This is a genomic window from Devosia sp. T2-14 (assembly GCF_055397495.1).
The window spans coordinates 857,064-910,043 of record NZ_AP027921.1 but is presented as its reverse complement, the minus strand read 5'-3'; the positions used below and the strand labels follow the sequence as shown (position 1 = coordinate 910,043).

Annotated in this window: 61 protein-coding genes, 2 tRNA genes and 1 pseudogene (2 of these 64 running past the window's edge); 25 read left to right on the top strand and 39 right to left on the bottom strand. The window is 63.9% G+C overall.

Annotation, left to right across the window (positions count from 1 at the left end; genetic code table 11):
- From ACZ5WT_RS04450 to ACZ5WT_RS04425, 6 genes are all read right to left on the bottom strand, one after another.
- A protein-coding gene (locus tag ACZ5WT_RS04450; protein WP_464286181.1) for a methyl-accepting chemotaxis protein crosses the window boundary here: on the bottom strand, positions 1–1,690 show its 5' portion. It extends 68 nt beyond the left edge of the window; the window shows 1,690 of its 1,758 coding nt (coding positions 1–1,690); its start codon is at positions 1,688–1,690; its stop codon lies off the left edge, out of view.
- A gap of 378 nt (positions 1,691–2,068) precedes the next feature.
- A complete protein-coding gene (locus ACZ5WT_RS04445) occupies positions 2,069–3,673 on the bottom strand; it encodes a methyl-accepting chemotaxis protein (RefSeq protein WP_464286180.1) in 1,605 nt (534 codons plus the stop codon).
- A 180-nt stretch (positions 3,674–3,853) separates the two neighbouring features.
- A complete protein-coding gene (locus tag ACZ5WT_RS04440) occupies positions 3,854–6,256 on the bottom strand; it encodes a methyl-accepting chemotaxis protein (RefSeq protein WP_464286179.1) in 2,403 nt (800 codons plus the stop codon).
- 353 nt (positions 6,257–6,609) lie between these two features.
- The gene (locus tag ACZ5WT_RS04435) at positions 6,610–7,116 is read right to left on the bottom strand and encodes a YbaK/EbsC family protein (protein ID WP_464286178.1); all 507 of its coding nucleotides are present in this window, start codon (positions 7,114–7,116) and stop codon (positions 6,610–6,612) included.
- Between the two features lie 8 nt (positions 7,117–7,124).
- Positions 7,125–7,760: an MOSC domain-containing protein gene (locus ACZ5WT_RS04430; protein ID WP_464286177.1), complete on the bottom strand. Its 636-nt coding sequence runs from the start codon at positions 7,758–7,760 to the stop codon at positions 7,125–7,127.
- A gap of 3 nt (positions 7,761–7,763) precedes the next feature.
- Positions 7,764–8,666, bottom strand: coding sequence for a polyprenyl synthetase family protein (locus ACZ5WT_RS04425; RefSeq protein WP_464286176.1), 903 nt, complete (start codon positions 8,664–8,666; stop codon positions 7,764–7,766).
- 123 nt (positions 8,667–8,789) lie between these two features.
- Here ACZ5WT_RS04425 and ACZ5WT_RS04420 point away from each other — a divergent pair, with 123 nt between their 5' ends.
- On the top strand, positions 8,790–9,506 hold the full coding sequence (locus ACZ5WT_RS04420) for a transglycosylase domain-containing protein (RefSeq protein WP_464286175.1): 717 nt from the start codon (positions 8,790–8,792) through the stop codon (positions 9,504–9,506).
- Here the strand turns inward: ACZ5WT_RS04420 and ACZ5WT_RS04415 are convergent.
- On the bottom strand, positions 9,503–10,057 hold the full coding sequence (locus ACZ5WT_RS04415; RefSeq protein WP_464286174.1) for a gamma-glutamylcyclotransferase: 555 nt from the start codon (positions 10,055–10,057) through the stop codon (positions 9,503–9,505). The two genes, ACZ5WT_RS04420 and ACZ5WT_RS04415, sit on opposite strands and share 4 nt — an antisense overlap.
- A gap of 163 nt (positions 10,058–10,220) precedes the next feature.
- On the opposite strand from ACZ5WT_RS04415, the gene ACZ5WT_RS04410 reads away from it, so the two are divergent.
- Positions 10,221–11,195: a DUF2125 domain-containing protein gene (locus ACZ5WT_RS04410; RefSeq protein WP_464286173.1), complete on the top strand. Its 975-nt coding sequence runs from the start codon at positions 10,221–10,223 to the stop codon at positions 11,193–11,195.
- A gap of 212 nt (positions 11,196–11,407) precedes the next feature.
- Here ACZ5WT_RS04410 and ACZ5WT_RS04405 read toward each other — a convergent pair whose 3' ends face one another.
- From ACZ5WT_RS04405 to ACZ5WT_RS04395, 3 genes are all read right to left on the bottom strand, one after another.
- Entirely contained in the window at positions 11,408–12,379 is a 972-nt protein-coding gene (locus ACZ5WT_RS04405; RefSeq protein WP_464286172.1) for a prephenate/arogenate dehydrogenase family protein, read from the bottom strand.
- Positions 12,376–13,470, bottom strand: a complete 1,095-nt coding sequence (gene hisC / locus ACZ5WT_RS04400) for a histidinol-phosphate transaminase (protein WP_464286171.1) — start codon at positions 13,468–13,470, stop codon at positions 12,376–12,378. The genes ACZ5WT_RS04405 and hisC overlap by 4 nt, the downstream gene beginning before the upstream one ends.
- 98 nt (positions 13,471–13,568) lie before the next feature.
- Entirely contained in the window at positions 13,569–14,300 is a 732-nt protein-coding gene (locus ACZ5WT_RS04395) for a class I SAM-dependent methyltransferase (RefSeq protein WP_464286170.1), read from the bottom strand.
- 105 nt (positions 14,301–14,405) lie between these two features.
- Here ACZ5WT_RS04395 and gloB point away from each other — a divergent pair, with 105 nt between their 5' ends.
- The 3 genes from gloB to ACZ5WT_RS04380 all read left to right on the top strand — a co-directional run bounded on the left by gloB (position 14,406) and on the right by ACZ5WT_RS04380 (position 16,113).
- The gene (gene gloB / locus ACZ5WT_RS04390) at positions 14,406–15,173 is read left to right on the top strand and encodes a hydroxyacylglutathione hydrolase (protein ID WP_464286169.1); all 768 of its coding nucleotides are present in this window, start codon (positions 14,406–14,408) and stop codon (positions 15,171–15,173) included.
- Between the two features lie 2 nt (positions 15,174–15,175).
- On the top strand, positions 15,176–15,715 hold the full coding sequence (locus tag ACZ5WT_RS04385) for a GNAT family N-acetyltransferase (protein ID WP_464286168.1): 540 nt from the start codon (positions 15,176–15,178) through the stop codon (positions 15,713–15,715).
- Between the two features lie 143 nt (positions 15,716–15,858).
- Entirely contained in the window at positions 15,859–16,113 is a 255-nt protein-coding gene (locus ACZ5WT_RS04380) for a hypothetical protein (protein ID WP_464286167.1), read from the top strand.
- 44 nt (positions 16,114–16,157) lie between these two features.
- Here the strand turns inward: ACZ5WT_RS04380 and ACZ5WT_RS04375 are convergent, their stop codons facing one another.
- From ACZ5WT_RS04375 to ACZ5WT_RS04345, 7 genes are all read right to left on the bottom strand, one after another.
- The gene (locus tag ACZ5WT_RS04375) at positions 16,158–16,613 is read right to left on the bottom strand and encodes a hypothetical protein (protein WP_464286166.1); all 456 of its coding nucleotides are present in this window, start codon (positions 16,611–16,613) and stop codon (positions 16,158–16,160) included.
- A 174-nt stretch (positions 16,614–16,787) separates the two neighbouring features.
- Positions 16,788–18,188 carry a class II fumarate hydratase gene (gene fumC, locus ACZ5WT_RS04370; RefSeq protein ID WP_464286165.1) on the bottom strand — a complete coding sequence of 467 codons (1,401 nt, stop codon included), beginning with the start codon at positions 18,186–18,188 and terminating at the stop codon, positions 16,788–16,790.
- A 109-nt stretch (positions 18,189–18,297) separates the two neighbouring features.
- Entirely contained in the window at positions 18,298–18,477 is a 180-nt protein-coding gene (rpmF, locus tag ACZ5WT_RS04365; protein WP_464286164.1) for a 50S ribosomal protein L32, read from the bottom strand.
- A 276-nt stretch (positions 18,478–18,753) separates the two neighbouring features.
- Positions 18,754–19,134, bottom strand: a complete 381-nt coding sequence (locus ACZ5WT_RS04360; protein ID WP_464286163.1) for a hypothetical protein — start codon at positions 19,132–19,134, stop codon at positions 18,754–18,756.
- Positions 19,135–19,225: 91 nt separating this feature from the next.
- Complete coding sequence (locus ACZ5WT_RS04355) at positions 19,226–20,032, bottom strand: lysophospholipid acyltransferase family protein (RefSeq protein ID WP_464286162.1); 807 nt, start codon at positions 20,030–20,032, stop codon at positions 19,226–19,228.
- 84 nt (positions 20,033–20,116) lie between these two features.
- The gene (locus tag ACZ5WT_RS04350) at positions 20,117–21,046 is read right to left on the bottom strand and encodes a cell division protein FtsX (RefSeq protein ID WP_464286161.1); all 930 of its coding nucleotides are present in this window, start codon (positions 21,044–21,046) and stop codon (positions 20,117–20,119) included.
- A complete protein-coding gene (locus tag ACZ5WT_RS04345) occupies positions 21,039–21,701 on the bottom strand; it encodes a cell division ATP-binding protein FtsE (RefSeq protein ID WP_464286160.1) in 663 nt (220 codons plus the stop codon). Before ACZ5WT_RS04345 ends, ACZ5WT_RS04350 begins: the two co-directional genes overlap by 8 nt.
- A 219-nt stretch (positions 21,702–21,920) precedes the next feature.
- Here ACZ5WT_RS04345 and ACZ5WT_RS04340 point away from each other — a divergent pair, with 219 nt between their 5' ends.
- Both ACZ5WT_RS04340 and ACZ5WT_RS04335 read left to right on the top strand, forming a co-directional pair.
- Positions 21,921–22,820: an MJ0042-type zinc finger domain-containing protein gene (locus tag ACZ5WT_RS04340; protein ID WP_464286159.1), complete on the top strand. Its 900-nt coding sequence runs from the start codon at positions 21,921–21,923 to the stop codon at positions 22,818–22,820.
- On the top strand, positions 22,820–23,227 hold the full coding sequence (locus ACZ5WT_RS04335) for a response regulator (RefSeq protein ID WP_464286158.1): 408 nt from the start codon (positions 22,820–22,822) through the stop codon (positions 23,225–23,227). The genes ACZ5WT_RS04340 and ACZ5WT_RS04335 overlap by 1 nt, the downstream gene beginning before the upstream one ends.
- A 51-nt stretch (positions 23,228–23,278) precedes the next feature.
- On the opposite strand, the gene lysA is transcribed toward ACZ5WT_RS04335, so the two are convergent.
- From lysA to argH, 3 genes are all read right to left on the bottom strand, one after another.
- Positions 23,279–24,547: a diaminopimelate decarboxylase gene (gene lysA, locus ACZ5WT_RS04330; protein WP_464286157.1), complete on the bottom strand. Its 1,269-nt coding sequence runs from the start codon at positions 24,545–24,547 to the stop codon at positions 23,279–23,281.
- A gap of 172 nt (positions 24,548–24,719) precedes the next feature.
- Positions 24,720–25,448: a gamma-glutamylcyclotransferase gene (locus ACZ5WT_RS04325; RefSeq protein WP_464286156.1), complete on the bottom strand. Its 729-nt coding sequence runs from the start codon at positions 25,446–25,448 to the stop codon at positions 24,720–24,722.
- Positions 25,449–25,475: 27 nt separating this feature from the next.
- The gene (gene argH, locus ACZ5WT_RS04320) at positions 25,476–26,924 is read right to left on the bottom strand and encodes an argininosuccinate lyase (RefSeq protein WP_464286155.1); all 1,449 of its coding nucleotides are present in this window, start codon (positions 26,922–26,924) and stop codon (positions 25,476–25,478) included.
- A gap of 23 nt (positions 26,925–26,947) precedes the next feature.
- On the opposite strand from argH, the gene ACZ5WT_RS04315 reads away from it, so the two are divergent.
- Complete coding sequence (locus ACZ5WT_RS04315) at positions 26,948–27,610, top strand: TlpA family protein disulfide reductase (protein WP_464286154.1); 663 nt, start codon at positions 26,948–26,950, stop codon at positions 27,608–27,610.
- Here the strand turns inward: ACZ5WT_RS04315 and ACZ5WT_RS04310 are convergent.
- The 6 genes from ACZ5WT_RS04310 to ACZ5WT_RS04285 form a co-directional block, all read right to left on the bottom strand.
- Positions 27,607–27,828 (bottom strand): hypothetical protein, encoded by a 222-nt coding sequence (locus ACZ5WT_RS04310; protein ID WP_464286153.1) that lies wholly within the window; start codon positions 27,826–27,828, stop codon positions 27,607–27,609. The genes ACZ5WT_RS04315 and ACZ5WT_RS04310 overlap by 4 nt on opposite strands.
- Before the next feature lie 12 nt (positions 27,829–27,840).
- Positions 27,841–28,023 (bottom strand): putative motility protein, encoded by a 183-nt coding sequence (locus ACZ5WT_RS04305; protein WP_464286152.1) that lies wholly within the window; start codon positions 28,021–28,023, stop codon positions 27,841–27,843.
- A 99-nt stretch (positions 28,024–28,122) separates the two neighbouring features.
- Complete coding sequence (locus ACZ5WT_RS04300; protein ID WP_464286151.1) at positions 28,123–28,809, bottom strand: rhomboid family intramembrane serine protease; 687 nt, start codon at positions 28,807–28,809, stop codon at positions 28,123–28,125.
- Positions 28,810–28,827: 18 nt separating this feature from the next.
- The gene (locus tag ACZ5WT_RS04295) at positions 28,828–29,424 is read right to left on the bottom strand and encodes a cob(I)yrinic acid a,c-diamide adenosyltransferase (RefSeq protein WP_464286150.1); all 597 of its coding nucleotides are present in this window, start codon (positions 29,422–29,424) and stop codon (positions 28,828–28,830) included.
- A gap of 2 nt (positions 29,425–29,426) precedes the next feature.
- On the bottom strand, positions 29,427–29,621 hold the full coding sequence (locus ACZ5WT_RS04290) for a twin transmembrane helix small protein (RefSeq protein ID WP_464286149.1): 195 nt from the start codon (positions 29,619–29,621) through the stop codon (positions 29,427–29,429).
- A gap of 7 nt (positions 29,622–29,628) precedes the next feature.
- Positions 29,629–30,534, bottom strand: a complete 906-nt coding sequence (locus ACZ5WT_RS04285) for a LysR family transcriptional regulator (RefSeq protein WP_464286148.1) — start codon at positions 30,532–30,534, stop codon at positions 29,629–29,631.
- 86 nt (positions 30,535–30,620) lie between these two features.
- Between ACZ5WT_RS04285 and ACZ5WT_RS04280 the strand changes: the two genes are divergently transcribed.
- A complete protein-coding gene (locus tag ACZ5WT_RS04280) occupies positions 30,621–31,565 on the top strand; it encodes an NAD-dependent epimerase/dehydratase family protein (protein WP_464286147.1) in 945 nt (314 codons plus the stop codon).
- Here ACZ5WT_RS04280 and gluQRS read toward each other — a convergent pair.
- Positions 31,562–32,425 carry a tRNA glutamyl-Q(34) synthetase GluQRS gene (gluQRS, locus tag ACZ5WT_RS04275; protein WP_464286146.1) on the bottom strand — a complete coding sequence of 288 codons (864 nt, stop codon included), beginning with the start codon at positions 32,423–32,425 and terminating at the stop codon, positions 31,562–31,564. The two genes, ACZ5WT_RS04280 and gluQRS, sit on opposite strands and share 4 nt — an antisense overlap.
- A 13-nt stretch (positions 32,426–32,438) precedes the next feature.
- On the opposite strand from gluQRS, the gene ACZ5WT_RS04270 reads away from it, so the two are divergent.
- From ACZ5WT_RS04270 to ACZ5WT_RS04260, 3 genes are all read left to right on the top strand, one after another.
- A complete protein-coding gene (locus tag ACZ5WT_RS04270; protein ID WP_464286145.1) occupies positions 32,439–33,098 on the top strand; it encodes a DNA-3-methyladenine glycosylase family protein in 660 nt (219 codons plus the stop codon).
- A complete protein-coding gene (locus tag ACZ5WT_RS04265; protein WP_464286144.1) occupies positions 33,095–33,754 on the top strand; it encodes an alpha/beta hydrolase in 660 nt (219 codons plus the stop codon). The genes ACZ5WT_RS04270 and ACZ5WT_RS04265 overlap by 4 nt, the downstream gene beginning before the upstream one ends.
- Before the next feature lie 90 nt (positions 33,755–33,844).
- Positions 33,845–34,402, top strand: coding sequence for an HNH endonuclease (locus ACZ5WT_RS04260; protein WP_464286143.1), 558 nt, complete (start codon positions 33,845–33,847; stop codon positions 34,400–34,402).
- A gap of 1 nt (position 34,403) precedes the next feature.
- Here ACZ5WT_RS04260 and ACZ5WT_RS04255 read toward each other — a convergent pair whose 3' ends face one another.
- The 4 genes from ACZ5WT_RS04255 to ACZ5WT_RS04240 all read right to left on the bottom strand — a co-directional run bounded on the left by ACZ5WT_RS04255 (position 34,404) and on the right by ACZ5WT_RS04240 (position 37,973).
- Positions 34,404–34,913, bottom strand: coding sequence for a disulfide bond formation protein B (locus ACZ5WT_RS04255; protein ID WP_464286142.1), 510 nt, complete (start codon positions 34,911–34,913; stop codon positions 34,404–34,406).
- An 81-nt stretch (positions 34,914–34,994) separates the two neighbouring features.
- Positions 34,995–35,828 (bottom strand): DUF72 domain-containing protein, encoded by an 834-nt coding sequence (locus ACZ5WT_RS04250; RefSeq protein WP_464286141.1) that lies wholly within the window; start codon positions 35,826–35,828, stop codon positions 34,995–34,997.
- A 147-nt stretch (positions 35,829–35,975) separates the two neighbouring features.
- Positions 35,976–36,659, bottom strand: a complete 684-nt coding sequence (locus ACZ5WT_RS04245) for an outer membrane protein (protein WP_464286140.1) — start codon at positions 36,657–36,659, stop codon at positions 35,976–35,978.
- Between the two features lie 201 nt (positions 36,660–36,860).
- Positions 36,861–37,973, bottom strand: a complete 1,113-nt coding sequence (locus ACZ5WT_RS04240) for a D-alanyl-D-alanine carboxypeptidase family protein (RefSeq protein WP_464286139.1) — start codon at positions 37,971–37,973, stop codon at positions 36,861–36,863.
- 217 nt (positions 37,974–38,190) lie between these two features.
- Here ACZ5WT_RS04240 and ACZ5WT_RS04235 point away from each other — a divergent pair, with 217 nt between their 5' ends.
- A complete protein-coding gene (locus ACZ5WT_RS04235) occupies positions 38,191–38,760 on the top strand; it encodes a DJ-1/PfpI family protein (RefSeq protein ID WP_464286138.1) in 570 nt (189 codons plus the stop codon).
- Between the two features lie 45 nt (positions 38,761–38,805).
- Here the strand turns inward: ACZ5WT_RS04235 and ACZ5WT_RS04230 are convergent, their stop codons facing one another.
- The gene (locus tag ACZ5WT_RS04230) at positions 38,806–39,228 is read right to left on the bottom strand and encodes a DoxX family protein (protein ID WP_464286137.1); all 423 of its coding nucleotides are present in this window, start codon (positions 39,226–39,228) and stop codon (positions 38,806–38,808) included.
- Between the two features lie 103 nt (positions 39,229–39,331).
- On the opposite strand from ACZ5WT_RS04230, the gene ACZ5WT_RS04225 reads away from it, so the two are divergent.
- Together ACZ5WT_RS04225 and aac(3) are read left to right on the top strand one after the other, a co-directional pair.
- Positions 39,332–39,748 carry a winged helix-turn-helix transcriptional regulator gene (locus ACZ5WT_RS04225; protein WP_464286136.1) on the top strand — a complete coding sequence of 139 codons (417 nt, stop codon included), beginning with the start codon at positions 39,332–39,334 and terminating at the stop codon, positions 39,746–39,748.
- A 2-nt stretch (positions 39,749–39,750) separates the two neighbouring features.
- On the top strand, positions 39,751–40,536 hold the full coding sequence (gene aac(3) / locus ACZ5WT_RS04220; RefSeq protein ID WP_464286135.1) for an aminoglycoside 3-N-acetyltransferase: 786 nt from the start codon (positions 39,751–39,753) through the stop codon (positions 40,534–40,536).
- Positions 40,537–40,572: 36 nt separating this feature from the next.
- On the opposite strand, the gene ACZ5WT_RS04215 is transcribed toward aac(3), so the two are convergent.
- On the bottom strand, positions 40,573–41,928 hold the full coding sequence (locus ACZ5WT_RS04215; RefSeq protein WP_464286134.1) for an MATE family efflux transporter: 1,356 nt from the start codon (positions 41,926–41,928) through the stop codon (positions 40,573–40,575).
- Positions 41,929–42,220: 292 nt separating this feature from the next.
- Between ACZ5WT_RS04215 and ACZ5WT_RS04210 the strand changes: the two genes are divergently transcribed.
- The 3 genes from ACZ5WT_RS04210 to ACZ5WT_RS04200 all read left to right on the top strand — a co-directional run bounded on the left by ACZ5WT_RS04210 (position 42,221) and on the right by ACZ5WT_RS04200 (position 43,382).
- Positions 42,221–42,946, top strand: coding sequence for an AzlC family ABC transporter permease (locus tag ACZ5WT_RS04210; RefSeq protein WP_464286133.1), 726 nt, complete (start codon positions 42,221–42,223; stop codon positions 42,944–42,946).
- Positions 42,933–43,244: an AzlD domain-containing protein gene (locus ACZ5WT_RS04205; protein WP_464286132.1), complete on the top strand. Its 312-nt coding sequence runs from the start codon at positions 42,933–42,935 to the stop codon at positions 43,242–43,244. Before ACZ5WT_RS04210 ends, ACZ5WT_RS04205 begins: the two co-directional genes overlap by 14 nt.
- Before the next feature lie 54 nt (positions 43,245–43,298).
- Positions 43,299–43,382 (top strand) — tRNA-Leu (locus tag ACZ5WT_RS04200).
- A 5-nt stretch (positions 43,383–43,387) separates the two neighbouring features.
- On the opposite strand, the gene ACZ5WT_RS04195 is transcribed toward ACZ5WT_RS04200, so the two are convergent.
- The gene (locus ACZ5WT_RS04195) at positions 43,388–43,615 is read right to left on the bottom strand and encodes a sulfurtransferase TusA family protein (RefSeq protein WP_464286131.1); all 228 of its coding nucleotides are present in this window, start codon (positions 43,613–43,615) and stop codon (positions 43,388–43,390) included.
- A complete protein-coding gene (locus ACZ5WT_RS04190; protein ID WP_464286130.1) occupies positions 43,605–44,099 on the bottom strand; it encodes a CAP domain-containing protein in 495 nt (164 codons plus the stop codon). Before ACZ5WT_RS04190 ends, ACZ5WT_RS04195 begins: the two co-directional genes overlap by 11 nt.
- A 199-nt stretch (positions 44,100–44,298) precedes the next feature.
- Here ACZ5WT_RS04190 and ACZ5WT_RS04185 point away from each other — a divergent pair, with 199 nt between their 5' ends.
- Positions 44,299–46,029, top strand: coding sequence for an amidohydrolase (locus ACZ5WT_RS04185; protein ID WP_464286129.1), 1,731 nt, complete (start codon positions 44,299–44,301; stop codon positions 46,027–46,029).
- 4 nt (positions 46,030–46,033) lie between these two features.
- Here ACZ5WT_RS04185 and ACZ5WT_RS04180 read toward each other — a convergent pair whose 3' ends face one another.
- Both ACZ5WT_RS04180 and ACZ5WT_RS04175 read right to left on the bottom strand, forming a co-directional pair.
- Positions 46,034–47,095, bottom strand: coding sequence for a DUF389 domain-containing protein (locus tag ACZ5WT_RS04180; RefSeq protein WP_464286128.1), 1,062 nt, complete (start codon positions 47,093–47,095; stop codon positions 46,034–46,036).
- Between the two features lie 84 nt (positions 47,096–47,179).
- The gene (locus tag ACZ5WT_RS04175; RefSeq protein ID WP_464286127.1) at positions 47,180–47,392 is read right to left on the bottom strand and encodes a hypothetical protein; all 213 of its coding nucleotides are present in this window, start codon (positions 47,390–47,392) and stop codon (positions 47,180–47,182) included.
- Positions 47,393–47,649: 257 nt separating this feature from the next.
- Here ACZ5WT_RS04175 and ACZ5WT_RS04170 point away from each other — a divergent pair.
- The 3 genes and pseudogenes from ACZ5WT_RS04170 to ACZ5WT_RS04160 all read left to right on the top strand — a co-directional run.
- A pseudogene (locus ACZ5WT_RS04170) lies at positions 47,650–47,817 on the top strand (plasmid stabilization protein); the annotation flags it as partial.
- A 49-nt stretch (positions 47,818–47,866) separates the two neighbouring features.
- Complete coding sequence (locus ACZ5WT_RS04165; RefSeq protein ID WP_464286126.1) at positions 47,867–48,109, top strand: helix-turn-helix domain-containing protein; 243 nt, start codon at positions 47,867–47,869, stop codon at positions 48,107–48,109.
- Positions 48,110–48,137: 28 nt separating this feature from the next.
- A complete protein-coding gene (locus ACZ5WT_RS04160; protein WP_464286125.1) occupies positions 48,138–48,263 on the top strand; it encodes a hypothetical protein in 126 nt (41 codons plus the stop codon).
- A 47-nt stretch (positions 48,264–48,310) separates the two neighbouring features.
- Here the strand turns inward: ACZ5WT_RS04160 and ACZ5WT_RS04155 are convergent.
- Together ACZ5WT_RS04155 and ACZ5WT_RS04150 are read right to left on the bottom strand one after the other, a co-directional pair.
- Positions 48,311–48,387 (bottom strand) — tRNA-Arg (locus ACZ5WT_RS04155).
- A 141-nt stretch (positions 48,388–48,528) separates the two neighbouring features.
- On the bottom strand, positions 48,529–49,518 hold the full coding sequence (locus ACZ5WT_RS04150; protein ID WP_464286124.1) for a TIM44-like domain-containing protein: 990 nt from the start codon (positions 49,516–49,518) through the stop codon (positions 48,529–48,531).
- 229 nt (positions 49,519–49,747) lie between these two features.
- Here ACZ5WT_RS04150 and ACZ5WT_RS04145 point away from each other — a divergent pair, with 229 nt between their 5' ends.
- The 3 genes from ACZ5WT_RS04145 to ACZ5WT_RS04135 form a co-directional block, all read left to right on the top strand.
- Positions 49,748–50,677, top strand: a complete 930-nt coding sequence (locus tag ACZ5WT_RS04145) for a DMT family transporter (RefSeq protein ID WP_464286123.1) — start codon at positions 49,748–49,750, stop codon at positions 50,675–50,677.
- Positions 50,678–50,776: 99 nt separating this feature from the next.
- On the top strand, positions 50,777–51,571 hold the full coding sequence (locus ACZ5WT_RS04140; protein WP_464286122.1) for a thermonuclease family protein: 795 nt from the start codon (positions 50,777–50,779) through the stop codon (positions 51,569–51,571).
- Positions 51,568–52,980, top strand: partial view of a M48 family metalloprotease gene (locus ACZ5WT_RS04135; protein WP_464286121.1) — the 5' portion only. 66 nt of this gene lie beyond the right edge of the window; the window shows 1,413 of its 1,479 coding nt (coding positions 1–1,413); the start codon lies at positions 51,568–51,570; the stop codon falls past the right edge of the window. Before ACZ5WT_RS04140 ends, ACZ5WT_RS04135 begins: the two co-directional genes overlap by 4 nt.

The window sequence follows — 52,980 nt, the reverse complement described above, 5'->3', positions numbered from 1 at the left end:
CCTGCGGGCGCATTGGCCTGACGGCCGGGGAGGCGCTATCTATCTTGAATACCTCAATAATCCGGTCGAGTTCGCTGGCCTGGGCTTCGGTCTGCTCGATGGCGGCATTGGTCTGTTCCACCAGCGCCGCATTGTGCTGGGTCATCTCGTCCATCTGCCGCACCGCCACCGAAACCTCGTCCAGCGCCGAGGCCTGTTCGCGGTTGGCCTGGGCGATGGAGTCGATCAGGGTCGAGCTTTCCTGGGCGCCACTGAGGATGGCGAGCAGCTTCTCCGATGCCTGGCCGACGAGGCGCGAGCCGTTCTTGACCTCGCTGGCACTGGCCTCGATCAGCACCTTGACCTCACTGGAGGCCTGCGCCGCCGATTGGGCCAGGCGACGGACTTCCACGGCCACGACGGCAAAGCCCTTGCCGGCATCGCCGGCGCGCGCCGCCTCGACCGAGGCATTGAGCGCTAACAGGTTGGTCTGAAAGGCAATATCGTCGATCAGCCCGATGATGTTGGAGATCTTGCCCGAGCTGGTCTCGATCGCCGCCATGGCCGAATTGGCCTCGTTCATCACCGTGCCGCCCTCGGTAGCGCTTAGGGAAACCGCCTGGGCTTTCTGGCTGGCGGTGGCGGCCCGCCCGGCATTGTCCTGCACGGCGGTCGAGAGCTGTTCCACGGCGGCGGAGGTCTCCTCGATCGTGGCTGCCTGCTTGGTGGTGCGCTCGCTCAAGTCATTGGCACCAGTGAGGATTTCACCGGTCGCGGTCTTGAGCGAACGTGACGTGGTTTGCAGGCCCGTCACGATATCGAGCAGCCGCCCCAGGGACTGGTTGAAGGCAATTCGCAGCTGCTCATATTGCCCGGTAAACTGCTTGTCGATCCGCCCGCTGAGGTCGCCATCGGCCATCTTGGCAAGGCTCGAGGTCAGCTCATCGATAATGCCCTCGGCGCGCTTGCGCTCGGTAATATCGGTGGCGAACTTGATCACCTTGACCGGCCGCCCCTGCGCATCAAGGATCGGATTGTAGGAGGCCTGGATCCACACTTCCGCGCCGCCCTTGCCGAAGCGCTGGAACTCGGTCGCCACATATTCGCCGCGCCGCAACCTGTCCCAGAAGGCCGCATAGTCGGCTCCGGCGGCATAGGCCGGGTCGCAGAACATGCGGTGATGCCGCCCGACAATCTCGTCGAGCCGGTAGTTGACGGTGTTGAGGAAATTCTCGTTGGCGGTTCGCACGGTGCCGTCGAGGTTGAACTCGATGACCGCCTGGACCCTGGAAATGGCCGCGATCTGGGCCTCATGGTCGGCAGCGTGGTTCATCTGTTCGGTGATATCGGTGGCGAACTTGACCACTTTGACCGGCTTGCCCGCCTTGTCTAGCACCGGATTGTAGCTGGCCTGGATCCAGATTTCGCGGCCGCCCTTGGCGATCCGCCGATAGGCCGCTGCCTGGTATTGGCCGGCGGCCAGACTGGCCCAGAACTGCTTGTAGGTGTCGGACTGGGCCTCTTCCGGGTCAACAAACATCCGGTGATGTTTGCCAGCCACTTCGGCAAGGGAATAGCCCAATGCCGCCAGGAAGTTCTCATTGGCGGTGATGATCGTTCCATCCAACTGGAACTCGATCACCGCCTGGCTGCGCATGATGGCCTCTAGCTTGGCCGTGTCGTCATTCTTCTTTCTGCCGAACATACCCATCGAGAAAGGCCCTCCAGCCCCCGTCGCTTTCCGACGCCCGAAACATGGTAAAATTGCTTGGATAAGTGGAGGTTTTAGAAGGGCTTGCGGTATCTACGCATCTGCCTACGTAGACCTGCTGCCCCGAGCCATGCGCGAGCGCACCGGCCAGCTGTTCGGGGCTGGTCCAACGGCGCGACAAGGGTGACGCTACCTGGTGCATGGCCGATCGTTCAAATGTCGTCCCGACCTCCGCCGGGAACGTGTGAGATTGATCTGCGGTCACGATCAGAGTGCGCCGAGGAAGTTAATGCCCGGCAAATTTGACCGGGCAACTGAAACGACAAAGGGCGCCAATCGGCGCCCTTTTAATAACACAGGTCTGGTCGCGTCCGAACGCTAGAAGTCGTTCCAGTCGCTCGCGATCGCCGCATTGCCGACCGTCTGGTGGCGCGCCGCAACCGGGCGGCTCACGGGACGGGCCACTGCTGGCGTCGCCTGGGTCTTGGTGATCTTGAACACGTCGACGATGCCGTCGAGCTCGTTGGCCTGCGCCTCGGTCTGCTCGATGGCGGCGTTGGTTTCCTCAACCAGCGCAGCGTTGTGCTGGGTCATCTCGTCCATCAGGCGGACGGCGACGGCCACTTCGGCCAGCGAAGAAGCCTGCTCCTTGTTGGCCCGGGCGATGGTGTCGATCAGGCCCGCGCTTTCCTGGGCACCGGCGAGGATTTCCAGCAGCGTTTCGGAGGCCTGCCCGACCAGCACGGTGCCATGGCGCACTTCCTTGGCGCTGGCCTCGATGAGGGTCTTGACCTCGGCCGACGCATTGGCGGCCGACTGGGCGAGCCGGCGCACTTCCACGGCCACCACGGCAAAGCCCTTGCCGGCGTCACCGGCGCGCGCCGCTTCCACCGAGGCGTTGAGCGCCAGCAGGTTGGTCTGGAACGAGATGTCATCGATCAGCCCGATAATGTTGGAGATCTTTGCCGAGCTGGATTCGATGGCGCTCATTGCGTCATTGGCTTCGCGCATCACGGCGCCGCCCTGCTTGGCATTCTGCGACACCGCCTGCGCCTTGCTGCTGGCAGTTGCAGCCCGCTGGGCGTTCTCGACCACGGCCGATGACAACTGTTCCACGGAAGCGGAGGTCTGCTCGATAGTCGCTGCCTGCTTGGTGGTGCGATCGCTGAGGTCGTTGGCGCCCGAGAGGATTTCGCTGGTCGCCGTCTTGATGGAGCGCGAGGTCTGCTGGAGCTGGCTGACAATGCCGCTCAGCCGGTCGGCCACGCTATTGGTGTCGTCCTTGATCTGGGTGAATTCGGGCTCGAAATCGGCGGTGACGCGGTTGGTCAGGTCGCCCTGCGCCATGCTCTTGAGCACTTCACCGGTCAGCGTGGCGGCGCGCTGCATGCTGGCCTTGGCCGCATCATCGGCCGCCTTGGCATCGCCCGTCAGCTTGTTGAAATAGGCGGTCACGCCGATGTCGATATCGAGCAGCGAGGACTTGAGCAGGCTGCCGACAACATCGGTCATGCTTTCGACCGAGGCCATGACTTCCTCAGCCGTGGCGGCGCGCTTGCCGAACCGGCCCGGACGGGGCTGGAGGGCTTCGGCCATCATGTCCCGGATCACGCCGGCCAGCAGGGTTTCAATGATCAGCGCATAGCCGCCAATGTGCCAGCGCGGCTCGAGGCCGATCTGGGCGTGGCGCAGGCCAATTCTGGTGCTGGAGTCAAAATAGGTGCCGTCGAGGTCGCCGGCGGCAATGGCGCCCCAATGGTCCAGCTGCTTGCCCTGGGCGCGATCCATCTGCGGGCGCCCGCTGAAGAACTTGGCCGCGGCGGGCACAGTCCTCAGTTTGTCGTAGAACAGCTCCAGTGCGATCGGCAGGTGCTTGTCGACATGGCGCTTCGCGGCGGCCTGACGCGCGCGGGCGGCGTCATCCAGACCGATGAAATCCAGTCGGGACTGCAGGTCTTCGCGACGCTTCAGGGGAGAGTTCATAAAAGGTAATCCAGCAATGTTTGGTTCGCTTTGCCAAGTTAATGGACGAGGGGCCGTGACCTAGATCAAGCCGTTCCATCGCCATCAGTTTTGGGTAAACGCCGGGTTAAGTTTACGCAGTGAGCAAGCAATATGGCCCGCGCGGCGCCCGCCCTGAGGGCAGCGCCGCGCGGTCAATTGTCAGAACTCGTTCCAGTCGGCGGCGACCGCGGCACTGCCCTGGCTGAGGTAGCTCTGGGCCGCGCGCTTGATCGCTGCGGGGCGGCTGACCGGGGCCGGCGCCTGGGCCGCAGGCGCGGCGTGCTCGCCACCCAGCTTGAACACCGCCACGACTTCGTCGAGCGCGCTGGCCTGGGTTTCGGTCTGCTCGATCGAGGCGTTGATTTCCTCGACCAGGGCCGCGTTGTGCTGGGTCATCTCGTCCATGGCGCGGACGGCGATGTTGACTTCCTTGATCGCCGAAGCCTGCTCATTGCTGTCCTTGGCGATGCCGTCCATCAGCGCATTGTTGGCGCGGGCTGCGTCCAGCATGGAGTTGAGGCGTGCCGCCGCGTCGGAGACGAGGCGCGAGCCGAGCCCGACTTCGCCAGCCGACTGCTCGATCAGCACCTTGACGTCGGCCGAGGCGCTGGCAGCAGACTGGGCGAGGCGCCGCACTTCCACGGCCACCACGGCAAAGCCCTTGCCGGCATCGCCGGCGCGCGCCGCTTCAACCGAGGCGTTGAGGGCGAGCAGGTTGGTCTGGAAGGCGATGTCATCGATCATGCCGATGATGTTGGAGATCTTGGCCGAGCTGGCTTCGATCGCCGACATGGCGGCATTGGCCTGACGCATCACCTGGCCGCCTTCTTCGGCGGTGCGGGTGACTTCGCCGGCATTGGCGCTGGCATCCTTGGCGCGCTGGGCGTTCTGCATGACGGTCGCCGACAGCTGTTCCATCGCCGCCGAGGTTTCCTCGATGGTAGCGGCCTGCTTGGTGGTGCGTTCGCTCAGGTCATTGGCGCCCGAGAGGATTTCGCCGGTCGCGTTCTTGAGTGTGCGCGAGGTCGAGCGCAGCTGGGTCGCCACGGCGCCGAGCTTGTCGCCCACGGCATTGGTATCGGCCTGCAGGCGCGCGAAGGCACCCTGATACTGACCCTTCATGCGCAGGGTCAGGTCGGTATTGGCGAGGGCCGTCAGCACCTGGCCGGTTTCATCGAGACCACGATCGACGGTGGCGACCAGGCTGTTGACGCTATCGGCCAGCCCATTGAGTTCGGGATCGGGGAATTCGGTTTCGACCCGCTTGGAGAAGTCGCCGGCAATGGCGGCATCGACCACCTGGCCGAAGGCACTTTGCAGGTCGCTCATCATGGCGCGGCGGTTCTGTTCGTCGGCGATGATGCGGGCGGCTTCGGCCTCGGTCATCTGGCTGACCTTGAGGCCGTTCTGGCGGAAGACTTCCACGGCCTTGGCCATGGAGCCGATTTCGTCGCCATTGTCGGCATAGGGCACGACGACGTCATATTCGCCCTTGGCCAGGCCGCCCATGATGCCAGTCATGCGGCGGATCGGCTTGGCGATTGCCTCGGCACCCAGCCAGACCAGAACCAGAACCAGAACCAGCAGGCCTGCCGAGGCGGCCAGCGCCATGGTGCGCATCTGGTCGACACCGGCAAAGATGGTGGCCGTCGGCACGTCCATCAGCATGGTCCACTTCTCGTCAACGCCATCGAAGGAGAGCGAGGTGGCGACGACGAACTGCTGCACGCCCTGGGCGTCGGTATAGTACATGCCCTTGCTCATCAGGTCGTCGTCGAGCAGCACGGCGGCAACTTCGGGCGCCAGCTTAGTGCCGACCAGGGCCGGATCGGTGCTGGAGATCCACTGGTCGTCATCGCTGATCAGCATGACATTGCCCACGTCGAACGGACGGAGCTGGCCAACCACGCTACCAATGGTGGCCAGGCTGAGGTCGGCGGTGACAACGCCCACCGGCTTGGCGTCCTTGTGCACCACGGAGACCACATTGGTCATCAGCACGCTCTTGCCGTTGACATTGTAGGCAAAGGGCGGAGTCAGCAGGTCGCTATCGGTGGCCATCGGCGCGTCGTACCAGGCGGCATTGTCGACCGCGGCGGACATGTCGAGCGTTTCGAGGGCGACCGAGCCGTCCGCCTGGTTGGTAAAGTAGGGCAAGAAGCGGCCAGTGGCGTCCGAATAGGGATGGCCGACGGCGAGATTGTCGAAGCCATCAAGCGCGTTGGGTTCAAACACCAGCGCCATGCCGATCAGCGCCGTGCGCGAGGCCGTCGCCGAGGTCATCAGGCGCCCGAGCTGGTCACGATCGACCGGGCCTTCCGCGATGACACCTTCCACCGACGCGGCGACGCCGCGGGTGAGCGAGATGATGCCGCTCAGCTGGCCCGAGACCTGCTGGCTATACTGCCCCAGCAGGGCGCGCGCCCGTGCTTCGGCTTCGTTGCCTGCCGTACCGTACATCATCGACGTGCCGGCAAGGACGATGCCGCAGATCGATGTCGCAAACATAACTCCCGCGCCGATCACCAGCTTTGTGCGGATCGACCAATTGGAGACCTTCATTCTGTAAACCCTACCAATATTGCCTCATTCGAGGCAGCTCCCCTGCCAGCTTCTGCTGGCTATGCCGGACACATCGCGTTGTCTTGAATTGTGACATCCAGGGACGTGGCGCGACCTCCCAGCTCCGGCCGAAACCGGGTCCAAATAGCCTGCCTGCCTGTTTGGAAAGACGCCACCGCTACCCCCGCGAGAAGCCTCGCGTTTAGTCAAATCCAAGTACAACTGCGTCCGACCTCACCTTCACCGGGCATGCTTAAGGCCGAGTTAAGCGTGATGGCCAAACGGGGACAGATGATGAAAAAAAGGGCACCTTGCGGTGCCCGATTTTCATTCGTCCTGGTCGGTCGTGATGCCTAGATCGTCTCGGCTTCCGCCGACGACGCGTCGGCCGCCTGATCGGGCGGGACGCAGGCATCGACCCATTGGTTGCCGCAGAGCTCGGCCAGCCGGTCGAGGCCGAGCCGGACCGAGGCGTGGGTATCCCCGCCGGCCGGGATCACCAGGTCATAAACCCGCAGCGAGGTATCGAGATAGATCGGCAGTGGGGCGGGCAGGCCGAAGGGGCAGACGCCGCCCACCTGATGGCTGGTGAGGCGCAGCACGTCCTCGGCGCCCAGCATGCGTGGGCGACCGCCAAAGGCAGCCTTGGATTTCTGGTTGTCGAGGCGCGCGTCGCCGCGCGTCACCAGCAGGAATTCCTCATCCTTGACGCGGATGCACAGGGTCTTGGCGATCTGGCCGGGCTCGACACCATGCACGGCGGCGGCCAGCGGTACGGTGGCCGTCGAGGCCGTGGTGACCTCCACAACCAGTTCGGGGGCGCGGGCGGCGAGGTCGGCTTGGACGGAAGACAGGCTCATGGCAACTCTCAGAACAGGCGGGCGAGGCGATTTTCGTAGTCGGCCCGCATCTTGTAGTGGACCGGCGCCGTCAGGGCACGGCGCAGGATATCGGGAGCGATTTCGCGCTGGCCATCAAAGGACATCAGGGTGGCAACAGTAAAGCGCTCACCGGCATAAGGTGTCACGGCAACGCTCATCCCTGCCGAAACGGCGCCGGGGCTCAGCACCCGGCAATAGGCGCCGGGGCGGCCGGCGCGGTGGAAGCGCTTGACCCATTTGGGATCGCCCATGCGGGCGGCGAATACCGAGCAGGGTGTGCGGTGGGAGGTGACTTCCAGCACGACCGGGCCGATGGTGAACCGGTCGCCCACGGCGACACTGGCCCCCTCGACGCCATCAATGGTGAGGTTCTCTCCGAACGTGCCGGGCTCGAGGGCCTGGTTCAGCTCGTGGCTCCAGAACCGGTAGTCGTCGGCGAAATAGATGTAGACCGCCTGATCGACCCCGCCATGGTGGCGGCGGTCGAGGATGGCGTCATCGCGCAGGCCCTGCGCATCGATCTCGACCGGGCCGGCGAGCGGGCGTTTGAAAATGCCGGTCAGCGCCGATTTGGCGGGGATCGGCTCGGGCTTGCCGCGATTGACGCTGAGCAGCTCGGCCATGGGTCAGCTTTCCCGGCTGGCGAAGTAGCTGGCGGTGGCGCGTAGCCCATCGGCCCGGGGGCCGAAGGTGCGCAGATAGACCTGCGCCTCGTTGACCATCTGGTCGAGGCGCGCGCGGGCGCCCTCGACGCCGAGCTGGGCGACCAGGGTCTGTTTGCCGAGAGCCGCATCCTTGCCGGTGGCCTTGCCCATGGCTTCGGCTGTCGCGGTGACGTCGAGAATGTCATCGGCGAGCTGGAAGGCCCGGCCGGCTGCTTCGCCATAGGCGGTGATGGCGGACAGGGCGCGTGCCGGAGCGCCGCCCAGAATGGCACCCATGCGCACGCTGGAGCGGATCAGCGCGCCGGTTTTCATCGCCTGCATGGTGAGGATTTCATCGGCGGACAGCCCGGCCTTTTCGCCCTCGATGTCGCGCATCTGCCCGCCCGCCATGCCGCCGGCCCCGGCACCGCTGGCCAGTTCGGCGACCAGCGCGATGCGCACCGATGGATCGGGATGGCAGGACGGTTCGGCGAGCAGGCCAAAGGCATGGGTCAGCAGTGCGTCGCCCGCGAGAATGGCGGTGGCGTCGTCATAGGCCTTGTGCACGGTGGGGCGGCCGCGGCGCAGGTCGTCATTGTCCATGGCGGGCAAATCGTCATGCACCAGCGAATAGCAATGGATCATCTCGACCGCGAGGCCGGCCATCAGAGACTGGGCGCTGGGCACATTGAAAATGGCGGCGGCCTGGCGCACCAGCAGCGGGCGCAGGCGCTTGCCGCCCTGCAGGCTGCCGTGGCGCATGGCCGCGACGAGGCGGTCCGCGGCGGGACCCGGGCCGGACAGGCGCCCGACATCGAGCTGTTTTTCCAGCGCGTTTTCCACGGCGCGGGCGCAATCGGCAATGTCGGAGGCAAAATCGTACATGGTGCTGTTGCTAGCCGTTTGGGACAGGAGCGGCAAGGGTGTGCGGGGCCCCGATAGCACCCCAATAAGTATGTGCGGCTATGGCGCCTTCCCGTCCCGGCGATGTTTGGGTATTGAGCCAGCATGACACAGCGACGCAAATCCACCGGCATCCGGCGCATGCTGCGCTGGCTCGGTGCCGTGCTGGCGGTGCTGGTTGCCGTTCCGCTCGTACTGACGCCGCTCTATCTGGTGATCGACCCGGTTTCGGTGCCGATGCTCGAACGCTATCTTACCGGTCGGCCGGTCGACCGGCAGTGGCGCGATATCGGCGATATTTCGGACCGGCTCAAAGCCTCGGTGATCCTGTCGGAAGACGGGCAGTTCTGCCGCCACCAGGGGGTGGATTTCGGCGCGCTGCGCGACGAGGTCGAAAAGTTCATGGCGGGCGAAGATGCGCGGGGCGCCTCGACCATCACCATGCAGGTGGCGCGGAACCTCTTCCTGTGGAACGGGCAGAGCGTGGTGCGCAAGGCGCTGGAAGTGCCGCTCGCACTCTATGTCGACTTGGTGATGCCCAAGAAGCGCATCATGGAAATCTATCTCAACATTGCCGAATGGGGCCCCGAAGGGCAGTTCGGCGTGGCGGCGGGGGCGCAGCGCGCCTTTGGCATCGAGCCGCAGAACCTCAACTGGCGCACTGCGACGCTGCTGGTGACGGCCCTGCCCAATCCCATGCTGCGCCAGCCGGGCAAGCCCAGTGCCGGGATGCAGCGGATTGCCCGGATCATCGAGGGGCGCGCCATCCAGTTCGGCGAGCGGGCGAGCTGCGTGGGGGAAAACGGCAAGCTTTCGCTTTAGGCGTCCGGTGCTTCGTCGGCTGCGAGCAGGGCGGCCAGGGCCATCAGCTGGCGGTCGCGAATGCCCAACTCCCCGAGGTGGCGGGCGGTATTGAGCACGTAGTCGATATTGCGGCCAGACAGGCCCACCCCGCTGCGCACCATGGCCAGCTGTTGCTCCAGCGAAAGGTGGCCGGCATATTGTTCGTGGCGCTCGTCGACGAGGAAGGACAGGGCGCTGACGACGCGCCCGTCGCCCAGATGCACCGGGCGCATGACATCGCGATAGACTGAGGTGACCTGTTCGCGCTCCTCAAGGTAGCGCCGCACCTCGGACCAATTGGCGGCGGCGACTTCAAACACCATGCCGCGGCAGGAGCCGCCGCGGGTCAGCCCGAACACAAGGCCGGGCCGCTCGACGGTGCCGCGATGATGGTGGGAAACGATGGACAGGCTGCGATGGGCGCCCTTGAGCAAGCCCTGCTGGGACGAGACATGGGCGAAGCCAGGATTCCAGATCAGGGATCCGTAGCCGAAAACCCAGTGCGTTGATGTTGTGTCGGTGTCGCGCATCGTCTTAACCTGATCAGAAACCTAGGCCTGCTCGCCCAGTGGAGCAATTGCCCTGTCTGATATTTGCTTGGGCAAAATAGGGCCACCCGGATTTACCGGTGATGAATGCTGGCCCAATCGATGGGCTTCTGTCGGCCAGTCGGCACGGGTAAGAGTTCCAGCCATGAAAAAACGAATCATCATTCTCGGCAGTGTCGTTCTGGCTGTGGTCGTCGCCTGGAGCGTCGCCTGGTATGTGCTGGCGGGCCTGGTCCGGCAAAATATCGAGGCGCTGGCGCAGAGCGACGGCGTCAGCGAGCCGCGCGTAACCTGCGATACGCTTAATGTCGGGGGCTTTCCCTTCCGCTTCGATCTCGATTGCGGCAATGCGCAGGTGGTCAGCGGCGATATCGTGGTCGACGTGGCGGCTGTGCGCGCCAGCATGCTGGTCTATTCGCCGACCCATGCGGTGGCGTCCCTGCAGGGGCCGGCAAAACTCACCGACAGCTTTACCGGTAGCCGCAATGACCTCGACTGGTCGTCGCTGGAAGCCAGCGTCAATCTCAACAGCTGGCGCATCGGCCGTGTCTCGGTTTCCGGCAAGGATGTGGTGTGGTCCGATGCGCTGTTCGGCAATGCGGTGATTGCCAGGAGTGCGCTGGTGGAGGGCCATCTGTTCGATATTCCCGAGCAGCATGATCCCGCGCGCGGCACGGCGGCGATCGCCGGCTATCTGCGCATGGTGGATGGGGCCTGGCCGGCGCTGACGCTCAACGATTCCAATGCCGAAGTGCAGGTGGAGCTGAGCGGGCTGCCCGACGATGTGCGCAACTGGGGCGATGCGAGCCTGCTGCTTCCGCAGATGCAGGCGAACGGGGCCAAGCTCAAGATCGTCGCCATCCGCGCCACCGATGGCGACGCAACGCTTGATGCCTCGGGTGAACTGGCGCTCGACGCCGAGCATCGCCCGGAAGGGCAGGTGACCATCACCTCGCACGGCGTGGAGCAGCGCATCGGCCCGGTGCTCGGCGAACCCTGGCGCTCGCTGGTGCTGGGTACGCCCACCCAGGATGGCGGGCACACCAACCTGATCAGCCTGCGCGCCGGGGCGGTCTTTGTGGGGCTCGTGCCCGTCGCGACGCTGACGCCGCTGTTTTGATGCATCAGTCGGCTCCCTCCCCCTTGTGGGGAGGGATCAAGGGTGGGGGTGGCCCCACGCATCGGACTCGCGGAAGGAAACCCCCACCCTGCTCGATGGACGGACTTAGCTGACGCTAAGTCCTATCTCGCTTCCCTCCGCACAGGGGGGAGGGACGGAGCCCGGTGGGTGGGACTGACAAAAACGGACGCTGGCAGATTGTCCGAGGTAAGCTAAGCGTCGTCCCCGCCGCCATGCTCGCGCACGAAGGGCACGTTGGGGGCGGGAGTTGGTTCGTGCGGGCGGCCGAAGTCGGGCGCCGCGGTTTCCTGGCCAGCGGAAATGATCGAGCGGCGGATGGCGCGGGTGCGGGTGAACATGGCCTCAAGCGCCGGGCCGTCGCCATTACGCACCGCGCGCTGCAGTACGCTCAGATCCTCGTTGAAGCGGCCGAGCATTTCGAGCACGGCGTCGCGATTGGTGAGGAACACGTCGCGCCACATCACAGGATCGGACGCGGCGATGCGGGTGAAGTCGCGGAAGCCCGAAGCCGAGAATTTGATGACCTCGGACTGGGTGGCGGTTTCGAGATCGGCCACCGTGCCCACGATATTATAGGCGACCAGGTGCGGAATGTGGCTGGTGATGGCCAGCACCATATCGTGGTGCGCGGCATCCATGGTTTCGACATGGCTGCCCATGGCGCGCCAGAATTCGGCGAGCTTTTCGGTCTTGGCCGGATCGACCTCGGGCCCGGGCGTCAGCACGCACCAGCGGCCCGAAAACAGCTCGGGGAAACCGGCGGAGGGGCCGGAGTGCTCCGTGCCGGCAATGGGATGGCCGGGGATGAAGCTTACGCCCTGAGGGACATGCGGGCCGACGACCTTGACCACATGCGCCTTGACCGAACCGACATCCGACAGGATGGCGCCGGGTTCGAGGGCGGGGGCGATGGTCTTGATGACGGCTTCATAAGCGCCGACGGGAGTGCAGAGAATGACGAGGTCAGCCCCGCGTACCGCTTCGGCGGCATCGAGCGTATAGATGTCACCCAGCTCAAGGTCGCGCGCTTCGTCGAGCGTTTCCTGCTTGCGGGTGGAAATGGCGATGACTTCGGCGAGGCCCTGACGGCGTGCCGCCAGGGCAATCGAGGATCCGATAAGGCCAATGCCGATCAGGGCGAGTTTGCGAAACTGGGTGCTCATGCGATTTTGACCAATGCTTTGATGATGCCCACGACGCCGCGCATCGCCTGTTCCGAGCCGATGGAAATGCGCAGGCCGTTTTCAATGCCATAGGATGGCCCGATCTCGCGCACGATCAGGCCGCGCTCGCGCAGAGTCTCGAAAGTCAGCGCCGCGTGTTCGGCATCGGGGAACAGCAGCATGACGAAGTTGGCCTGGCTGGGCAGGACGCGAATGTGGTTGGAGTTGAGCTCTTCGGTGAGGTAGTCGCGCCACTTGGCATTGTGCTCGCGCAGGCTCGCGGTGAAGGCGACGTCGCGGGTGGCGGCTGCGCCCGCCAGCTGAGCCGGCAGGTTGACGTTGAAAGGGCCACGAATGCGGTTGAGCGCGTCGACCACGGGCGCGGGGCCCACCATCCAGCCGATGCGGATGGCCGCGAGACCCATCTTGGAGAAGGTGCGGACCATGACGACGTTCTGCGCTTCGCGCACCAGGTCGAGCCCGACCGAATAGTCGGCCGCGGTGACATATTCGGCATAGGCGCTGTCGATGACCAGCAGGATATCGGGACGGAGCCCGGCATGCAGGCGCCGCACTTCGGCATCATTCAGATAGGTGCCAGTGGGATTGTTGGGATTGGCCAGCCAGACGACCTTGGTGCGCGGCGTCACCGCCGCGAGCAGCGCATCGACGTCGGCGGTGTAGTCGTCCTCTTCCACCATGATGATCTTGGCGCCGGCTGCCTTGGTGATGATCGGATAGACCGAAAAGCCGTAGCGGTTCATCACCGCTTCGTCGCCGTCGCCGAGATAGGTCTGGGCCAAGAGGTGCAGGATGTCGTCGGAGCCGTTGCCGCAGACGATCAGCTCGGGGTCGACGCCATGCACCTCGCCCAGCGCAGCGCGCAGGATCTTGGAGCTGCCCTCGGGATAGATCTCGAGATGGTCGGCGACCGAGCGGAATGCCTCCATCGCCTTGGGGCTGGCACCAAGCGGGCTTTCATTGGCCGACAGCTTGATGGCGTTGCTGCCCGGTGCGCCGGACTTGCCGGGCAGGTAGGGCGCGATGTCGAGGATGCCGGGCTGCGGCGTCGGGCGAAGGGCGTCGGTCATGATGGGTACGCTTGGCGGATAAAACCGCGCGGACCATAGTCAAACGAGGTGCGGAACGCAAAGGGAGTTGCGCATTTCGGCAGTCGGGGGAGGCGGACCTAACTGTGCCTTGCCGTCGCCGTGTTGAGGCCGGGGACGCGCACGAAGCGCTCGGCGCGGATGCGGCGGGGCACGGCGGGGAAGGCGGCCTTGCGGGCGCGCACGCAGATGACCCCGCTCATGGCAGGCGCAAACAGCCGTCCGGCCCCCTCGAACAGGCGGGTCGATTTCAGCACCAGCCCGTTTTCGATGGGCGGCAGGAACAGGCCATCGCGCCAGGCTTCGGGGATGAAGCTGTGGTCGCGCAGCAGCTGGTCGAGCTGGCCACCCGAATAGGGATTGCCCGAGCCGAAGGGGGTGTTGTCGCGCTGGGCCCAGATGCCGCGGCGGCGCGGCACCACCAGAATCAGCTCGCCATTGGGCGCGGTGATGCGCCAGAGCTCGCGCATCAGTTCCTCGGCGTCGGCAACGTGCTCAAGAGCATGGATGGCGATGGTGAGGTCGATCGCGGCATCGGGCAGCGGCATTTCCAGCGGATCGCAGAGCACCGTGTGCGACGGACCCTCGCGCGGCCAGGCCGAGGCGCCCTGCCGGGCAGGCATGAAGGCCAGCACGCGCTCCGCGCGATCGAGGGTGAACCGCATATAGGGCGTGGCAAAGCCCAGCCCCAATACGCGCTTGCCGGTGACGTCCTCGGCGAGGCCTGCGACCTGTTCACGCACCAGCGCACGGGAGATGCGGCCCAGCGGCGACTTGTAATAGGCAATGAGGCGGGTCACATCGACGGTCATGCGGGCAAGTCTGCCGGTTTCGCGCAGACTTGTCCAATTGGCCGGTTGTCATGTAGGGGCGGCCAACCTAGCTTTCACGCAGTCTTATTATTCAGGAGTAGTGCCATGGGTCTGATCGTCGATGTGTTCCCGGCGCGGAGCGACAATTTCGGCTATCTGGTTCACGACACCGCCACCGGCCGGACGGCCGCGATCGATGCGCCAGAAACCGCCGCCATCAAGAATGCCCTGGTGCATCGTGGCTGGAAGCTGACCGACATTTTCATCACCCACCACCATATCGACCACGTCGAGGCGATTGCCGACCTCAAGGCCGAGTTCGGGGTGCGCGTGGTGGGGCCACGCGCCGAAGCCGACAAGATCGAAGGGCTCGATGAGCTGGTGGCGGGTGGCGAGACCATCCAGCTTGGCGAAACCACGTTCGACGTGCTCGACGCGCCGGGCCACACGCTGGGCCATATCGTGTTCCACGACAAGGTGGGCAAGCACCTGTTCAGCGCCGACGCGCTGTTCTCGCTGGGTGTCGGCCGCATGTTCGAAGGCACGCCCGGGCCGATGTGGGAAGGCGTCAAGGCGCTGCGCGAGCTGCCCGACGACACGCTGGTCTATTGCGGCCACGAATATACCGCCGGCAATGCCAAGTTCGCGCTGTCGATCGATCCGGATAATGCGGCGCTGCAGAAGCGGGCCGCCGAGGTCGAGGCACTGCGCGCCGCCGGCAAGGCCACCATCCCCTTCTCGCTGGGCGAGGACAAGGCGGCAAACCCCTTCCTGCGCGCCGACGATCCGGTGCTGGCCAAGCATTATGGCCTTGAAGGCGCGGCGCCAGCCGATGTGTTCGCCGCCATCCGCAAGGGCAAGGACAACTTCTAGCCATGTCCGGCGCGCTGACCTTCAAGCCGGTAACGGACAAGACGGTCAGCGATTTCCAAACACTGTTCGGCGCGCGCGGTGCGCCGAACTATTGCTGGTGCATGACCTGGCGCGCCAGCAGCGCCGAACTCAAGGACACCAGGAGCGCCAGCCGCCAACGGCAAATGCTGGGGCGGATCGCTGCGGGCGAGCCGGTGGGGCTATTGGCCTATCTGGATGGCGAGCCGGTGGGCTGGGTGTCGGTGGCGCCCAAGGAGAGCTTTCGCGGCCTGGGCGGCCCCGACGATGCGCTCAAGGTGTGGTCGCTCACCTGCATGTATATTGCCAAGTCCCAGCGCAAGAGCGGGCTCAGTGCCGCGTTGATCGGGGCGGCGGCCAAGGCGGCGCGGCTGGCCGGAGCCGGGGTGCTCGAGGCCTATCCGGTCGACCCGCAATCTCCCAGCTATCGCTTCATGGGCTTCGTGCCTGCCTTCGAACGGCTGGGCTTTACCGCAGTTGGAACCGCCGGAAAGCGCCGCCATGTCATGCGGTTAACCCTCTGACCTACGAATCTGTCCACAGCTGCATCCAAATTACTAACAAATCGTTAGCGTATGGCACGCCGATTGCAGATATGTAGGGGTAGGGCAGATTAATCATCCCATATCGGGAAAAGCTGGCCTGCTTTGAGACAAGCGAGGCTGTAATGGCCGATTTTGACACGGTGCTGGAGAGCATCATGGTGCGGATCGTGGAGACCCGCACGCGGTCCACGTTGACCGTCCGCAATGAAACGACCGCAACCTTCATCAGCCAGGTGCTGGCAGAACGGCACAATCTGGCGCCCCAGCGCGCCAAGCAGCGCACCAGCCCCGAAGGGGCGGTCGGTGCCTATAGCACCGGCGCCAAGATTGCCGTGAAACGCATGCCGATGGGCTACCGCACGAGCATCGTCACCTAGAGCGAATCGGTATTCGGCTCGGCTCGAGGCGAATTCCGTTCTGCCTAGTTCATCGATACGTCGCGCTGCGCGCTGGTGATCGAAACGGTAAAGCCGGCCACGACGTCGATCAGGCTCATCACCATGAGCAGGAAGAAGACGGAGCTGGCGGCTGCACCGGCCAGCAAGAATTCGACCAGCATCGCCACGAAGATCACCATGGAGAGCATGTGCTCGGTGATCGAGGCGCGGCTACTGCGGGTGGATTTCAGCACTTCGAAGAACAGGCAGACAATGCCGATGACCAGCAGGAAGTCGCCGGCGCTGATCTGCCAGGCGGTGCCCGATGGCATGGGCAGGGCAAACATGCCCGCGGACCAATTGATCGGATTGCCGCCGAAAATGGTGAAGACCACCAGATTGTAGGCCAGGAAGGGAAAGACCAGCAGCGGCGGGATGAACCGACCGGGGCGCACTGGCTGCTGGCGGCCATTGGAGGGAATGTAGACAGTCTCGGTCATGCGGGGCTCCAATGGGGATTTCGTGGGAAGGTGATGACCAGCACGTGCGGCCAATTCCTCCTCTTGCTGGGGAAGTTAGGATGGGGAGGAGCACGAAATTGGGGCTCTCATCCCCCACCCTTGATCCCTCCCCGCCAGGGGGAGGGAGACGACTGAGAGATCTCAGTCAGGCAATCAGCTCTTCAGTTTGAGCGGGCCGACCATCTGTTCCGGCTTCACTTCGGCGTCGAACTCCTCGCCGGTGAGCAGGCCCAGTTCGATCGCCGTTTCGCGCAGCGTGCTGCCGTTCTTGTGCGCGGTCTTGGCGATCTTGGCGGCGTTGTCGTAGCCGATCTTGCGGTTGAGCGCGGTCACCAGCATCAGCGACTGATCGACCAGCTGCTTGATGCGCTTGCGGTCGGGCTCGATGCCAATAGCGCAGTTGTCGTTGAACGACTTGGCCGAGTCGGCCAGTAGGCGGATGGTCTGCAGGATGTTGTAGGCGATGACGGGCTTGAACACGTTCAACTCGAAATTGCCCTGGCTGGCGGCAAAGCCAATGGCCGCGTCATTGCCCATCACCTGGGCGACGACCATGGTCATGGCTTCGGACTGGGTCGGATTGACCTTGCCCGGCATGATCGAGGAGCCGGGCTCGTTTTCCGGAATGGTGATTTCGCCCAGGCCGGAACGGGGACCGGAAGCCAGCCAGCGCACGTCATTGGCGATCTTCATGAAGGCAACAGCCAGCTGCTTCAGCGCGCCGGACGTGCCGACAAAGGCGTCGTGGCCGGCCAGCAGGGCGAACTTGTTGGGGCCGGTGACGAAATCATGGCCGGTGAGGCCGGCGATTTCCCTGGCGACGGCGACGGCATAGTCGGGATGGGCATTGAGGCCCGTGCCGACAGCGGTGCCGCCCAGGGCCAGTTCCTTGAGCTGGGGCAGGGTCGCCTTGATGGCGGCGATGGCATAGTCGATCTGGGCAACCCAGCCGCTGATCTCCTGGCCCAGCGTCAGAGGCGTAGCGTCCTGCAGGTGGGTGCGGCCGATCTTGACCACATCCATGAATTCCTCAGCCTTGGCATCGAGCGTGTCGCGCAGCAGCTTTACGCGCGGAAACAGGTAGTTCTCGATCGCCTCGACGGTGGCGATGTGCATGGCCGTAGGGTAGGTGTCGTTGGACGACTGGCTCATGTTGACGTGGTCATTGGGGTGCACGGGCTTCTTGGAGCCCATGGTGCCGCCGGCCATCTCGATGGCGCGGTTGGAGATCACCTCGTTGACGTTCATGTTGGACTGGGTGCCCGAGCCGGTCTGCCACACAACGAGCGGGAAGTGGTCGTTGAGCTTACCGGCGATCACTTCGTCGGCGGCGGCAACGATCAGCTTGAGCGTCTCGGCATCGAGCAGGCCCAGCTTGTTATTGGCGAGCGCGGCGGCCTTCTTGAGCACGCCAAAGGCGTTGACGATTTCCTGCGGCATCTTCTCCCCGCCAATGTCGAAATTGGCAAGGCTTCGGGCCGTCTGCGCACCGTAGTACTTCTCGTTGGGTACTTCGATGGTGCCCATCGTGTCCGATTCAACGCGCACGCTCATGACAAACTCCAAGAATTGGCCGCTCCCCGGCGGCAGACAAAGCAAAACGACCGACCCCGGAAGGGATCGGCCGTCGGCATAACAGAAACGAGCGCAAGGCGCGCGCCGATTATTTCTTGACGTCGAGGATCTGACGACCGCGGTACATGCCGGTCTTGAGGTCGACGTGATGCGGACGGCGCAGCTCGCCCGAATCCTTGTCTTCGACATAGGATGCGCTGGCAAGGGCGTCGGCCGAACGGCGGAAGCCACGCTTCATCGGCGAGGTCTTACGTTTTGGCACTGCCATGGTCGGTACTCCGAATTCAATATCGTTGCGCCGCCAATTAGCGGCCCAGAGACATCATCTCTGAAAGGAATTGAGGGCTCTATAGAGCATGAGAAGGGGCTTGGCTAGGGGATTTTGCACAAGTGTCGCGCCACAAATCATGCGGTGGACAAGTTTGTCCACCGTTGCCTGCGGCGAGGTGCATCGCCCTCGGCAGCCCACGGCGTATTCGTCGCATGAACGGGCGGCAAAGCCAAGCCGGATGCGGCAGCGGAGGTCTGCTCAGCGGAAGGGGATTCAGGCGGCCTGGGCGCCGGGGGCCGGTTCGGCGCCCTCAAGGTCCCAGATCGTGGTGAGCCGTTCGCCGACAGTGCCAGGCGTCAGAACGCGCAACACGCGGTCGGCACAATCGAGCGCCAGCCGAAATCGGCTGCGGCTCAAGGGGTCGCCCACCAGCTCGTCGGTGGAGCCGACCCACAGCACATGGCTGCCCTTGGCTATGACATATAGATCGGCATCGCTCATGGCGAAACGGTCGAGATTTTCGCTGATCAGGTCATAGGCGCGGCCGGACCGGCCTTGCCAGTGGCTCTCGCGGCCGAAGCCATGAACCAGCACCTTCTGCTCTGCGCCGACCATCTTCACGCCATCCTCGTAGCGTTCAACGAACAAGAACAAAAATAGAACGAAATGCCAAACATGTCAAGCGACCCATCGCTTGATTTCTATATGTATGGTCTTGTTTGTCTTGTGCGTCAATATATGGTGGTTAGGCCGACGTGCGAGCCTTCCTGACCTCATCGAGGCGCTGACGCAGCTTGGGATCAATGGGGCGGGCAAGACCTTCGTCCTCAGCCTTGAGAATGAGGGCATCGGATTCTGATTCGATGGCTTTTTTGAGTCGGTCCATGAACACGTCGGGCGGCAGGCCGGGCTCGATCGGCGGCAGGAATTTGCCCTCGGCAGTGCCGGGCCAGATGACGAGGCTGTTGCGGCCCCAAAACAGCCCCGAATTGAGCGCTACCGGCACGACTGGCACGTTGAGTTCCATGTAGAGGCGAACGATGCCCTGGCGATAATCTGCGGGGGCCAGCGGGGCCTTGCGCGTGCCTTCGGGGAAAATGACGATGCGGCAGCCGCGTTCGATGGCGGCATGAGCCTGTTCCATCATCAGGGGCACGGCGGCCGCGCCCTGCTTGCGGTCGACTTCAATGCAATCGAGCGAGCGGGCGGCCCAACCGAAGAAGGGGATGCGCATAAGCTCCTTCTTGACGATGTAGGCGGGGCGGCCGGTATGGGGGAAGATGGCGAAGACGTCCCAGTCGCTCTGGTGCTTGGCCGCGATGATGCAGCCGCCTTCGGGAATGTTCTCGGCGCCGGTTACTTTGGTCTTGACCCCCGTAAGGGCGCGCAGAAACACTAGGTTGGAGCGGCACCAGTAGACTGCCAGCGCCCAGCTGAAGCGCGTGCGGCCACTGAACAAGGCAACGGTGCCGATAGTGATGGCGATGATGGCCGTCTGCCCAATGAAGATCAGATAGAACAGCGCGGTGCGCAGGGCCTGCAGAATAGCCATCAAAGTCTCCCACGGCCTCGCGCCGTCGCCAGCGTCATAGCGGGCAATTGGCAGGTTGGCGAGGCCGTTCGGGTGGTGTGACGGTCAGGAGGTTTCGCTGAGGTAGTGCCGTACGGTGATGCGCGAGGTGATTGCCGTCAGTGCCGCAATGACCGGCACCACGGCAAGAATGCCGATCATCCCGTCAAAGCCCAGGGCGAAACGGCCGAACAGAACACCCACCTGCGCCCCGGCTTCACTGGACAGCATATTGCCGGCCACGGTGCCCACGACGGTGAAGAATAGCAGCGCCGCGACCGCGCCCAGGAGGCCGCCTTGCAGGCCGAAGGACAGAAACCGCCCCTGGAACTCGCCGGCAATGAACTTGTTGGAGGCCCCGATATAGTGGAGCACGTCGACAATCTCGCGGTTGGTCGCCATGGCACCACGGGTGGCAAAGACAATGGCCAGCACGGTCGCCGCGCCGATCAGCAGCAGAACCAGCAGGCCGGACAGCACGACGGTTCCAGCCATGGTGTTGAGCTGCTGCCGCCAGGCGGCATGGGTATCGAGGCTCGCGCCCTTGATGACGCCGAGATTGCGCGCGAGGCCCTCGATATCGGCATCGGCAGGGTCGGACAGCTGAACGACGACGAGGCTGGGGACTTCGATCGCGGTCAGGTCGAGCCCGGCTCCGAGCCATGGCTCGAGCAGCTTCTGGCTTTCCTCGATGGTCAGGGCGCGCGCCGAGGCGACGCCGGGGGTCGATTCGGCCAAGGAAACGGCCGTGCGCAGATTGGAGGCCATGACCTCGCCCTCGACGGGGCGGATCTGGATGGTGACCTCGCGGCCGACATCGGCTGACCAGGCGATGGCCGACTTTTGCACCAGCACCACCCCGCCCAGCGTCACCGCGGAGAGGAAGCTCATGATGGTGATCAGCAGCAGAAGGGTGCGCCCGGCGACGCTTTTTTCCGGAACGATGGGCGCCGCGCCCTTGCGGGTGGGCAGGAAGGCCAGGATGCGTTCAATCATGGATCACCAGCTCGCCCTTGCTGAGCAGCATGCGCGGATAGTTGAACTGTTCCAGCAGCGGCAATTCGTGCGTGGCCAGGATGATGGTCATGCCCAGCGTACGATTGAGCTCGGCGAACAGGTGCACGAGTCGGCTCGACAGTTCGGGGTCGACATTGCCTGTCGGCTCGTCGGCCAGCAGCACTTTGGGGCGCGCGATGACGGCGCGGGCAATGGCAGCGCGCTGCTTTTCGCCGCCCGAAAGCAGCGAGGGCAGGGCGTTCATGCGCTCGCCAAGGCCAACCCATTCGAGCAGTTCGGTGACGTTGGGGCGGTATTCGCTTTCAGGCTGACCCAGGACCCGCAGCGGCAGGGCGACGTTCTCGAACGTGGTCAGGTGGTCGAGCAGGCGGAATTCCTGGAAGACGATGCCGATATGGCGGCGCATCTGCAGCAGGCGATCCTGAGTGAGATTGCCCACATCCTCGCCAAACATGGTGACGCGGCCGCGTGAGGGTTTGAGCGAGAGCAACAGCATGCGCAGCAGGCTGGTCTTGCCCGAACCGGAGGGGCCAGTGAGGAAATGAAACGAGCCCGGCTCGACCGAAAAGGTCAGGTCCCGCAGAATTTCCGGACCATTGCCGTAGCGTAGCCCGACATCGGAAAATTCGATCAAGTAGGCAGGCTCCCCAATTGCTCCGCCCGTCAGGCGAATCAGGTGTTGGCCGCATCATAACAGCCCTAGCCATTGCATGCGCCTCGGCCCGTCTGAGAGGGCACGAAAGGGGCACAAATGTGGTGGATTGCCAAAGCGAGGGAAGAGGTTTGAGGAGTTTTAACCCCCGCCCGCTAGGGTTGGCGTCGAGTAACTGCGTCCCGCGAACCGTCTGGCCCGATGATTATCACCTGTCCCCATTGCCAGACCAAGTATCAGGTGACCTACGAAGCCATCGGATCGGTGAGCCGCAAGGTGCAGTGCGCCCAGTGCCAGCAGGCCTGGGAACAGCGCGCCCCGGCCCGTCCGTCGTCGGCGCCGGACGACGGCAATCAGTTTGACGCACTGGCGGAAGACGCCATGGACGAGCTGCTGGCCAGCGAGGCCGAGTCTGCGACCACCGAAGACGAGCCCGCGCGCGAGGCGGCATCCCAGCCCACCCAGCTGGCCAACAAGAAGCTCGACCCGGCCATGCTGCGCCGTCAGCAAAAGGCCTTTACGCGCCGTCGCAGCGCCATGGAGGCCGAGCTGCCGCTGGCCCGGTTGCGCCGGACCCTGCGCATACTGGGTTTCCTGTCGCTGGGCGTGGTTCTGGTCGTTGGCTATTTCGGCCGCGTCCAGGTTGTCGAACGCTTCCCCGAAATGGCCGGGGCCTATGCCGCGGTGGGGCTCGGGGTGAATGTGGTGGGGCTCGACTTCACCAATGTCACCACCATGCGCACCAAGCGCGACGGCAGCGATGTGCTCCATGTTTCCGCCCAGATCGTGGGATTGATGCCGGACCCGGTCAAGGTGCCGGCGGTCGTCGTCACCCTGCTCGATGCCAACGGGCGGGGCATCTACGAGTGGAGCGTCACGCCATCGGTTCGCGACCTTATGGCCGGGGAGCGCTCGACCTTTGATACCCAGCTTACGCTGCCTCCGGGCGACGCTGCACGGGTCCGCCTGAGTTTTGCCGGGGGACATACGATTGCCGCTTCCGCCGGGAGTGCCGGCGAGGTGACCACCCTGCCGGCCCAGACACCAGAACAACCGGCGGCCGCCGCCGCATCCGACCACCCAAATCCGGAGCAACATTGATGGCCCGTATACTTGTTGCCGAAGACGATCCCTCGGTGCGCGCCTTTGTGGTCAGCGCCCTGACGATGAAAGGTCATGAGGTCGTTGCCGAAGAAGATGGCGGGCTTGCCGCCGAAACCGCCGACGCCGAAGAGGGGCGGTTCGACCTGATGCTGAGCGACATCAAGATGCCCATCATGGATGGCATCGGGCTGGCGCTGCATGTCGGGGCGAAATATCCCGACATCACCATCGTGCTGATGACCGGCTTTGCCGACCAGCGCGAGCGCGCCCATGGGCTCGATGCCCTGGTCTATGACGTCATCACCAAGCCGTTTTCCCTGGCCGACCTGCTGGCCAAGATCGATGACGCGCTAGAGGGCAAGCCGGTGGAAGTGCTGTCACTGGCCCGCCAGGCGATGCAGTAGGAATTTTGGAGGCCCTGGCCAGCCCTGTCGAGGACGGGCCAGGACTTCAAATCAGAGCCAGTCGGGGACGCTGTCGAGGGCGATCAGGTCGTCGATGGTCTTGCGCGGGCGGATGACGTGGAAACGGTCGCCATCCACCAAAACTTCTGGAATCAGAGCGCGCGAATTGTAGGTCGAAGCCATCACCGCGCCATAGGCGCCGGCGCTCATCACGGCCAGCAGATCGCCTTCCCGAACGCCAGGCATGGTGCGCGCCTTGGCGAGATAGTCGCCGGTTTCGCAGACCGGGCCGACGATATCGGCAGTGATCGGGGCAAGGTTCGAGTGGTTGACCGGCACGACGTCGTGGTGCGCTTCATAGAGCGTGGGGCGGATCAGATCGTTCATCGCCGCATCGACGATGACGAAATTGGTGCCGCCTTCCTTCACATATTCCACCTTGGTGACCAGGATGCCGGCATTGCCGACGAGCAGGCGCCCGGGTTCGATCACCAGCGTACAACCGAGCTGGCCCACCTTGTCGCGCACCACAGCGGCATAGGCCGCCGGCAAGGGCGGGGCAGCTTCGTCGGCATTGTAGGAAATGCCCAGCCCGCCGCCGACGTCGATATGCTCGATGGCGTGGCCGTCAGCCTTCAGCGCCTGGACCAGCTCGGCCAGCAGGGTGAAGGCATCGCGGAACGGCTCGAGATCGGTGATCTGGCTGCCGATATGCATGTCGACGCCCACTGCCCGAACATTGGGCAGGGTGGCGATATGGGCATAGACCTCGCGGGCCCGGGCATAAGCAATGCCGAACTTGTTCTCCGCCTTGCCGGTGGAGATCTTGGCGTGGGTGCGGGCGTCCACGTCGGGATTGACGCGCACCGAGACGCGGGCGGTCTTGCCCATGCTGGCGGCCACCATCGAGAGGCGTTCGAGTTCGGGCTCGCTCTCGACGTTGAAGCACTTGATCCCGACCTCGAGGCCCCGGCGCATTTCGGCGACGGTCTTGGCGACCCCTGAAAAGACGATCATCCAGGGTGCGATGCCTGCGGCCAGCGCACGCTCCAGTTCGCCCAGCGAGACCACGTCGGCGCCGGCGCCTTCGGCGGCCATCAACTTGAGCACGGCCTGGTTGGAATTGGCCTTCATGGCGTATGCGAGCAATGTCGGCATGCCCTCGAAGGCCGCCTTCACCGCGCGCACCTGCTGGCGCAGGGCGGCGCTGGAATAGACATAGAGGGGCGTGCCAACCGTGGCCGCGAGGTCGTTGAGGTTGACGTCCTCGGCGAACAGGGTGGTATCGCGGTGTTCGAAATGCAGGGCCAAGGCGGTCATCCTCAGGTTCGTGTCGCCCAGATGCCAGCCTGAAGGGGCCGGGGCCATGGCAGAGCGATGTGATGGTGCCCACAGCGGCGGCAGTAGCGGCCGGGGGCCGCGCTGTCACCGGAAGTGGTGAAAGGGTTCGCGAAAATCCCTAGAGCACTGCGATCAAAAACAAAAGCACGACTTAGCGCTGAACCCCATGGGTCGCTTCGATGCGCGCCGCCGTCAGCTCCTGCAGGCGCCACAGATGGTGGTCGCGGATGCCCAATTGCTCGAGGTGAGAGACGGTGGCGTAGAGATACTCCGCCATCGAGCCGCCTGGGCCGGTCGCGGTGGCCAGCACGTCGGCGATCTGGTTCTCGCTCAAGCCCGATACATAGCGTCCGCTGTGGCGGTCGACACAGAAGGTCAGTGCCCGCACTGCGCGTTCGCCTGATCGCACGGTGACCCAGCGCGGCGGGAAGGGCGTTGGCCGCCACCCCATTTCGCGTTCGAACAGCCGGATCAGGTTGGATTCCACGGCGTCCGGCGGCAGGCGGTAGAGCGCGCCGTGGCAGGACCCGCCGCGATCGAGTGCCAGCATCAGGCCGGGATGGGCGGGGTTGCCGCGGAAGGTTTCGTTCCAGCCCAGGCAAAAGGACCGGCGCCAGCCATGCAACAGGCCGGTGCGCAGTTCCACGAATTCGCAGGCGGGTTTCCAGATCAGCGATCCATAGGCAAAGAACCAGACCTCTTCGCCGGGCTCATGCCCGGCAAAGAGCCGTTCGATGGTCGCGTGATGATCCGCCGTGGTCGCCGCTGCAGTGTCGGCCGGCGGCACCGGCGTGCCGGCGAGGGCTTCGCCGGGATCGAGCAAGGCAACATGCTGCTCGGTGAGACGCATCTGACGGGCGGCGTGCGGACGTTGGGGCATGCCGCCAGAGTGAGCTATCGGCTCGCCCTATTCAATGCCGCCATCGCCATGGCCGCCATGCTTTTTCTTGCCGAGCGGGCGCGGCTCATGCTGCTCACCGGTCAGCTCGCTCTTCCAGCGGGCAGCCTGCATCAGCACATTGGCGGGCGCGGTGCCGCCATAGGACTTGCGGGCGGCGACCGAGGCCTCGACGGTCAGCACCTTGTGAATGCGGCTGTCGATGCGGGCATCGATCTGCTTGAAATCCTCGATGGTGAGGCCTTCGAGACCGGTATTCTTCTGCTCGGCAAGGGCCACGATCTGGCCGGTAATGTGGTGGGCGTCGCGGAACGGAATGTTGAGCTCGCGCACCAGCCAGTCGGCAACGTCGGTGGCGGTGGAGAAGCCAGCGGCAGCCGAGGTGCGCATGCGCTCGCGGTTGGGCATCATGTCGCCCACCATGCCGGTCATGGCGGCCAGCGACAGCGAGAGGGCGTCGAGGGCGTCGAAGGCGACTTCCTTGTCTTCCTGCATGTCCTTGGAATAGGCGAGTGGAAGGCCTTTCATGACGACGAGCAAGCTGGTCAGCGCGCCCAGGATACGCCCGATCTTGGCGCGCACCAGCTCGGCGGCGTCCGGATTGCGCTTCTGCGGCATGATTGAGGAGCCGGTGGTGAACTTGTCGCTGAGCTTGATGAAGCCGAACTGGGCGGAGCTCCAGATCACCATCTCCTCGGCAAAGCGGCTGAGATGCATGGCGCAGATCGACGCGGCAGCCAGCGTTTCGAGGATGAAGTCGCGGTCCGAAACGGCATCAAGCGAATTGGCCGTCGGGCGATCAAAGCCGAGCTTTTCGGCCGTCATGTCGCGATTGATCGGGTAGGGCGTGCCGGCCAGTGCGGCCGAGCCGAGGGGGCTTTCATTGAGGCGCTTGCGGGCGTCGAGCAGACGACCGGCATCGCGGCCGAGCATTTCGACATAGGCCAGCAAATGGTGGCCAAAGGTCACCGGCTGGGCGCTCTGCAGGTGGGTGAAGCCGGGCATGATGGTTTCGGCTTCGTCCTCGGCGCGGGTGACCAGTCCCAGTTGCAAGGTGCGGATCTGGACCACCAGCGTATCGATGGTGTCGCGGACATAGAGCTTGAAATCGGTCGCGACCTGGTCGTTGCGCGAGCGCGCAGTGTGCAATCTTCCGGCAGCATCGCCGATCTTTTCTCGCAGTTTGCTTTCGACATTCATGTGAATGTCTTCCAGTGCCCGCGAGAACGTGAAGGAGCCGCCCTCGATTTCAGCGAGCACCTCGGTTAGACCGGCGATGATGGCGTCGCGATCCTCATGCGTCAGTATGCCCGTCTCGGCGAGCATGGTGGCATGGGCTATCGATCCGGCAATGTCCTGGGGGTAGAGGCGCTGATCGAAACCGATCGAAGCGTTGATTTCCTCCATGATGGCGTCTGGGCCGGTGGCGAACCGGCCGCCCCACATCTTGTTGCTCATCGAATACCTCGGAGATTGCTTTTATGACCGATACGCACGCGCCCCGCCCCGGAGCTACGAGCCGCGTCCGGCTGTGGATCATCCTGGGGTTGGCGGGATTGGCGCTAGCTATAGCCGCGTGGTTCTGGCTCGGCAATGCCAGTGTGGCCAAGGAATGTCCGGTGCAGCAAGGCGCCGCAGCAGCCATTGCCGAGGCGGCAAAGGGCGAATTGGCAGCGCTCAACGGCACGGGTGAAGGGCGCGGCTATGCCAGCATGGCCTTCAAGGATGCCGCCGGAACCCCGATGAGCATTGCCGATTTCAAGGGCAAGGCACTGCTGGTCAACTTCTGGGCCAGCTGGTGCGTGCCGTGCCGCGAGGAAATGCCGGCGCTCGACGCGCTGGCGACGAAGTACAATTCCGATGACTTCATGGTGCTGCCGATCAACCTCGATATCGGCGAGGGCGGCAATGCCAAGGCGCAGACTTTCCTCAACGAGGGCAAGTTCGCCAACTTGCCGCTTTATGCCGACAACACCTTTGCCGCCTTTGAACGGCTGAAGCAGGAAGCTGTGGCCATCGGCCTGCCGGCGACGCTGCTGCTTGATGAGAGCGGGTGTGAACTGGCCGTGCTGCAGGGCCCGGCAGAGTGGAACACGCCGGACGGGGAAGCCGTGATCGAGGCCCTGCTGGCGCTCAAGGACTAGATCAGGCGGTCGACTTCGGCACCGGAAGCGGGCGGAACGGCGTCCGCTTCACCCGTCGGACTGGCATCGGCCGCCTTGGCGGCCTCCTCATCCACCGCAATCATCAAGGCCATGCGCAATTCGGCGACCTTGGCCAGATTGGTTGTGGCTGAGGTGCCTGATTGGTGCGCGAGGCGATTGATCATGACAGCCGGGCCGATTCCGAGAGCGTTGCTCATCGCGAAATCTCCCTATGCGAGCTTGTCGACCTTGGTGCCCTGACCGGGCGGGGGCGCAGACAATGCCGTCTGCATCAGGGTGTCGAGCAGCTCGGTCTGCATCTCGTGGGACTTCTTGAACACGGCGATCTGCATGCTGTTCTGCAGTTTGGCCGAATTCATCGCGATCATCTGCATGGATAGGTCGGTATTCATGACGGACCTCCCTGTGCTGAATGTCCAGAACCGACCCTAATCGCTGCCGGTAAACAAAAGCTTGGGCCAGCGCGCCAATTTGGTGCGAATTGCATGGGATCAGCGGCGCCCGCCCCAGAGCGGGACGTCGCGGCGGCGCAGCAGCGCGGCCAGCACCATACCGGCCACAAAGCCCCCCAGATGCGCCCACCAGGACACCGGCTCGTCCGAGCCGATCAGGACAAAGAAGAGCTGGGTACCGATCCAGAAGCCGAGCATCCAGAATGCCGGGATGGGCAGGGGAATGGGAATGACAATGCGCGCCAGCACGAACACCCGCGCATGGGGATAGAGCAGGATATAGGCGCCCATGACCCCGGCGACAGCGCCCGAGGCGCCGACCAGGGGCCCGTTGTAGTCCCAGTTGGCAAGCAGATGCGCCAGCGCCGCCAGCACCGCGCAGGCGATGTAGAAAACCAGGAATTTGAAGTGGCCGAGGGCGTCTTCGATATTGTCGCCGAACACCCACAGGAACAGCATGTTGCTCAACAGATGCAGCCAACTGGCATGCAGGAACATGTAGGTGACCAGCGTTGCCCAATCGGGCAGCCAGGGGACTGGCTGCGGATAGAGGTTGCGCACGACGATGGGGATCATGCCGAAGTCGATGGTGGCCTGCTCGAAGGCCCGTGGCGGCAGCGCCGACTGGAAGGCGAAGGACAGGATGGTCACCGCCATCAGCCCATAGGTCACATAGGGGAAGCGCACATGGCGGATGGGATTTCTGTCATGCAGGGGCAGGAACAAACATCCATCCTTGGGGCGTCAGTCGCCCTTTTTGAGATCGCCATGATTGCCGGGGACCCACAGGACGTCCTTGCCGCCATTGTTGTTCGCAACGCGGGAGAGCACAAAGAACAGGTCCGAAAGTCGGTTGAGGTAGCGCACGGCCTCCGGGTTGGTGTCGGGTTCGGCGGCCACCAGTTCGACCGTGATGCGCTCGGCGCGGCGGGTCACGGTGCGCGCGACATGGAGTGCGGCTGACAACGCGGTCCCACCGGGCAGGACAAAGCTCTTGAGGGGAGCGAGATCGGCGTTGAAGTGATCGATCTGCTTTTCGAGGAAAGCCGTTTGAACCGGGCGGATGCGGAGAGAGGGATATTCGGCACCCGGGTCGTCGGCGCCGGGCGTCGCCAGATCCGAGCCGACATCGAACAGGTCGTTCTGGATGCGGCCCAGCAGCATGTCGATCTTGGGCAGCGCGGCGGTGTGGATGCGGGCCATGCCCACGGCGGCATTGGCCTCGTCCACGGTGCCATAGGCCTCAACGCGCAGGTCATACTTGGGTCGACGCGGCCCGCGCACCAGCCCGGTGGTGCCGTCGTCGCCGGTCTTGGTATAGATGCGGTTGAGTTTGACCATGGCTAGCGCGCGCCGAAGAAGACCAGTGCCGCCAGCAGCAGCACCAGAGCAACGGCCTGGCCGATGACGCGCAGGCGCATCAGGCGCTGGCTGGTATTGCCCGAGCCGCCACGGAGCATGTTCCAAAGGCCCATGCCCAGCACTACGACGACGAAAAGCAGCACGAGGGCGATGGCAATATTGAGAACGTCTTGCATGGCAATCCTACCGATTGGGCGACTGGCCGCTGAGATAGGTCAACAGGCCGTCTGCCAGTGCGTCATAGATGGCACGAATCCGATGTGAGGTGAACAATTCCCTGTGCGTGGTGAGCCAGACCTCGAGCGGCGGAATCGCCAGATCGAGCTGCAAAGCCACGAGGTCCGGATTGGCCTTCACCAGATTTTCCTGCGCGAAACCGATGCCCAAGCCAGCCCTGATCATCTCCCACATCAGGGGCTGATCGTCCGCGCGGAGCTGGAAATTCTCGCGTGTCAGCGGGAAGCCCAGCCGACGCGCATGGGCGATGATGGCATCCGACCGGTCGAGCCCGATCAGGTCGTGATCGGCCAGCTGGGCGATAGTTGCGGGCGTGCCGCGGCGGTCCAGATAGCGGCGATGTGCCGCCGCTACGATCGGCAGATTGCCCAGGTGGCGGGTGATCAATTCAAGCTGTGTGGGGCGAAACATGCGGATGGCGATGTCGGCTTCGCGCAGGAGCAGGTTCTCGGCCGAATCAGAGGGGACGATTTCGAGGGCGATGCGGGGATATTGTTCGCGGACCGGCAGCAGCAGTTCGGGCAGCACGTAATTGGAAATGACGGCGCTGGCGGTGATGCGCACCGTGCCGCCCAGATCGTCCTGCGCGCCCTCGGCCAGCATGGCCGCCTCTGCCAGGGCAGCCTGGGCCTGCGCCACCGGCTCATGGATACGCAGGGCAGTGGTGTTGGGCTTGAGGCCGGTGAGGCTGCGCTCGAATAGCGGCAGGCCGAGATCGGCTTCCAGCGTCTCGATATGGCGGCCCACCGTGGGCTGGCTGATGCCCAGCTCGCGCGCCGCCGCTGACAGCGACCCATTGGTGATGACGGCAGAGAAACTGCGCCACAGCGCCCAGTCCGGCTCTCTATTCATAATTGAATGTTCGGTGTGCGAATTTCGAGAATGTCGCAACGATAATGAATGGGGGATGCTCTGTCCAGGCACCAAGGAGAGAGCAAATGAGCAAGGGCAGTGTCACGGTTCTGGGCAGCAACGGGCATATCGGCTACGAGGCGGCGCGGGCCTTTCACGCAGCGGGATATGGGGTGAGCGGCTTTGGCCGCACCAACCGGCGACCGCTGGAGGGCGTCGGTTTCATCAAGGGCGATGCGGCCAATCTTGATGACGTGCGGGCGGCCATTAGCGGCGCCGATATCGTCGTCAATGCGCTGAACCTGCCCTATGACAAATGGGACAAGGGGCGCGCCGAAGCGCAGCTGGCGACTGTGATCGCCGCCATGGGCGAGAGCAGCAAGACGCTGCTTTATCCCGGCAATATCTACAATTATGCCGCCACCGATCGACGCATCGCGCCGTCGACGACCCAGTATCCGCAAACCCCGCGCGGAGCCATCAGGGTCCGGCAGGAAGACATGCTGCGGGCCGCCAGCGCGGCCGGAAAATTCCAGACCATCATCATTCGCGCCGGCGACTTTTATGCGCCGCATATGACAGGCGACTGGTTCGACCAGCTGATGATGATGGATGCGGCCAAGGGCAAGGTCTACCACATGGCCGATCTCGACCTTGGGCATGCCTGGGCCTATCTGCCGGACCTGAGCCGGGCCTTCGTCGCCGTGGCCGACAAGCGCAATGAGCTGAGCGGTTTCGAGACCTTTCACTTTGCCGGGCATTATCGGACCCATCGCCAGCTGCTGCAGGCGATCCAGGCGGGGTGGCCCCAGCCGCTTCGTCCGGTACCGGCGCCGTGGCTGCTGCTGCAGGCCATGGGACTGGCCAATGGCGTTATCCGCGAGATCGTCAAGATGCGCTACCTGTGGAACAACCCGATGGAGCTGGTCGATCCGCGGCTCGACGCGCTTCTCGGGCCCGATTTCGGTACGCCGTTCGAGCAGGCGGTGGCGGAGCGGGTGAGCTCGATGCGGGGACAGAAGGCCGCCTAGAGCGGCAGGCCCACGGCGCGCCTGACATCGTCGGGCGTCCACCCCTTGGCGCGCAGGTCGGCGAGGCTCTCCGAACCCTTCGACTTGGCGAGCTTCCGGCCGGCATCATCCAGGATCAGGCGGTGGAAGTGATAGATCGGTGCGGGCAGGCCCAGCAGCATTTGCAGCAGCGCATGCATATCGGTCGCTGCTTCCATGTCCCGGCCACGCGTAACGTGGGTGATGCCCTGGGCGGCGTCATCCACTACGACGCTGAGGTGATAGCTGGTGGGCGTGCCTTTGCGCTGCAACACCACATCGCCCCAGCGCTCGGGACGGGCATGACGGATCTGCGGCCGGTCGGCCATGGTGGGGCCGATGACGGTGTAGGTCAGCAGGCCCACTTGATCCAGCGCGCTGGCTGTGTCGAGCCGGAACTGCACGGGATCGCCGCGCTCCAGCCGCTCGATCTGCACGCCGCGATCGAGGTGGCGGCAGGTGCCGGGATAGAGTGGGGCTTCATCGGGATCGGTCTGTGTGGCGGCGGCGGCAATTTCGCTGCGCGAGCAGAAACAGGGGTAGAGAAGGCCCCGGTCTCGCAGCACATTGCCGGCTTCGGCATAGACATCCATCCGTTCGGACTGCCGCATGACCGGTTCGGGCCATTCAAGACCCAGCCAGTGCAGATCGTTGAGGATCGCGGCGGCAAATTCGGGTTTACTGCGTTCTTCGTCGATGTCTTCGATGCGCAACAGGGCGACACCACCCAGCGCCTTGGCAGCGTTCCAGGTACAGAGCGCCGAATAGGCGTGCCCGAGGTGGAGCAGGCCATTGGGGCTGGGGGCGAAACGAAGGACGGGGCGGGATGAATTCTGCGACACAAGGCGCTTCTACATGACTGAACTGCTTTCGTCACCGCGCCTCGACAGCGTCGCCGCCATCGCCGGGCATATCGAGGAGCTGACGCGCATCGACCCCAGGCTTGCCGCCGTGCGCGATTTTGCCGGGCCGGTGCAGCCGCGAATCACCCAGCCGGGGTTTTTCGGCATTGCCAAGGTGATCTGTGGCCAGCAATTGTCGGTGGCTAGTGCTGGGGCCATCTGGGCCAGGTTTGAGCAATTGCCGGGCGCGCTCGATCCGCAGACCTATCTGTCGCTGAGCGAAGAGCAGGTGCGGGCCACCGGGTTTTCAGGCGGCAAGTATCGCACCGTGCGGGTGATCGCCGAGGCCATGGTCGCCGGGGCGCTGGATTTCGACCATCTCGAGACGCTGCCGGCCGAAGAGGCGGTGCGGTATCTGGTGGCACATAAGGGGATCGGTCCGTGGACGGCCGAGGTGTACCTGATGTTCTGCGCCGGACACCCGGATGTGTTTCCGGCGGGCGATCTGGCGCTGCTCAAGGCGGTGCAGCATGGGCTTGGGCTTGACGCCCGCCCGACCATCAAGGAGATGATCACCCTGGCCGCCGGCTGGACGCCGCATCGCTCCGCCGCCGCACTGCTGTTCTGGCGCTATTTTGCCGTGATGCGCGACCGTGAAGGAATATTGTTGTGACCAAGCTCTCCGGACCCATGCTGCTGCCGATTTCGGGCGCCCCGGCCAAGCAGGCCGTCGTGCTGCTGCATGGTTATGGCAGCGATGGCAATGACCTGATCGGGCTGGCGCCGCATTGGCAGTCCACCCTGCCGGATGCGCTGTTCGTCGCGCCCAATGGCCCGGCACAATGCGATGGCTTCGCCGGTGGCTACCAGTGGTTCGAGATTGACTTCGCAGGCGATCGCCTCGCGAGTCGGCAGACCGGCGTCATCAATGCCAGGCCGATCCTCGAACAGTTTCTGAAGGATATGTGGGCCCAGACCGGCATTCTGCCCGAAAACACCATTCTGGCCGGGTTCAGCCAGGGCGCGATGATGTCGCTGCATGTCGGGCTGGGGCTCGAGACGCCCCTGATGGGCATTATCGCCTTTTCCGGAGCTTTCCTGCCGCCGGGCAATTTTGCCGACCCGGCACATCCCAAAACGCCGGTCTGCCTCATCCATGGCGATATGGACGACGTGGTCAGCCCCGAACTCAGCGCCGAGGCCAATGAAGCTCTGGTCAAGGCGGGCTATGACGTCAGCTATCACGTCAGCCACGGCACGTCGCATGGCATCGCACCAGACGGCCTAGAATTCGCGACCAAGTTCATCGCGAATATTTCAAGAAAATAAAGACAGCGCCCCCCGCTTCACAGCCCTGACACAAAGGGATTATTATATCGGGGCTATGGACTTACACGATTCCCGATCCGGGAGACTCTTGTGACCATCCACGTGTCGCCTGAGGCCTGTCCCGCGCTTGTGCTGAACGCCGATTTTCGGCCTCTCAGCTATTATCCACTCTCGCTGTGGTCCTGGCAGGACGCCATCAAGGCGGTGTGCCTGGAGCGAGTGAATATTGTTTCCCAGTATGACACGGTTATCCACTCGCCCAGCTTCGAGATGCGGCTGCCGAGCGTGGTGTCGCTCAAGGATTATGTAAAACCGGCGCGTTATCCCGCCTTTACCCGGTTCAACGTATTCCTGCGCGACCGCTTCCAGTGCCAGTATTGCGGCGGCAAGGATGATCTGACCTTCGATCACGTGATCCCGCGCTCAAAGGGCGGGCAGACAACCTGGGAAAACGTTGTTGCGGCCTGCGCGCCCTGCAATCTCAGGAAGGCCAACCGGATGCCGAGCGAAATCCGGATGTTTCCCCACCAGACGCCATATCATCCGACGGTGCATGACCTGCACAATAATGGCCGGGCGTTTCCGCCCAACCATTTGCACCGCAGCTGGCTCGACTATCTTTACTGGGATATCGAGCTGGAACCCTAGATCAGGCGCGCTTGTTGTGGCGCATCTGCGCCACAATGGCGACGATCAGCAGAACGACGATGGCAAGCGACACCAGAGCGTTGTAGCCGGCCAGCGAAATGCCCAGGAACCGGAACTGCACGACGTCACAGCCGATGACCGGGGTGAGGTTGCTCAGAGCGCTGAAATCCATGGTTTCGCCAACGCCGGTGCAGGCTGTCGGGCCAGGCCAGAAGCCCCATTCCACGCCAGCATGGAAGGTGCCCATATAGGTGCCCCAGGCAAAGATGGCGGTGACGATGGCCATGCCTGCATACCAGACCGGCAGCGGCAGGCGGTTCCACAGCAACAGGATCAGGAACAGCAGCGGCAGGCCCCAGTAATAGGACAGTCGCTGTTCCAGGCACAATTCGCACGGTACCAGTCCGCCAAACAGCTGCGAGGCCCATGCCAGCAGGATCGCGGCCAGACCGAGCACGAAGGCAAGGCCCGCCGACTTCTTGTCGAGCGGTTGGAAAATCGATGCGGCCATTTGGGGATCTCTCAGTGACGCTGTGATGAAGCTGGATAGACCGCCATTGCGGCAAATTCCAGCAGGGAAACAGGCTTGTGATCAATCACCCGGCAGGGAGATGCCGAGCGCCTGACGCAGGGCGATGGCATTGGCGGGGGCGTGCAATTTGTCCTCATGCACGAAATAGGCGAACACATCGCGACCGGCTTCGGCCCAGCCTTTCGCCACCTCGGCCCATTCAACAATGTCGTCCGGTGTGTAACCATTGGCACCGGGATGGGCCGGCCCCTGCAGGCGGCAATAGGCAAAGTCGGCGGTCAGTTCGCGCGATGGGTTTTCCGCGGTGTCGGCAATGACGCGGGCGACATTGTGCGCAGCGAGCAGCGCGTTGACCTCCGGGTCATCAAAACTGGCATGGCGCATTTCAACGGCGTGGCGGATCGGCCCGACACCATCGGTGGTGAGAAAAGGGGGCGATTTCAGCTGCCCGTCGGCCTTGCTGGCGAAGGCGACATAATCGGCGCTGGTACGGGGCAGCAGCGCCAGAAAGCCCTCAAGCACGTCGCGGTGATAGGTCTGGTTGGGCGGCAGTTGCCAGATGAAGGGGCCAAGTTTGCTGCCCAGCGCCAGCGGTCCCGAAGCGAAGAAATTGGCGAGTTCGGACTCGCAGTTCTTGAGCCGCTTGATGTGGGTTACGAGTTGTGGTCCCTTGATGGAAAAGACAAACCCGTCGCGCGCCTCGCCCGCCCATTTGGCAAAGCTCTCCGGCTTCTGGTTGGCGCGGAAGGTGGCGTTGATCTCGATGCTGCCGAGGCGCGAGCTGGCATAGGCCAGCTCCTTTTTCTGCACGAGGCCATCGGGATAGAAAGTGCCGCGCCAGGGCTCAAAGACCCAGCCCGCCGTTCCGGTGCGCACCGCGCCCACTGTGGTCATGACATTCTCTCCCCGGATGACTGCTGGCGAGCCTAACCAAATCGTCCCATCCCCGCCAGAGCGGCGCTGGTTCGAGGGCCTTGCCATGAGAAAAGGGGCCGGCCGAAGCCAACCCCTTCCTACTGCATGGGACGTAAGGACGGCTGACTAGAACTTGTAGTTGATACCGGCGCGGACGACGCTGAAGCGCTGGCTTGAGTCGATATTGCCGATACCAACGGGCAGGCCGTTATAGGTCTGGGTGCCGAGGTCGACGTAGAGATACTCGGCCTTGAAGGTGATGTTCTCGGTGGCCTGGGCTTCCAGACCCGCGCCGATGGTCCAGCCCATGTGGGTGGCCGACTGCGAGGTCACGACATTGGCCGGATCGGTGAGGCTGGCAGAACCGCGGCCTGCGGCGACGCCGGCGGTCACATAGGGCATCACCTGGCCAAAGGCCATGCCGGCGCGACCGCGAAGGGTGCCGAAGAAATCGACGCTCGACTTGAAGCTGCCGGTGCCGGGAATGTCCTGGGTGTGGCTGATGCCCGACCACTGCAGGTCTGCTTCGGCGCCAAGCACGAAGCCGCCCATATCCATGTTGTAGCCGACCTGGCCGCCGAGCGTGGCGCCGCCGGTATTGTTTTCGACCTTGGCGCCGCCGCCGGCAGGCTGGCGGGTCAGGGTGCCCCAGCCATAGCCGGCGTTGAGACCAGCGTAGAAGCCAGACCAGCTGGCGGCGGGGGTGGGGGAGTAGACCGGGCTGGGCCCGCTGTTCCAGCCGAGATCGGCAGCCTGGGTCGCGGTGCTCATCAGCAGGATGGCGGAGAGCATGATGCCAATGCGCTTCATGGAAATCCTCGTCGTGAATAAGGGGCTAACAATTTCCCGCAAAATGCGACCGAAAAAATTAACACCACGGTAAGGAACAGGGTTAACGCCATGCAGGAGAGCATGGCAGGCGATCACAAATGCGCTGGGCGCAATTGTGCTGCCTTGGTGCTGCCACAATGCAGTCCCGCCGGGGCTTTTTTGGCGCTGAAGGCGCCGTTGCTAGCGGTAGAAATCGGGGCGCGGGCGCGGGAAGGGGTTAGCCGAAACGACCGCGGCCGGTAGGCCCGGGCGCAGGTCGGTGCCGAGTGAGGCCTCGGTGGTCGGCAGCGTGAACACTGGCGCGTGATACGGGCGCGGGCGCGGCAAGTTGATCCCGACCGCGATGCGGCCGAGGTCGGTCGCCACATAGGGTGACGACGCGATGGTGTCGGTAAGGTAGCTCGGCTGGTCCTTGAGCCCCATCGGGAAGGCGGCCTGCTGGGCGGCGGTGTAGGTGGCGGCGTCCTTGCCGCAGATCAGGGCACGCATGTCGACGGGAGGCGTGCCGACCTTGTTGGTGAGCGCCAGCACGGACTGGCCTGTTGGGGTGGCGCCGCCGGAAAGCCCCTTTAGCACAAGCTCGGCGGCGCGTTCATTGCGCTCGCGGGCCGATGATGCGCCCATGATGACAGCCATCATGTTGCGGCCATTGCGCTGGACGGTGGCCACCATGTTGAGGCCCGAGGCGCAGACAAAGCCCGTCTTCATGCCGGTGGTGCCGGCGAACTTGCCCAGCAGCTTGTTTTCCGACTCCAGCTTCTTGCCGTTGAGCACTACCGTGTCGGTGCCGAAAATGGGCATGTATTGGGGGAAGCTCTGGCGGATATAGAGCGAGAGCACGGCCATGTCGCGGGCCGAGGTGACCTGGCCGATATCGTGCAGGCCATGCGGGTTCACGTAGTGCGTGGCCGTCAGCCCCATGCGGCTGGCGGCATTGTTCATCAGCGCGATGAAGCCGGCTTCGTCGCCGCCCACCGTTTCGGCAATGGAAAGGGCGATGTCGTTGGCCGACTTGACCAGCATCAGATAGAGCGCGTCCTGCAGGCTGACGGCGCTGCCCACCGGCAGGCCGGACTTGGAGGGCGCAAGAGCTACAGCCTTCTTGGAGACGATGACCGGGGTATCTAGACTTACCTTGCCCAGGGCGATCTGCTCGAAGGTGACAAAGGCGGTCATCATCTTGGTCAGTGACGCCGGGTGCCAGGGCTGGCCGGCGTCCTGTGCATACAACACATCGAAATTGTCCATATCCACCAGCAGCATCGGGTTGGCGCGCGCAGGTGCCAGGCTCAACACAGCGAGCATGAGGACGAGAACAAGACGACGGGCAAATAGCACGGGAGAGAATTCCGATCCGGCAGGTGGGGGCAGGCGGGCCCCTCTTAGCAAAAACACCGCTTTTGCTCAATGCGGGGAGGTCACCCTGACATCCTTTTGAACTCCGCATCCTACTGCCAGCTTCTGACAGCGGTACCCTTCACGGTGCGTGCAGACAAATTAGGAGGCTGCATTGACGACGATTGTGACCATTTTGAGCGAGGGCTATGCCGACTGGGAGACGGCCCTGCTCAATGCCGGAGCAAAGCAGTATTTCGGCATCACCACGCAGTTTGCGACGCCCGGCGGGCAGGTGGTGACCTCGGCCGGCGGGCTGCGGGTTATGCCCGATCTGGCGGTCGAGGATATCGATGTCTCCGTCATCGACGCACTGGTGGTGAATGGCGGTACGGCCTGGAGCCGCGAAGATGCGCCTGACGTCAGCGCGGTCCTGGTGGCGGCGCGCGATGCCGGCAAGACCGTGGCTGCCATTTGCGATGCGACGCTGGCTTTGGCGCGCGCCGGCCTGCTCGACGATGTGGCGCATACGTCCAATCACAGCGAGAACCTGACGCCGACGGGCTATCGCGGCGCGGCGCATTATCTCGACCAGCCCCAGGCGGTGGTCGATGGACGGATCGTCACCGCGGCCGGAACGGCCCCGGTGAGCTTCATGGGCGGGGTGCTCGAGTCCCTTGGCCTGCGCACAGGCGATCTCGATTATTATCTGGGCATGTATGGCGCCGAGCATAAGGCGGGGTGATCCGACCTCTCCCGGAGGGAGAAGTCGGTACAGCTGGGGGCAGTATCAGCGGGCGGTGATCGGCGCCTTGCGGGTGCGGCCCCAGACCACCAGCAGCGACAGCGCCAGCAACACGAGGTTCATCGGCAGGGACGTGGCGGTCTCGCCCAGCGAGGCATGGACGCCAATGGCCAGCACCTGGATGATGGCAAAGCCGAGCGCGGCGAGCGGCGTCAGCCAGGGCAGAATGCGGGTCAGGGCGGGCAGGATGACACCGAGGGCGCCGAGGACCTCAACGATACCGATGAAACGCACCAGCAGTTCGGGCGAGTGGCCCACCCAGGCCATCATGGCGGCAAGGGCATCGATGGGCTGGACGGTTTTCATCAGGCCAGCCGATCCAAAGACCAGAGCCAACAAAATCTGGGCGGTCCACAGGCCAATGCTCCACCAATTACGGCTGGCGGTGCCGTTCGTCGTGTCAGTCATACCTCATCGCTCCCTTAATGCCCCCTTGCGACAATCGCTCCCTAGGCACAGAAGAGAACTACCTCTATATTAGTGCCTAGGTTCTCAACAAGAAGGCACAGAAATGTCACTGCACGACACTTCCAAATCTTCCAACTGCCACGCCATGTCGGATGTGCTCAATCGCATTGGCGACAAGTGGAGCGTGATGGTGGTGGGCATGCTCGGACGCAATGGCACGCTGCGGTTCAACGAGCTCAAGCGCATGATCAATGGCGTGAGCCAGCGCATGCTGACGCTGACGCTGCGCAATCTGGAGCGCGATGGTCTGGTTACCCGCACCATCTATCCAGAAGTGCCGCCGCGGGTTGAGTACAGCCTCACCGAAATGGGCAAGACGCTGGAAGTCCCGATCAGCAAGCTGTGGGACTGGTCGGCCGAACACCACACGGCCATCCTCGAAGCCCGCGAGATCTATGACTCGCGCGAGAATGCCGTCGCGGCCGCCGAGCCTCGCAAGGTCGCCTACGTCCGCGGCTGATCATGCCGCCTCCCTGGACGCGCCAAAAGCTGGCCGAACACTGCGCCGCCCTGGGCCTCGGCCCGGGCGATGCGGTGCTCGTCCATGCGGGGCTGCGCGCCGTGGGGCCGATCCTGGGCGGACCCGATGCGCTTATCGCGGCCTTGCGCGACGCGGTCGGTCCCGATGGCACCATCCTGGCCTATTGCGACTGGCAGTTGGAAACGACCGACGATCCCTCGCTGCGCGCGCATATTCCGGCCTTCGATCCGCTCGCGTCCCGCGCCATTCGCGATAATGGCGCGTTTCCCGAACTATTGCGCACCACGCCCGGCGCCTTGCGCAGCGGCAGCCCCGGGGCATCCTGTGCTGCCTTGGGCGGGCGCGCGGCATGGTTCGTTGCCGATCATGCGCTCGACTATGGCTACGGCCCACACTCGTCGTTCGGCAAGTTGGTTGACGCTGGTGGCAAGACGCTGATGTTGGGCGCCCCGCTCGATACCATGACTTTGTTGCACCATGCCGAGCACCTGGCCCGGATTCCCGGCAAGCGCGTGCTGCGCTATGCGGCGCCTATCCGGTTGGATGGCAAAACCGTGTGGCGCGACTTCGAGGAGTTCGATACGGGCCAGCCGGTGGTGGCGGGACTGGACGAGGACTATTTCGAAGAGGTGGTGGAGGATTTTCTGGCCACCGGAGCAGGCCGTCGCGGGCTGATTGGCCACGCGCCATCGGTGCTGGTCGATGCTGCGGCGATTGTCGATTTCGGGACTGCCTGGCTGGAACGACGTTTTGGGAGCCATCCATGAAAAAGGCCCGGGACAGTGCCCGGGCCTCGTTTCGTATCAGATCAGCGCCTTGATCTTCTTCTTGGTCCAGAAGAACCAGTAGTAGATGCCCTGGAACAGGAACATAGCGGAGAAGTTGATCGCCAGTGCCCACCAGATGCCGCTCAACCCGAGGGCGCCCTGGCTCAGGAAATAGGCCAGCGGCAGTTCCACGAGGATGATGCAGCCCAGCGAGATCAGCATCGGCACCAGCACGGTGCCGCTGGCACGCATGATGCCCGCCAGGATGCCGCTCCAGCCAAACACCAGCGCGCTCCACAGCACGATGTGCAGCAGGTGCAGGGTCATGTCGACGACCTTGGGGTCGGTAATGAACAGGGCAACCAGGTGTTCGGAGAACAGATAGGCCAGCAGAACCAGCGCGCCGGTGAGGATTAGGTTCAGCATCATCGCCGTGCGCGAAATGGCCCGCAGCTGGTCGAACTGGCCCGCGCCGATGGCCTGCGCACCCAGAATCGAGCCGGCAATGCCGATCGACATGGCCGGGAACTGCACATAGCTGGTCACCTGGTTGACCGCGCCATAAGCGGCGGTGGCGTCGGAACCGAACCGGTTGACGATGCCCACGATCACGATGGCGGCAACTGAAACCACGATCATCTGCACGCCCGCCGGAATACCCAGCTTGAGGATCAGCCCGAGCAGCTTGGGATTGATCCGCAGATATTTCAGCAGCGTCAGGTCGGGGGCCAGCGGGTGCTTGACGGCGCGCATGTAGAAAAACAGGAAGAGCAGCACCGACATGAAGCCGCAAATGGTGGCGACTGCCGCTGCCATCACGCCGATCTGTGGCAGGCCGAACCAGCCCAGGATCAGCGCCGGCGTCACGACGAGACCGACGACCAGCGAGCCGGCCAGCGCATAGAGCGGGGTCATGGTGTCGCCCACGCCGCGCAGCACCGAGGTGACCATCATGAACAGGAACAGCCCGGGCATGCCGATGAGCATGACGCGGCCATACTGGATGGAAATGTCGAGCACGTTTGCGGGTGCGCCGAGCACGGTCATCATCTGGGGCGCAAACATCGCGCCCACCACGGCGACGATCACGCCGAGCGTGAAGGTCACCGTGATGGTGGTGCCGGTGATTTCCTTGACCTTGTCGACATTCTTTGCGCCCCAGGCCTGCCCGATCAGCACCGTGGCCCCGGCCGACAGCCCGATGATGAACGCAATCAGCAGCATCATGATCGGGAAGAAGGTCGATACCGCCGCCAGCGCCTCAACGCCGATCAACTGGCCGATATAGATGTTGTTGATAGTGCCCGACAGCGACTGCAGGATATTGGCGACCATCAAGGGCACGAGGAAAATAAGAAACCGCCGCCAAAGCGGCTGAGTAGTGGGGTTCATCTGAACGCTCCGAAAGGCCTCAACAAGTTCGCATCACATCACGGGCCCCGAAAACAGCGGGGGCGCTGAATAAGGTTCAGGCCGCTGCAGGGACCGATTCGCACCCCGAAATATGAGGCGCTGGCTGGACGGGCGTTGGAGGCAGGGAATGATACGTCTGCCTCTCTACGCCCCCGCCATGGGAGCGTCAATCGGCTCCATCACTTGCCCGAATAGGCTGCATCACCAATTGTCATTGTGGTTGAACCGAATAACAGGTGCGTCCCCCGCTTTCCCTCGCTACTACTCCGCCATGTCCATTTCCATACCAGCCCCGCAGTCAGTTTCCGACCAGTTCTACGCTGGGGCGCGCGCCTGCATTCCCGTGGTGATCTCGGTGGCAGCCTATGGCGTGGTCTGGGGCGTGTTGGCGCGTGGTGCAGGGCTCAGCCTGCTCGAAGCGGCAATGATGAGTGCGCTGGTCTTTGCCGGCTCTGCCCAGTTCGTGGCGCTCGACCTCTGGACCACAACGCCCTCGACCCTGCCGATCGGTCCGTTGATCCTGGCCGCCCTGATCGTCAATCTGCGTTATCTGCTGCTCACTGCCACCCTGCGCCCGCTGTTCGGAGCGCATGAACAGACCAAGGGCGCGCTCAGCATGGCTTTGGTCTCGGACGAAACCTGGGCCGTGACGATCGGCGAGATGGCAAAGGGGCGCGGCTCCTATGCCTTCCTCATGGGTGGCGCCGTGTTTGCCTATGTCTGCTGGCAGGCCACGACGCTGATTGGCTACAGCCTGGGCTCGGCGATCGATGACCCGGCCAAGTACGGCCTCGACTTTGCCTTCACCGCCACCTTCCTGGCCCTGCTTCTGGGCATGTGGAAGGGCAAGGGCGATCTCATTCCCTGGCTCGTCGGCGGGCTCTCGGCCATCATCGCGGCCAAGCTCATTCCGGGGAGCTGGTATATCCTGGTCGGCGGGATTGTCGGCAGCTTTGCCGGCGCCCTGGCAGAAAGGCTCCGCAATGTTCAGCACTAGTCCGGAAGCCCTGATCGCCATTCTGGGCATGGCCCTGGTGAGCTTTGCGGTCAAGGCCGGCGGCCTGTTGCTGGCCAACCGCCTGCCTACTGATGGCTTCGCCGCCGCATGGCTGCGCCATATTCCGGGGGCCGTTCTGGCCGCTCTGGTCGCGCCGGCGCTGGTGACTGGCAGCCCGGCCGAAATCATCGCCGCTGCCGCGACGGCCCTTGTTTACGTGGTGACGCGAAACCTGCTCGCGGCGATGGCTGCCGGGGTGCTGGTGGTCTATTTCGCGCGGATGTGGCTCGTCGGTTAAAGCTGCAACAGGCAGTTGCGGCGCAACCCGAGCTAGGCTAGAGACTTTTCCCGTGCCCCTCTGGCGGAATGGTAGACGCAGAGGACTCAAAATCCTCCGCCGCGAGGCGTGCCGGTTCGAGTCCGGCGGGGGGCACCACTTTCCTACCCTTTGATGATCGTAAACTGCATCACCCCGCCCTCGGTGCTGGTCGTGCAGGCATGGGCATTCTGCTGGCAGTGCAGAGGAATGTCGATTTTGGCCATGGGATCGGTGGCGAGCACGCGCAGCGTCGCGCCGGGCGGCAGGGCCGCCAGACGTTTTTCCATCTTGAGGACAGGCAGCGGGCATTTCAGCCCGCGCGCGTCGATGACTTCCGGCTCAGTTGCCAAGGACGAGAACCCAGTGAATGCCGTAGCTTGAGCTGGGGTTGAAGCTGACTGCCACGCCGGCCTTGGTGGCATTGGCACGCAGACCCGCGGCATCGTCCGGGTTATTGCGCCAGCCCGAGAAGGTTTCGGCAAAAGTGGCATAGCCGGCGCTGAGCTTCATGGTGGCCAGACCCTGAGGGGTCTTGGGCGGCGTGCCGGTCTGAGAATACTGGGTGGCGAGTGCCTGGGCGGTGCCATCGAGGGCGGGGTCCGAGATCAACGCTGGCAGCCCATTGGTGGCCCGATAGGCATTGACGAGGCCGATGGCCTGAGCCCGGTCGAGGCTGGCGCCCGGCTGGTCCATGCGGGCCGATAGGCCCGGCGACAGGGCGATGGCAGTGCTGCTGCCGCCGCCGCCGACCATGCTGCAGGCCGCCACAGTCATGGCCGCCGCGATGGCTGCGATCGGCAGGAGCGCCGGCTTTAAGAAACGCATGGTGGTCATGGACTGATCCTGAAGTGAGTGACGCTCGCCCCCTAGGAGGACAGCAAGGCCAAAAGATGGTTTGGCCTTCAGTAGCATCACAGCGCTGACCACGAGCTTAACGCGGAGTGAACGAGCGAGCGGTGCCAAACGCCGTCCGAAGTGAACGACCAGCCGTGCCGCGCGTTACCTGACGAGCGATTTGGCCGGGAGGATCGACATGTGCATTGCCTGCAACGGCGGACTTGCCGCCTACACGTCACTCTTAGCGCGCCGTGCCAGCGAGGTCGGCGGTGGCGGATTTGCATACACTGGCTTCCCGACACGGCAATCACCCATCCGCCCCCCCAGCAGTGGTGGCGCGGAAATTCTCTTCCAGGGTGGCACCGTGCTGACCATGGACCCCAGTCGGCCACGTGCCGAAACCGTGGCCGTTTCGGGGGGCAGGATTATCGCGGTGGGCTCGGTCTCCGATTTGGAGGGCCTACGCACGCCGCAGACCAAAATGGTGGATCTGGACGGCGGAACCTTGCTGCCCGGCCTGATCGATCCACACATGCACACCGCGTTTGTCTCTTTCGAAGACTGGATCGACGTGGGTCCCTTCGTGGTCAGGAACCTTGACGAGGTGATTGGCAAGCTGCGCGACGCGGCGGGCAGGGCGGCGCCCGGTGCGTGGGTCCGGGCCTGGCAGTTCGATCCCTCGATCACGCCGGGTCAGGTGCGCATCGAGCGTGGCCTGCTCGATCAGATCGCTCCCGATAATCCGCTCTATGTCTTCGAATCCAATGGGCACATCGCCTATGTGAATTCCCGTGCGCTGGACGTTGCCGGCGTCACACGGGATACGCCCGATCCGCCGCAGGCCCGCTACGTTCGCGATTCCAACGGCGAGCTGACCGGGCGGCTGGAGGAACAGGCGGCCATGGGCCCGTTCATCCTGAAGATGCCGCTGCCGACAGCCGATGAAACCGTGAGTGCGATCAGCCGGTTGTTCGATCTGGCCGCAAGCCGCGGTTGCACCGGTCTGTTCGATTGCAGCCTTGGCGCCCAGGGCCTTGGTGACCTCACCATCCTGCGCGAGGTCATGGCGCTGGACCCGCCGATCCGCTTTGGCGGCGCGCTGGTTTCGACCGGCATGCAAGCCTGGCGAGAGGCTGGCTTCAAGCCGGGAATGGGGGATGACCGGTTCCGGATCGGGGCGGTGAAAGCCTGGAGCGATGGATCAAACCAGGGACGGAGCGGCTACCTGCGCCAACCCTATCTCAACTCGGACGCCCGAGGCTCGCTAAACTACACCCTTGAGCAGCTGACCGCTGCCATCCGCGAGGCCCATGACGATGGTTGGCAGGTCTGCGTGCATGCCAATGGGGACGCGGCCATTGATGTGGCGCTGGATGCCTATCAGACGGTTCTCAAGGACAAGCCTCGCAGTGACCACCGACACAGGATCGAACATTGCTCGATCCTTCATGACGATCAGATCGCGCGGATGAAGGACATGGACCTGTCGCCTTCGTTTTTGATCGGCCATGTTCACTATTGGGGCCGGGCCTTCCGCGACGAGATCCTGGGGCCGGAGCGGGCGGGACGTCTCGATCCCTGTGCATCAGCGCTGCGGGCCGGTTTGCGGCCGACGCTTCATTCTGACTGGAACGTGACGGAGATCGAGCCGTTGCGCATGGTCGAAAACGCCGTGACCCGCACCATGCGCGATGGCGGCAAGGTCCTCAACTCGGCAGAGCGGATTCCGGTCGAGGCGGCCCTGAGAATGGCTACTGCCGACGCGGCGTGGCAGTGCCAGCGCGACTTTACCGGGTCGCTTGAACCCGGCAAGGCGGCGGACCTGGTCGTGCTCGATCAGGATCCCACGCGGGTCGATCCGTCGGCCCTGCGCAGCATTGCCGTGCGGGAAACCTGGCTGGATGGCGAACGGCGATATGTGGGTTAGCCCGCTATTGCGTGAGATCGACGGTCTGGTCATCGGCGAACTGGGGGAGCGTTGAATAGACGTATCCGTCCGGCGTGGTTTCGACCGTGATCACCGAGCGGATATGCAGCTCCAGCTCCTGCCCCACGGCTGCGTTCAGTGCCGTCTGCAGTTGTCCGGTCTGTTCGGGCGAGAGCGCCTGGGGGGTGCGCACCACGACCCAGGCCTTGGGGTGATCCTGCGCCGGGTCGATGGTCACGTTTACCAGGCGGGCGCCGGGATACTGCCGGAGTTGATCTTCCAGGACTCGGTGAACGCCCAGCCGGAGCTCTTCAAGGCCAAAAGTGGAGCGGAAGGAACCATAGAGATAGGAGGCCAGCAGCGCTCCGATGATCAGGTAAACCGCCCCGATCAGCACCAGGCCATAGCGGCGGACCTCTCGATAGGGTGCCGGCCGAAATCCGGCCACCAGGAACACCACCATGGCAGCGAGAGCGATGGCGACAAAGTTGGTGAGGAAGTTGAGAAATGCCCCCACGGCGGGTCCGCTCAAGCCGCGCACGGCGAGCACGGCGCATGAGGTCAGTGGCGGCACAAGCGCGGTCGAAATGGCGATGCCCACCATGGCGCCGCTTAGGCGCTTGGAAACCGACGCGTATCCCGCGGCCGCACCGCCCGCGAGGGCCACGCAGAGATCGAGGATGGTCGGCTGGGTCCGGCCGAGGATCTCGCTGCCGATCGGCAAATTGCGAAACAACAGGCCAACCGCGGCAGCGCAGCTCATCACCAGGATCACCCCGATCAACTCGCTGCGAAAGGCTTTCCAGAAGCCCTCGATATCGGCTTCGGCCAGGGACAGGGCAATCCCCAGGATCGGCCCCATCAGCATGGCGATGAGCATGGCACCGATAATGACCGCGGGCGAGTTCTGGAACAGGCCAAAGCCAGCGATCAGTGTCGCCGCGGCGTTCATCAGCAGATAGCCCGGGGTAACCTGCGCGTTGCCCCAGACTTCGGCCCGCACTTCGCTCATGCGGGCGCCGGTCAAACTCCAGCGAGCCTGGGTCTTGTTAGGTTCGTCGACCATTCAAAACGCCGCTCCCAATAACCATTTCGTATTGCAGGCATTCGGGAGGCCTGCGCCCCGTCCGGAACGGGCGGGGCGCCAAGCCTACATGGCCGAGGCCATGAACTTGCCTTCGTCGCAAAGGGCGACGGTGAGCTTGGTGACATCGATCTTGGATCCGTCTTCCATCCACCCTGCGGTGGTCGATGGCGTTGCGGCGGGGGCAGCTGCAGCCGCCGGTTCCGCCTTCCTGAGTTCATCGCATTTGGCCTGAACCTCGGTCACCTGATCCGCCGGCACCGCTTTGCCACTGATCATGTGCTCCTCTTGCGCAAAGGCGTAGCCAGAAAATGCCATTGAAGACACGATGGCAGCGACAGACAGAACTGATCTGACATTCATTGCACTTCTCCTCAAATCGTCCGCGTTTGCGGAACGTATTGTAACGGCGGTCCGCACGAACGGTTGCGACGGCCGAAAAATGTGAACAGGGCCTGCCCTCCCGGCGGTGCAACTGCGGCCGCGGTGAGGAGTTTACTTCACGGACCTATGTGGGGCGGCAACAGGAGGCGAGCATGCCCCAAGGCGACAAATCGGCCTACACAGACAAGCAAAAGCGCAGGGCCGAGCACATCGAGGATAGCTACGAAAGTCGCGGCGTGTCTTCCGATGAGGCGGAGCGGCGCGCCTGGGCCACCGTCAACAAGCAGGATGGCGGTGGCCAGAAGTCGGGCTCGGGGCGCAAGGCCAGCAAGAAGTAGGTCGCTGCCCTGTCAGGATGGAGAGATTATCATGGTGTATCCAATTGACCCCGCCATGCGAGAGCCCAAAGGCGATCACAATCGCCGCCTCGCGCTTGGCATGGATATCGAAGCCTTTGCCAGCGAGGCCGGACTGACCCGCGATCAGGTCTACGCGTATGAAATGACCAGCCCTGACCACGACTTCGATCTGGCAGTGGCGCAAAACTACGGCATCGCGCTCGAAAGACTGGAAGCGCATCCCCCGTCATCGCAGGTGGTCAGAAACATCTAAAGGTCAAAGCAGGAAGCAGGAGGAAAAAATGTCCGACTTGGAACACACCGGGATGGAATTTATCGAACCGTTCTTTTTGTTCGCGGCTTTCCTATGGGTGCTGGGCGCCCTGTTCTTCATATCCATGGCCGCGATGGGGTCCGCCGCTTTCTAGGGTAGATCCCGGTAGATCCCCATCAGCCAATCCAGCGTAATACAAAGTGGTGATCTCGACGGGATTCGAACCCATGACCCCCGGATTAGGAATCCGGTGCTCTATCCTGCTGAGCTACGAGACCACAGGGCGTGGATAGCAAATGTGCGGGGCCAGCGAAACCCTTTACGCGTCCAACAGCTTGGCCCTGTGCATGCCGGTTGCCGACAGACAAAAGGGCACGGCTGGCGAGCCGTGCCCTTCGAGTGCCCTTGGTGCTGGAAGCCTAGGCTTCCTGGATGGCCGAAAGCTGCCAGTCGCCGCCGCGCAGGCGCACGAAGGTCCACAGTTCGGTGGATTCGCTTGGGATCTCGGCATTGCCTTCGATAACGGCGCCGGTCGTGCGGTCACGGTTGATGTCGATGGCCGAGTAGCGCATCGCGACGGTGGCGTATTCCGAGCTGCCCTCGCGCCAGCTTTCGGCAAGGTCGCCCTGCAGCAGGCGGACGTCGGAGACGTCGTTGCGCAGGCCGCGCGCGGCGTTGTCGTCGAGTTCTTCGCCCAGGTAGGAGACGACTTCGGCCGTTGCGAGCTGGCTCAGTGCGACGCGATCCTCGCGCGAGAATGCGGCCTGCACGTCGGTCAGCATGCGCTCGAAGACCTGCAGGTCTTCAAGGCCCAGGCCGAGGTCATTGGAGTCTTCGGCCGAGCGGGCGCGCGGCTTGCCGCCGAAACCACCAAGGCCACCAAAGCTGCCGCCAAGTCCGCCGAGCGGATTGTTATTGGAGGCAGGTTCGTGCGCCGTCCGGTTCATGCCACCCGCATTGGCGCCGGCCATGGCCGGCTGGGCCGGTGAGCGCGACTTCATCATGCGCATCACGAGGTAAATCGCTCCGCCGATCAGGGCGACCTGGACCAACATGCCGAACATGCCCGCAAGTCCGCCAAAGCCGCCGCCGAACAGCAGGCCGAGCAGGCCGCCCAGCATCACGCCGCGCAGCATGGCGCCGCCGAAGCCGCCCATGAAGCCGCCGCGCTGCTGCGCCGTTGCAGCGCCGGGATTGGTCGAGGCGTTGTTGGGTGCGGTGGTGCGCTGCACGGGAGCGGTGGGCGCGGGGGCAGTGTTGGTGGTCGGTGCGGTCTGGAACGTGCGGGTGCCTCGATTGCCGAAGCTACCGCCCTTGCGCGCCTGTGCCTCGTCCACTGAAACCACTGAGAATGCCACGACAATGCAGGCGAAAAGGCTGGCGAGCCGGAAGCCCCGGGAAGCAAACATGAATATCAGGCCTGTGTTCAAATAGAGTGCGGGGCCGATATAGGGCAGGCCGCGCCGGATTATTAGTGGCGGGCGTGCGTTTTTTGCGCGGCTGATATGCGCAGGGTCTCGCGTGGACGAAAGCCATGTTCCGGCGTCGGCCGGTTTGGGCTAGGCTTTTGCTGCGGCCTCCATTTGCCGTCCTGTCTTGCGCGCTGATTCGTCGCGCCCCTGCATCCCTGGAGTTGAGATGAGCGAAACGGCTACTGCCGCGATCGTTGAGGAAACGGCTGTGCCGCCGCCGGTGGTGCGGACGGAGCACCGCCCCCTGCTCGGCGTGCTGCTGCTGCTGGGCGCGACGGCGCTCTTTGCCATCAACGACGCCACCAACAAATACCTGGTGGCCTCCTATGACGTGCCGCTGGTGGCGGCCATTCGCTACATCAACCACACGCTGCTGATGCTGGTTTTTCTCGGCGCCGCCCACAGCAAGGACATGTTGGTCACTAGGCGCCCGGTGCTGGTGGTGGTGCGCGGCCTGGCCCTTGTGGTGGGGTCGCTATTTGCGGGGCTGGCGCTGCAGCGCATGCCGATCGCCGAGACCACGTCGATCATCTATCTCGCGCCGATCTTGGTCGTGCTGCTGGCCCGGCCGGTTTTGGGCGAAAATATCGGCCTGCTGGGGTGGCTGGCCGCTCTGGCCGGGTTCACCGGCGTTCTCCTGATCGCACGGCCGGGGGCCGGGCTCGATCCGGCAGGCGTGGTGTTCGCCCTGTGCAACGTGGTTGCCACGGTCGCCTATTATCTGTTGTCGCGGGTGCTGGCGCGCACTGAAAAGACGCTGGCGCTGCTGTTTTACTCGGCGCTGGTGGGGGCGATCTGCTTCGGGCTAGCCATGCCATGGTACTGGTTTGGCTCGGTGCCAAGCGCGCTTGAGCTTGGCCTGTTTGTCAGCCTCGGGGTGACGGCCGGGCTCGGTCACTATTGCTTCACGGCGGCCAACCGCTATGCGCAGGCCTCGGTGCTGGCGCCCATGGCCTATATGCACCTTCTCTGGGCCGGCATTCTGGGCTGGCTGGTCTTCGGTCAATTGCCCGATCAGCTCGGCCTCGCCGGGATGGCCATCATCGCCGTTGCGGGCGTGATGGTGGCGCTGCGGACGCGCAAGGCGAGCAGTTAGCGGCAAATCGTGCAACTGCCGGGTTGTTCATGATTTTTTGCCGTATTTGGATGCATGGTGAACGAAGTCTTTCCGGGGCGCCCTGTGTTCAAGTCTAGTTTGGTTCGTCTTGCCACGCTTGCTTCGCTGTCTTCGGTGTCGGTTGCCGCAATGGCCTGCGAGCAATTGCGCATGGCCGACGGGGGCCTCGTCACGTCGGTCACGGACGGAGATACCGTGGTGCTGGCCGATGGGCGCGTGGTGCGAATGATCGGCACCCAGGCTCCCAAGCTGCCGCTGGATCGCCCCGATTTTGAAACCTGGCCGCTGGCGCCCGAGGCCAAGGCCGCGCTTGAGGCGCTGGCCCTCAACAAGCCGGTGCGGCTGGGCTTTGGCGGCGAGGAAATGGATCGCTACGGGCGGGTTCTGGCCCATGTCTTTGTCGAGGACGAGGCGGGGGCGATCTGGGCTCAGCAGGCCATGATCGCCAAGGGACTGGCACGGGTCTATTCGTTCCCCGATAATCGCGCCTGTCTCGAATTGTTGTTTGCTGCAGAAGGGCGCGCGCGCCTCGCCGGGCTTGGCATCTGGGGCGATCCCTATTACAGCGTTCGTGCGGCGGACGCGCCCGGCGACCTCCTCGTCCGGGCCGGCCATTATGAACTTGTCGAAGGCAGAATTCTGCTCGCCGAGAAAAGCGGCGGGCGGGTCTATCTCAATTTCGGCCGGTTCTGGAAAGAAGACTTCACCGCTGTGATCGAGGCGTCGGCCCTGCGCGTATTCGCCAAGGCCGAGTTTGATCCGCTGGTGCTGACCAATGCGCTGGTGCGTATCCGTGGATGGGTGGACGATCGGGATGGTCCGCGCATCGAAGTGACCCATCCCGAACAGATCGAGGTTCTGGCGACACGATGATTGGCAAGGGGCAGATCGCCAAGGGAATGCGTATCGGCGTGCTGGCAGCTTCGTTGCTGGCGCTGAGCGCCTGCACGAGTCTGACCGGCTCCAACATTGCCGTCAGCCAGATCGGTGACAACCGGGCGCCCACCGTGGTGCCGCAGGGCACGGATCCCGATGACGTAGTGATCGGCCGGCGCGAGCATCCGCGTATTGTTGCGGCCTATGGCGGGGTCTATTCCGACCGCCCGGCCGAAATCATGGTCGCACGCATCGTCGGGCGCCTGCTCGCCGCTGCCAACCAGCCCAATGCCCAGTTCCAGGTCACCATTCTCGACAGTTCCGAGGTCAACGCCTTCGCGCTGCCGGGCGGCTATATTTATGTGACGCGCGGCATTCTCGCGCTTGCCTCCGACACGAGCGAACTGGCCGCCGTGCTGGCGCACGAAATTGCGCACGTGACGCTGCGCCATGCGCGCGCGCGTACCGATCGCACCCGCACGACCGAGATCGTCGATCGCGTCATTACCGGCGTCTTTGGTGGCGATACGTCAACTGACGCCACGGCCAACCGTACGCGCCAGTCGATGGCCGCCTTCAGCCAGAACCAGGAACTGGAAGCTGACCGCGAGGGCATCAAGTTTGCCGGCAAGGGCGGTTACGATCCGCAGGCCGCCGCGCGCTTTCTCGGCGTCATGAGCCGTTTCGCCAGCTTCTCGGCCGGTACCAACGGGGGCGAAGGGTTCCTGTCGTCGCATCCGACGACGCCGGCCCGTATCCAGAAGGCGCTCGATACCGCGCGCACCATGTTCGGCCAGACCGCTCTGGGCGAGACCGATCGCGATGGCTACCTCGCCTCGATCTCTGGCCTGACCTTCGGTGACAGCCCGGCGCAGGGCTCCATCGTCGGACGGCGCTTTATTCACCCCGCCTCCAAATTCACCTTCACGGTGCCGAACGGCTATAGCCTGCAGAATTCGCAAAGTGCGGTGGTGGGCGTGGCCGGCGATGGCGAGGCGGTGCGTTTCGACAGCGCCGATGTGCAGTCCAACGTCGCGCTGACCGATTATCTCAAGTCGGGCTGGATCGCCGGGCTCAAGGCCGACAGCGTCAAGAGCCAGAGCTTCAACGGCATCGAGATGGCGTCGGGCGTGGCGCAGACCGACCAGTGGTTCTTCCGGGTCTCGGTGATGCGGCTTGATGGGCAGGTCTATCGCTTCATCTTCGCCGCCAAGTCCGACAGCGCGCGCTTTGCGCAGGGTGCAGAAGCAACTCTCAAGAGCTTCCGCCGCACCGATGCGTCCGACCTCAACCAGGTGCGCAAGGTGTCGGTGCGGATCATCACCACCAAGGCAGGCGATACGGCAACCTCTCTCGCCCGGCAGATGGCCGGATTTGATCGCGGCGCCGAGCTTTTCTACATCATC

Coding starts and splice junctions, on each gene's coding strand:
- ACZ5WT_RS04445 (WP_464286180.1), bottom strand. CDS start 3,673: ATGAACTCTCCCCTGAAGCGTCGCGAAGACCTGCAGTCCCGACTGGAT.
- ACZ5WT_RS04440 (WP_464286179.1), bottom strand. CDS start 6,256: ATGAAGGTCTCCAATTGGTCGATCCGCACAAAGCTGGTGATCGGCGCG.
- ACZ5WT_RS04435 (WP_464286178.1), bottom strand. CDS start 7,116: ATGAGCCTGTCTTCCGTCCAAGCCGACCTCGCCGCCCGCGCCCCCGAA.
- ACZ5WT_RS04430 (WP_464286177.1), bottom strand. CDS start 7,760: ATGGCCGAGCTGCTCAGCGTCAATCGCGGCAAGCCCGAGCCGATCCCC.
- ACZ5WT_RS04425 (WP_464286176.1), bottom strand. CDS start 8,666: ATGTACGATTTTGCCTCCGACATTGCCGATTGCGCCCGCGCCGTGGAA.
- ACZ5WT_RS04420 (WP_464286175.1), top strand. CDS start 8,790: ATGACACAGCGACGCAAATCCACCGGCATCCGGCGCATGCTGCGCTGG.
- ACZ5WT_RS04415 (WP_464286174.1), bottom strand. CDS start 10,057: ATGCGCGACACCGACACAACATCAACGCACTGGGTTTTCGGCTACGGA.
- ACZ5WT_RS04410 (WP_464286173.1), top strand. CDS start 10,221: ATGAAAAAACGAATCATCATTCTCGGCAGTGTCGTTCTGGCTGTGGTC.
- ACZ5WT_RS04405 (WP_464286172.1), bottom strand. CDS start 12,379: ATGAGCACCCAGTTTCGCAAACTCGCCCTGATCGGCATTGGCCTTATC.
- hisC (WP_464286171.1), bottom strand. CDS start 13,470: ATGACCGACGCCCTTCGCCCGACGCCGCAGCCCGGCATCCTCGACATC.
- ACZ5WT_RS04395 (WP_464286170.1), bottom strand. CDS start 14,300: ATGACCGTCGATGTGACCCGCCTCATTGCCTATTACAAGTCGCCGCTG.
- gloB (WP_464286169.1), top strand. CDS start 14,406: ATGGGTCTGATCGTCGATGTGTTCCCGGCGCGGAGCGACAATTTCGGC.
- ACZ5WT_RS04385 (WP_464286168.1), top strand. CDS start 15,176: ATGTCCGGCGCGCTGACCTTCAAGCCGGTAACGGACAAGACGGTCAGC.
- ACZ5WT_RS04380 (WP_464286167.1), top strand. CDS start 15,859: ATGGCCGATTTTGACACGGTGCTGGAGAGCATCATGGTGCGGATCGTG.
- ACZ5WT_RS04375 (WP_464286166.1), bottom strand. CDS start 16,613: ATGACCGAGACTGTCTACATTCCCTCCAATGGCCGCCAGCAGCCAGTG.
- fumC (WP_464286165.1), bottom strand. CDS start 18,188: ATGAGCGTGCGCGTTGAATCGGACACGATGGGCACCATCGAAGTACCC.
- rpmF (WP_464286164.1), bottom strand. CDS start 18,477: ATGGCAGTGCCAAAACGTAAGACCTCGCCGATGAAGCGTGGCTTCCGC.
- ACZ5WT_RS04355 (WP_464286162.1), bottom strand. CDS start 20,032: ATGGCTATTCTGCAGGCCCTGCGCACCGCGCTGTTCTATCTGATCTTC.
- ACZ5WT_RS04350 (WP_464286161.1), bottom strand. CDS start 21,046: ATGATTGAACGCATCCTGGCCTTCCTGCCCACCCGCAAGGGCGCGGCG.
- ACZ5WT_RS04340 (WP_464286159.1), top strand. CDS start 21,921: ATGATTATCACCTGTCCCCATTGCCAGACCAAGTATCAGGTGACCTAC.
- ACZ5WT_RS04335 (WP_464286158.1), top strand. CDS start 22,820: ATGGCCCGTATACTTGTTGCCGAAGACGATCCCTCGGTGCGCGCCTTT.
- lysA (WP_464286157.1), bottom strand. CDS start 24,547: ATGACCGCCTTGGCCCTGCATTTCGAACACCGCGATACCACCCTGTTC.
- ACZ5WT_RS04325 (WP_464286156.1), bottom strand. CDS start 25,448: ATGCCCCAACGTCCGCACGCCGCCCGTCAGATGCGTCTCACCGAGCAG.
- argH (WP_464286155.1), bottom strand. CDS start 26,924: ATGAGCAACAAGATGTGGGGCGGCCGGTTCGCCACCGGCCCAGACGCC.
- ACZ5WT_RS04315 (WP_464286154.1), top strand. CDS start 26,948: ATGACCGATACGCACGCGCCCCGCCCCGGAGCTACGAGCCGCGTCCGG.
- ACZ5WT_RS04310 (WP_464286153.1), bottom strand. CDS start 27,828: ATGAGCAACGCTCTCGGAATCGGCCCGGCTGTCATGATCAATCGCCTC.
- ACZ5WT_RS04305 (WP_464286152.1), bottom strand. CDS start 28,023: ATGAATACCGACCTATCCATGCAGATGATCGCGATGAATTCGGCCAAA.
- ACZ5WT_RS04295 (WP_464286150.1), bottom strand. CDS start 29,424: ATGGTCAAACTCAACCGCATCTATACCAAGACCGGCGACGACGGCACC.
- ACZ5WT_RS04290 (WP_464286149.1), bottom strand. CDS start 29,621: ATGCAAGACGTTCTCAATATTGCCATCGCCCTCGTGCTGCTTTTCGTC.
- ACZ5WT_RS04285 (WP_464286148.1), bottom strand. CDS start 30,534: ATGAATAGAGAGCCGGACTGGGCGCTGTGGCGCAGTTTCTCTGCCGTC.
- ACZ5WT_RS04280 (WP_464286147.1), top strand. CDS start 30,621: ATGAGCAAGGGCAGTGTCACGGTTCTGGGCAGCAACGGGCATATCGGC.
- ACZ5WT_RS04270 (WP_464286145.1), top strand. CDS start 32,439: ATGACTGAACTGCTTTCGTCACCGCGCCTCGACAGCGTCGCCGCCATC.
- ACZ5WT_RS04255 (WP_464286142.1), bottom strand. CDS start 34,913: ATGGCCGCATCGATTTTCCAACCGCTCGACAAGAAGTCGGCGGGCCTT.
- ACZ5WT_RS04250 (WP_464286141.1), bottom strand. CDS start 35,828: ATGACCACAGTGGGCGCGGTGCGCACCGGAACGGCGGGCTGGGTCTTT.
- ACZ5WT_RS04245 (WP_464286140.1), bottom strand. CDS start 36,659: ATGAAGCGCATTGGCATCATGCTCTCCGCCATCCTGCTGATGAGCACC.
- ACZ5WT_RS04230 (WP_464286137.1), bottom strand. CDS start 39,228: ATGACTGACACGACGAACGGCACCGCCAGCCGTAATTGGTGGAGCATT.
- ACZ5WT_RS04225 (WP_464286136.1), top strand. CDS start 39,332: ATGTCACTGCACGACACTTCCAAATCTTCCAACTGCCACGCCATGTCG.
- ACZ5WT_RS04215 (WP_464286134.1), bottom strand. CDS start 41,928: ATGAACCCCACTACTCAGCCGCTTTGGCGGCGGTTTCTTATTTTCCTC.
- ACZ5WT_RS04210 (WP_464286133.1), top strand. CDS start 42,221: ATGTCCATTTCCATACCAGCCCCGCAGTCAGTTTCCGACCAGTTCTAC.
- ACZ5WT_RS04205 (WP_464286132.1), top strand. CDS start 42,933: ATGTTCAGCACTAGTCCGGAAGCCCTGATCGCCATTCTGGGCATGGCC.
- ACZ5WT_RS04190 (WP_464286130.1), bottom strand. CDS start 44,099: ATGACCACCATGCGTTTCTTAAAGCCGGCGCTCCTGCCGATCGCAGCC.
- ACZ5WT_RS04185 (WP_464286129.1), top strand. CDS start 44,299: ATGTGCATTGCCTGCAACGGCGGACTTGCCGCCTACACGTCACTCTTA.
- ACZ5WT_RS04180 (WP_464286128.1), bottom strand. CDS start 47,095: ATGGTCGACGAACCTAACAAGACCCAGGCTCGCTGGAGTTTGACCGGC.
- ACZ5WT_RS04175 (WP_464286127.1), bottom strand. CDS start 47,392: ATGATCAGTGGCAAAGCGGTGCCGGCGGATCAGGTGACCGAGGTTCAG.
- ACZ5WT_RS04165 (WP_464286126.1), top strand. CDS start 47,867: ATGGTGTATCCAATTGACCCCGCCATGCGAGAGCCCAAAGGCGATCAC.
- ACZ5WT_RS04160 (WP_464286125.1), top strand. CDS start 48,138: ATGTCCGACTTGGAACACACCGGGATGGAATTTATCGAACCGTTCTTT.
- ACZ5WT_RS04150 (WP_464286124.1), bottom strand. CDS start 49,518: ATGTTTGCTTCCCGGGGCTTCCGGCTCGCCAGCCTTTTCGCCTGCATT.
- ACZ5WT_RS04145 (WP_464286123.1), top strand. CDS start 49,748: ATGAGCGAAACGGCTACTGCCGCGATCGTTGAGGAAACGGCTGTGCCG.